Raw genomic sequence first — 57,671 nt, forward strand, 5'->3', positions numbered from 1 at the left:
TTTAAGGACGAAAATGGTTTGACGCTAGTAGAAGTTCTTGCCGCGCTTGTCATTTTAAGCGTCGTTTTCATTGGAATCATGACTATTTTCCCGCAAATGACTCTTTTTAATGAAAAAACCGAAACCAAATTGGATACGATGAATCTGGCGAGGCAGGAAATGGCAGATCTTGTTGCTGCTGATAAATGGAAGAAGGTATTGGTATCCAGTGCCGTGACGCCTGATACAGGAATGCCGGATTACTTGTCTGAAGCAAAAATGGCTGCTGAAATGGCAGCGGAAGGCTACACCTTAAGCTCACATGAATCTGGTTTCGACCGTTATCAAAAAAAATCCGATTATTTATATGAAGCTGATATTTACTTGAATTGCGAAACTTATTTAAACCCGGCGGTTATCGGAGAAGCACCGGCTGCAGGGACTTGTGCAAAGCTGGAACCGACTAAATTGCACAAGGTCCATTTAAAAATTTACGATATTAATGCCACAAGCCCGGAAACATATCGATTGAGCAGTGAGACGTTTTCTTTTATATCCTATAAAGCTACAGAAGGAACGCCTTAAGAAAGTGTGGGTGGTTAATATGAAGCTCAACCAGAAAGGGATGTCTCTTGTGGAGTTGCTGGCGGCTCTTGCGCTTGTTTCCATCATTGCCGGCATTGCCTGGACCGCCTTGTCGATCGGGTTTAAACATACGGCAGTAGAAACTGGAAAGACGCTTATGCAGCAAGACGCCAATATTATTATTGCAACTTTGACGAATGAACACCGAAGAAACAGCAATTATTCATTGGTCTTTGAAGGAAATAAGCTGAAGATTGAAACTTGCTCCGCCTCTGGCAGCTGCTCAAGCCAAGTGCTGGACCAGAAATATGATTTTAGCGGCACCGTGATCAATGGCATTGTGATCGACTCTCATGATTCTACGCCGGTTGATCAAGTGTTAGGCATTGAACCGAAGAAAAAGAATACCGATGTCATCTTGAAACTCACAGATCTGAACAATTCTAACAATTCGGTAACGATTAAAACAGCGTTGACTAGGATTCTTACAAATTAGAATTGAAGGGAGCAAAACAATGAAGCATTTAAAAAGCCAGCAAGGCTACGCGTTATTGATTGTTTTGTTAATCATTGTGCTTTTCCTCAGCATCTCTGCGACTTTCATGGCCGGTTCATTGAATAATGCCAAGCAGGAACAGACGGTCGATATCACGAACCAATCTGTTGCTTCAGCTGAGATGGGCGTTAATTATTTCACATCGGATTTCCAAAGAGAGCTGGAACTCATAAAAATGGAGATCTCCCAAGAAACACAAATAGCTGTCAATGATTTGATCGCCTGCATCCAGCCGCCGAGAGGTGCGCTATGTTCGGATGATGCGGAAATTGCAGCAACAGAAGCCAAAATCGACTCGGATATGAGAAAAATATACATCGATAAGGTCTTTGCGAAAATTGCAGCATTAAACGATTTGACAGGAGATGAAATTGTTCCGTTTTCTTCCGGACAGATAAATTACACCATCTTATCCGCTTCAGGCAACAAACTGAATGATGCTGGAGGCGCTGCAACCGATTACGATGATGTGAAAAAGATCAGAGTCAATTTAGGGATGTCGGGCACTTCCCAAACCGTCACGAAAGAATTGAAAGCTTTCTTTACAATTGAAGTTCCTGAGACGTTTTTGGATGAAAACGAATCGTTGACCGTCCATACGCAAGTTCCGGTGACAAAAGATGATATCACGTACACAGACATTTTTGATGCTGTTAAACCAACCGTCTCGTGTGAAGCAATGCTTGACCAAGTTGAAAGCGGGTCAACCGTGCTTTATCCTCTGTACGAATGCAAATTTGCAGCCGGGCAAACGCTGACGGAATTTCTGGCAGATATCAAGGAAGCAGGCTTGAACCCTGAAGATTTTAAAGTTTATATCAGCGACTTTTTAACGGAAGTGTGTTCAGCCAACTGCAACTCCCTCGATATGGAAGGAATCAGCATCGTGGTTGAAGAGGACGATATAGATGCATTCAACAATATGAATAATATGATCAACGCCAATTTGCTGGTCAACGGCGAACTGGCAACCGGCAATAACTTAACGAATTTAGGGAAAAACGGCAGCAAACAGACCGTCATTGTGAAAGAGCTCGACGTAGACAGCAATATCCAGAATATGTATTATACCAATTTTCTTGTCCTTGGAAGAGAAGTCCCGGCTGATCAAATAGACAAAGCCGTATCGAAATTGCAATGGGGCCAGAATTTTGAAATCGATAATCATTCACGGCTGTGCATAGATTTAGACCGAATCCTTCCTGCTGACCTCACCAGGCTGAAGGAAGAAGTGGCATTCACGAATAGCGGTTCGCTCATCTATTACACCCGAGACGCCAGCAATAAATTCATCTTGAAAAAGAAAAGCGGAAACTCTTATGTCGATGATCCTGAAAGAACAGCGCTCTATGTTCGCCAAATGGCCGAGCCGACTGCGTCCTATACCACTTTCCTTGCGGCATGCGGCGTGACGATCAGTGAAACGATTGATGAAGAAACAGAAGTTTCCGTGCCAAGTGTCCTAGAACCAGGGTTCGAGTTCGACGTGGAATATTAATGAAATGGCAAGCCAATAAGCACGTTATTTTACAGGGGGTTACATTTTGGTTCAATTTTTGTTTTTTATTATCTTTGCAGCGATTGCAGCAGCGGTCCTCATCTTAAAGTTCAAATCAGTGCCGGCAGCTAAGAAAGGAGCGATTGGCGGCGGTGGTCTCGCTGCTGCCGCAATTGCCTTGATCGTCCAATCGGTTCTTTCGTGGTATATGGCATTATTGGTTTTGGTTGCGGTGTCTCTTGGAGCAGCCATGATTTACATGAAAATGCTTGAAAAGGAAAAACTTGAAAATCAGCGCCTCGCTGAAGAACGCAAAGAGCGCAGGCAGTCACTTATCTCACCAGATGCAACAACTCAGCCGGTGTTAAATAAGCTTCAAAGCACACCGAAAGCTGAAAAAATCAGTGTGCAGCAAGAACCCGCAGCAGAAAAAGTGAAAGAAACAATAGAAGAACCCCAGCCGGAAAGAGAAACCGTGCCGCCGAGTTTTGGCATGCAGTCGATCCAGCCAATGGGAAAGGAGCATTCACGTGAACAATAAAGTATTCGGATTAACGTTTGCCGCAGTTCTGTCATCAGGGTTATTGGTTTTCGGTGCATCAAATGCCGGCGCATATGCGGTAGACACGTGGCTGTTTCCAGCAGAAGAGTTCGGCGACAACACCTATATCGGCACGACCGATGTTTCCAATATGGAAGTCGAACAGGCGAAGGGGTTGTTTGCGGGCCAATCAGACATTTGGCGTGCGGCGTCCAGCCTGCAAGTTTCCTACCAGGATGCTGTGGCGGACTACCCGATTGAGACCATTGAAATTTTAGTTGATGAAACATTGTTGAATGCGGAGAACGGCGTGCAAAACGGCTTCCGTTTCCAGCTTTCTCCTGATACGACCGCAGCGTTCTTGGCGGAGCACTTCCCGGTAGCGTCATTTTCTGAGGCGGATATCAACACGGTCAACGCCAAATTGGCTGCTGCGCTTTCAGCAGGACAATCACAGACGCTCGTGACAATTAGTGATGAAACTTTGGCGGTCGAACGTGAAGTGATTGCATCCGCTTCATTTACACATACTATCAAAAGCGCTGAAGGATCAGCTGTAGCATCAGCGTTGGACGGCTTTGTAATCGAGCCAGGTATGAAGTTTTCATTCCTTGATTTCATCACGGCATTGCCGCTTGTGGAAATAACAGATGGTGAACTTTCGCAAATTGCGTCTGCTATCTATTCAGCTGTGCTGCAAAGCAACCTCACAGTTGATGAGCGCAGCATCGGATCGGCTGCCCCGGTTTCCGTACCACTCGGGAAAGAGGCGGCGATCAACCGCCAATTGGGCATCGATTTGGTGTTCACCAATCCGAATGAAAGCTCTGTAACACTGAATGTGTCACTCGACAGTTCAGCCGTCAAAGCGGAGTTAAGCGGATTGCCGCTTGTTTATGATTACGAAATCCAGACTGGCGCAGAAGAAAAAGTAGAGCCGCGCTTGATCAAACAATACAGTTCGTTCGTTGCTTCCGGCAGTGTGGTGAAAGAAGAAGGGCGCAACGGCATGCGCGTCAATGTGCTGCGCACTATCTTAATGGACGGCAAAGAGCTTGAAGTCGAACCGATATCGACCGACTTTTACCCGCCGGTCCATAAAATCGAAGTTTTTGCGCTGAAGGCAGCGGAAGTTCCTGTTGCAGCAGTGCCGAAACCTGGAGAACCCGGCTTTGTTGACGCAAACGGCGACGGTGTGCATGATGCACCGGCCACAGCTGTTGTACCGCAGCCGGGAGAGCCCGGCTTTGTTGACGCCAATGGCGACGGCGTACACGATGCACCAACAGCCGTTATTACACCGCAGCCAGGCGCCTCCGGTTTCATTGATACCAATGGCGATGGCATTCATGATGCACCCGTTGTCGTAACGCCAGCGCCGATTGCCGGCGATCCGGACTTCGTGGATGAAGACGGCGACGGGCTGCACGATTGGCAGCCGCCGGTAGCTCCGACGCCATCAACCGAAGAAGAACGCGACAAAGGCGGAAATTTAGTACAGCCGTAATGTGGTGTTGAGGAGGAAATAATTTGGCTAGAACTCGTAAACGATTAGGAGATATATTGATCGAATTGGGTCTGCTGACAGAAGCGGACCTGCAAGGCGCCTTAGAAGGCAAGCAGAACGACCAGAAATTAGGCGATGCGCTCGTGCAGCGCGGCCACATCACTGAACAGCAATTGATCGAAACGCTGGAAGTGCAGCTGGGCATCCCGCATGTGTCGCTGTTCCGTTATCCATTCGAGCCGAAATTATTCAATGTCGTGCCGAAAGATTTCGCGAAGCGCAAAATGCTCGTGCCCCTGAAAACCGAAGGCGATAAATTATACGTGGCCATGACCGACCCGACGGACTTTTTCGCCATCGACGATTTGCGCCTGACGACCGGCTTCCAGATCGAGCCGGCGATTGCATCGAAAGATGACGTCATGCGCACGATTGCCAAGTACTACGAAGAAGAGTCGTACGACGATATCCTGGAGGACATGCCGCAGTCTGCGGAACAGCAGGAAGACTTGAACGATATCGACGCGCCGATTGTGCGGCTCGTCAACCAGATCTTGTCGAATGCCGTTTCGATGAAAGCGAGCGATGTCCATTTGGATCCGCAAGAAAGCAAGATTCTTGTGCGCTACCGCATCGATGGCACGCTGCGCACCGAGCGCATCTTGCCGAAGACGATGCAGCAGATGGTCACCGCCCGCTTGAAAATCCTGGCAAACCTCGACATCACCGAAAATCGCGTGCCGCAGGATGGCCGCATCAAAACCCATGTCGACTTCCGTGCCATCGATTTGCGTGTGTCATCGCTGCCGACCGTGTTCGGGGAAAAAATCGTTATGCGGATCCTGGACTTAAGCAATAACTTGACCGACATTTCAAAGCTCGGCTTCACCGACTTGAACATGAAACGCTTCATGGCAGAAATCGACAAGCCGAACGGCATCGTGCTGATATCCGGCCCGACCGGCTCCGGCAAATCGTCAACGCTTTACGCGGCGCTCAATAAACTCAATAGCGAAGAAGTCAACATCATCACCGTTGAAGACCCCGTCGAGTATCAGCTCGAAGGCATCAACCAGATCCAGGTAAATGCAAATGTCGGTTTGACATTCGCGGCCGGTTTGCGGTCGATTCTGCGGCAGGATCCCGATATCGTCATGGTAGGGGAGATCCGCGACAAAGAAACCGCAGAAATCTCCATCCGGGCATCGCTCACCGGACATTTGGTGCTCAGCACCATCCATACGAATGACTCGATTGCATCGATTACACGTCTCATGGACATGGGCGTTGAACCATTCCTTGTGACAGCATCGCTTAACGGCGTCGTTGCCCAGCGGCTCGTCCGCAAAGTATGCCGCGACTGCCGCGAAATCCAGCCTGCGACTCCGCGGGAGCAGGACATCGCCGCAAAACGCGGCATCACGTTAGATGTCGTTTCGCGCGGCAAAGGCTGTTCGCAATGCAATATGACTGGTTACCGCGGGCGTATGGCCATCCACGAAGTGCTCATCGTCGATGAACCGATGAAAATGGTCATCAACCGCGGCGGCACAGCTGCGGAAATCCGTGAAATCGCTGTCCGCAACAATACCATTTTTCTTATTGACGACGGCCTATTAAAAGTGAAGGAGGGCATGACGACGACCGAGGAAGTATTACGCGTCGCCATGATAGATTAACGCCATGAATACAACTCTTAACTATATAGATACCGTTTTAACAGCAGCCATCGATATGAAAGTTTCCGATGTCCATATGACGGCCGGCATCCCGCCGGTATTCCGCATGCACGGTACTTTGAAGCAATACGGCGATGAAAAAATGATGCCGGAAGTAACGAAAGAAATCGCGAAAGTACTGATGCCGGAAGCGCTCTGGGAAACGTTTTTGGAAAAAGGGGAGATGGATTATTCATACTCCATACCAGGTGTCGCACGTTTCCGTGTAAACTCATTCCGACAGCGCGGTTCAGTGTCGCACGCATTCCGCTCCATCCCGACCGTAATTCCGAGCATCGACGATTTGAACATGCCGGACACATTAAAGAAATTGGCTGACACGCACCAAGGATTAATCTTGGTTACAGGGCCTACGGGTTCCGGGAAATCCACGACGCTTGCAGCTATCATCCGCCACATGAACGAAACGATGACAAAGCACATCATCACGCTTGAAGATCCGATCGAGTACATGCACCGCCATGGCACGTCGGTCATCGACCAGCGCGAAGTCGGTTTTGATACGAAATCGTTTGCCAACGGCTTGCGCGCTGCATTGCGCCAAGACCCGGACGTCATCCTGGTCGGGGAGATGCGGGATCTGGAAACGATCACCACCGCCATCACCGCAGCGGAAACGGGCCATTTGGTCATGGGCACGCTCCATACATCAAGTGCCGCTTCCACTGTGGAACGGATTATCGACGTTTTCCCACCTGAACAGCACGCACAAATCCGCACGCAGCTCGGCGGCATTCTGAAAGCGGTCATCTCGCAGCGCTTGCTGCCGACTGTGGACGGCAAAGGGCGCGTTGCGGCAACGGAGATTTTGATCAACAACACCGCCGTGGCCAACTTGATCCGCACGGAAAAAGTGCACCAGATCCCGAACGTCATCTTGACGAACCGCGCTGCCGGCATGCACATGATGTCTACCTCGGTGCAGGAATTGCTGAAACGGGGCAAGATTTCGCGGCAAGTGGCGCAGCCTTACCTGGAAGGGGAGGAATAGCATGGCGCGTTTTAAATACGAAGGGCGCGATAAGAAAAAAATCCGGTCCGGCATCATCACCGCCGAAAACCGCAAAGCTGCCGTCCAAAAGCTGCGTGATGATGGCGTCCGCGTCATCGATATCCGCGAAATGCCGACGACGGCGCTGCAAAAAGATATCTCATTCGGTGCACCCGTCAAAAAAGACCAGTTCATCATGTTCCTGCGCCAGTTCTCGACGCTCATGCGCTCCGGCGTGACAATCGTCGATTCTGTGAAAATCCTGTCGCAGCAAGTGGAATCGAAAGCGTTGCAGAAAACCTTAGGGGAAATCGACGAAGACTTGCGCAAAGGCAATTCGCTTTCCAATTCGTTCGCGAAATTCCCGAAAATCTTCGAACCGCTGACGGTCAACTTGATCCGTGCAGGCGAGCTTTCTGGGAATATCGATGAATCGCTCGACCGGCTGGCCACGCATTACGACAAAGCCTATCAGACGAAACAGAAAGTGAAATCCGCGATGTCTTACCCGGTTGTTGTCGGTGTCATCGCAATGGGCGTTGTTATTTTCCTGCTGTCGTCGATCGTACCGATGTTCGCGGAAATGTTCGCAGGCTTTGGCGGTGAATTGCCGATCGTCACGCAGTTTGTGCTCGGGGCAAGTGAATTTGTCAAAGTGTATTGGTATATCGTACTCGGGGCGATTCTGCTTTTCGTTGCGACAATTTGGGGCATGAAACGAACGGAAAAGGGTAAATTGATGCTTGATACGTTCTTGCTGCGCATGCCGATATTCGGCAATATTTTCAAGAAATCCGCATTGGCGCGCCTGACACGTACCTTGAGTTCTTTGTTCTCGAGTTCCGTGCCGATCTTGCAGGCCATGACGATGACCGAAAAAGTCGTCGGCAATGCTGTGATGTCGAAAGTCATCATCGCTTCGCGCGATTCGCTTGAACGAGGCGGTTCGCTGACCGAACCGATGCGCAACCACTGGGCGTTTCCGCCGCTGATCCCGCACATGATTTCAATCGGCGAACAAACCGGATCACTCGACCACATGCTTGCAAAAGTAGCGGAATTCTACGAACAGGAAGTCGATGCCGAGACCGATAAATTGAAAGCATTGATCGAACCGTTAATGATTGTCGTGCTTGCTACAATTGTCGGGACTATAATACTAGCTATTATGATGCCGATGTTCGAGATGTTCCAAAATGTAGATAAATTGTAGGTATAATTAACATTAATTATGAAAAAATTTCTAAATAATTGCTATAATTGCTATTGTTTAATTTGGTACTATTGATATAATAAACATGTACTCATCATAGTACGATTAAGACAAAATAAGAGGGGGAAATGAAATGAAGAAATTTATCCAACAGAAATTGAAAGACCAGAAAGGTATGACGTTGATCGAGCTTTTGGCAGTTATCGTCATCATCGCGATCATCGCGGCAATTGCTATTCCAGCGATTGGGAATATTATTGAGAATAGCCGCTTAAGTGCAGTTAAATCTGATGCTACAAATGGAATAAGTGCAGCAAATATTTTCTTTACAGAAAACCCTACAGAAACGACTGCTAGCGCAAAAGATTTAATTGATGCCGGTTACCTAGATGCAGCTGGTAAATTACCAGCAACAACTGATGGAGTAGCAGCTGCTGCGGGGGTTACAGTTTTTACAAATACAAATCCAATTAAAATTTCAACTCCAGCTATACCTTTTTCTTCATCTGGAAATGTGACTTTTACTGGCGCTACAACAGATGGGATTACTTCTAACGCAATAAAAGGTAGTGCAGTAACTGCTGCTGGTTTAACGATTAACAATTAATTTTGATATTAGGAGCTGAGAAAATGGCCTTATCGTTTTTAACGAGAAAAGCGCGAGTCGCGACAATAACTATAGAAGAAGACGCGATCCGCCATGTCGACCTGAAGTCGATTGCCCCCCTTCAATTGAGCTGTGCGGAAGAGATGGCTCTGCCGCCGGGGATCATTGAAGATGGCAAAGTGGCTGACATGGAAGCGCTGGAATCGATGCTCGATAAGGCTGTCAATCAGTGGGGTCTCTCTAAGAAGTCAGTCCGCTTCCTCGCCCCTGACGAATTCGTTACAATCCGCAAAGTGCCTTACCCTGAAGGCGTCGAAGCCGATGAGCTGAAAGGGCATTTCTTCATCGAAATCGGTTCTACTCTTTACTTGCCATTCGAAGATCCCGTCTTCGATGTGGTGCCGTACCATGTTGACAGCGACAATCCGGAAGTAATCATCATCGCTTCGAAAGAATCGGTCATCGACGATTATGAGTCGGCGCTCGATTCTGCGAAAATGAAGGCGGTCGTAGCCGACATCACGCCGCTTGCTCTTTACCGGCTCGCGTACCTGCAGCATGACTTTGCAGAAGATGAGCACATCATGCTCATCGATCTGCAATCGAAAAAAATGACAGTGTCGATTTTCCACGAGCATTTCCCGCTGTTCATGCGGCCAGTGGAATTCGACGTATCCGGTACAATCATGGAAGACCCGGCGTCAGTAATGGAAATTGTCGAAGAAGAGGCAGAAAAGCTTGCCAACTTCTACCGCTATAATATGAATGAAGGCGAATACGGCATCACGAAAGTAGTATGCAACGGCGAATACGATAATTGGCCGGCATTTAAAGCGCGCCTGGAAGAACGCTTCTTGCTGCCGGTTGCGCCGGTTGTATTGGATGACATTCCTTCCGATAGCGCGAAAGATGTACCGAGCCGTTTCAACCGCGCCATTGGCCTTGCGCTGAAAGAGGTGTGACGATGTTAGTAGATATTAATTTATTGCCGCAGAAAGAACGGGACCGTCCCGCTTCGATCGTTGCGGCGATTGCCATTTTATTGGTGGCAGTAATCATTTGGGCGGTTTTCGCTTTTCTCGCCGGCGGCCATAAAGAACAGCAGGCAATAGCTGCGGCGCAAACCGTGCAAGTGCAAGCAGAACAGGCGATGCTTCGTGAACAACTGGAAGCGGTGCAAGGCATGAACGAAGAACAGCAATTGAAAGCAACTGTCGATTGGGCGGAAAGCTATCAATTCGATACATTGCCGCTGCTAGCGGAATTGGTGTCGAAATTGCCGGTACGCGGATTTTTCGACAGCTTTTCCTATACCGGCATGGACGTCGCGACATTGGGTGTTCAATTTGATACAGCCCGTGAAGCTGCATACTACTTGGCGCAGCTGAAAACGTCGAGCCTTCTCGAATCGGCAACATTGGATTCCGTGGTGCAAGAAGAGCTTGAAGAAGAAACGGCGGAAGACGGCACGGTTATTATTGATGAAGATGCACCGGTTATCAACCCGCGATACCTCGCGACTTATACCTTGATCTTCGTCGATGGCCGCGTCCCTGCGTTGACGCCTGAAGGCGAAATCATTGTAGAAGAACCGGTTACAGAAGAGGTTCCGGCCGAAACGCCGCCGGCAGAAGAAGCGCCGGCAGCTGAAGTCGATGTCAATGTCGAAGTCGATCAACCTGCACCAGCGCCGACAACAGAATCAGAAACACCGGTGGCGCCTGCAACTGAAGCGCCAGTGCCAACAGATGGAACGGCAGGTGATGACCAATGAGCAGCATGACCAAACGTCAAAAAGAAACAGCATTGATCGTCCTTGCAGCAGTTTTCTTATTGGCGCTTGCTGCGTATTCCTATTTCATGGTGTACGCGCCTGCGCGCGACGGAGCGTTGCAAGCCGAGCAATCGTTGAGCTCTGAACGCGACGTATTAATGGCATTGCAGACGCAAATCAAAGAATTGCCGGAAGGCGAAAAAATCAGCACGAGCGAATTGCAGCAAAAAGTTTCGATTGAACCGTTATCGGAATTGATTGTCCTGCAAATCGAACAAGCAGAATTGCTGTCGAATTCGCTTGTGACGAATATCGCGATTACAGAAGAGCCGGTCGTTTTGCCGGTGCCGGTCGAAGGTTTGGAGAATTTGCAGGAAGTGCAGACGACCGTGTCGATTGAAGTTGCAGATTATAAGAACATCACTTCGTTTATCAAGGAAATCGAAGCGATGGACCGCATCTTGATTGTTGACTCAATCGATTTCGGTGCATTGGAAGAAGTCACGACGGCAGACCAGGAGCGCGAGCTGATTGAAGTCACTTTAGGCTTTTCCGCGTATTTCCGCCCGGATCTGATTGCATTGCTTGATACATTGCCGAAAGTGGATGCGCCTCCGCCGGCAGGGAAAGTCAACCCGCTTGCCCAAAATGACGGCACAGACCTTTCTGCTCCAGACGAGGCAGTACCGGCAGAAGAAGCTGCGGTGGATGTTGAAGTTGACGTCGATGTCGACATCGAAGAAGATTCCGCTGCAGTACCAGCGGAACCGAACCCGAACGTTGCTGGCGCGCAGACAGCCGGCTATCATAAAGTACAAAAAGGCGATACCTTGTTCTCGATCGCTGTTCAATATTTCAACAGCCGCGATGGTGAAGCGCTAATTCAGCAAGCGAATGGCAAGACTGATAAAACTGTCATGCTCGGTGAGACCCTGATCATTCCGGAACGCCGTTAAAGGGAAATCACATTGATTTCCCTTTTTCTTTTAAAAAATATCCGTAAAAGAGGTCTATTATGGCAATTACATACACTGTGTTCTTCACGATTTTCGGGCTCGTCTTCGGCTCATTCTATAATGTCGTCGGCTTGCGCGTGCCGAAAAAAGAATCAATCGCGTTTCCGCCGTCACATTGCACGAAATGCGACCGGCAATTAACGGCACTTGATTTAGTGCCCGTCTTTTCTTATTTATTCCTGCGAGGCCGCTGCCGTTCATGCGGCGAAAAAATCCATTGGGTCTACCCGCTGATGGAATTCATCACCGGCGTGCTATTCGCCATTTCGTTTTGGAAGATCGGCTTCGAGCCGGAATTGATCATCGCGATTTTGTTCGTGTCGCTGCTTGTCATCATCACGGTGTCGGATATTGCTTACATGCTTATTCCGGATAAAGTATTGTTGCCGATTGGCGCGTTGCTGCTTGTCTTAAGATTGTTCATCCCACTCGATCCGTGGTGGGATTCACTGCTCGGCGCGTCACTGGGATTCAGCATCCTTCTATTGATTGCCATGGCATCGAAAGGCGGCATGGGCGGCGGGGACATCAAGCTGTTCTTCGTCATTGGGCTCGTGCTCGGCGTGTCCGGCACGCTGATGACTTTGTTCTTCGCATCATTAATCGGCTCGATTGCGGGTATCATCATGCTGCGCATCAAGAACCAAGGCCGCAAAACGCCGGTTCCATTCGGCCCATCGATTGCGCTCGGCGCCGTCATCGTCTATTTCTGGAGCGACGCGTTATTGAACTGGTATATGAATTTCTGGGGATGAAGCCTTGTGCTTCATCTTTTTTTGTTGGGGTTTTTTGCGCCCTCGTGTCAGACACAAATGTTTTTCAATTTCAGCTGACACAGGGGCGCAACATTTATACAAAATATTTATTCAAACCTCGCAGGGGATCGATTCTCACATAAATTCAGTGCCAAATTTCATTTTTCAAGCCTTAATTCGCAGCAAAAATCATTTTTCCTTTTTAGCGACAATTTTCAACGGCGCCGAAATTCGGTATGATGCTAAAAAAGGGAGGAATCCATCCATGAAATTCAAAGCCAAACAACCGATCATCCTGGCGTCCGCTTCACCGCGCCGCCGTGAACTATTAGAAAGCCTGGGCATCGACTTTACTGTAGAACCGAGTTTGAAAGACGAGCCGACGCCGGAGGGTTTCCGCACAGCAATGGGCTATGTCATTGAGTGTGCGCTATTTAAAGCAAAAGACGTTGCGAAAGACCATCCCGAAGCAGTCGTCATCGGCTCGGACACGGTCGTCGTGCTCGACGGCGACATTTTGTTGAAGCCTGAAAACGAAGCGCAGGCGAAAGAGTTTCTTAGCCGCCTGTCCGGCCAAACACATGACGTCATTACTGCTGTGTCGATCATCAAAGGCGGCAGTGTGCAATCGTTCCACGAAATCGTACGTGTGACGTTCCACGAATTGCCGCAGGACTGGATTGAAGCGTACACTGCGACACCGGACCCGTATGACAAAGCAGGTGCTTATGGCATCCAGACGGCATCGGGCTTGTTCGTCAAAGCGATCGAAGGTGATTACAACGCGGTCGTCGGCTTGCCGATTGCTTCGCTTGCGCAGAAGCTCGTGTTGTCTGGTTACATCGAATTGCAGGGGAGCCGCGTCGAATGCTGACGGAACAGGCGCTGATGATGCGCGAAGTCCATTCAGCCGACCGTCCGCGCGAGCGGCTCATCTCCCAAGGGGCGACAAGCTTATCGAATCAGGAATTGATTGCGATTTTGCTGCGCACCGGCACCAAGCAGGAATCCGTTTTGCATCTCGCAAATCGGGTTTTGCTTTCCTTTGAACAAATTCATCATTTAAAAGATGCAACGATTGAAGAAATCACAGCCATTAAAGGCATCGGCCAGGCGAAAGCGGTGCAGATCCTGGCATCGGTCGAGCTGGGCCGGCGCCTTTCCTCTAAGCAGACAGACACGAAATACACCATCCGTTCCCCCAAAGATGCCGCCAATTACTTGATGGCGGACATGACTTCGCTTAAACAGGAGCATTTTGTGGTCCTGTTCCTCAACATCAAAAACCAGGTTATGCATAAACAGACGATCTTCGTCGGCAGCCTCAATGCCAGCATCGTCCATCCGCGGGAAATTTTCCGCGAGGCGGTGCGGCGTTCTTCGGCATCGATCGTCTGCGCCCACAATCACCCGTCCGGCAACCCGGCCCCTTCGCCGGAAGATATTGCTGTCACAAAACGGCTTTTGGAAGCAGGAAGCATCATCGGAATAGAACTTTTGGACCATATCATAATAGGGGACCATCAATTCATTTCTTTAAACGAAAAGGGGTTCATGTAGGACTGTTACTTTCTTTCTTAATCGTCTATAATGAGTAGTATTGTATTTACTCTATGGCAAATGTGCATATAAAGAAGGGAAGATTTGACTTGTTTGGAATTGGAACGAAAGACGTGGGAATTGATTTAGGGACTGCGAATACCCTAGTATTCATTAAAAATAAAGGGATTGTACTGCGGGAACCGTCCGTAGTGGCAAAAAATACCAGCACAGAAGAAATAGTAGCTGTTGGGAATGATGCACGTAATATGATAGGGCGCACTCCTGGGTCTATCGTTGCAATTCGTCCGATGAAAGACGGAGTAATTGCGGATTTCGATACGACGACAGCAATGATACAGTATTACCTGAAGGGTGCGATGAAAGCGTCCGGCACTTCATGGTCGAAGCCGAACGTCATGATTTGTGTGCCTTCTGGCATTACATCGGTTGAAAAGCGCGCCATCATTGACGCTGCCCGCCAAGCAGGCGCACGTGAAGCGTTCACGATCGAAGAACCATTCGCGGCTGCCATCGGCGCAAACTTGCCAGTATGGGAACCTACGGGAAGCCTTGTCGTCGATATTGGTGGCGGGACGACTGAAGTGGCTGTCATTTCGCTTGGCGGCATCGTCACAAGCGAATCGGTCCGCGTCGCGGGCGATGCGATGGACATTGCGATCACGCAATTCATCCGCAAGACCTATAACCTGACAATCGGGGAACGCACAGCTGAAGCGATTAAAATTGAAATCGGTTCTGCACGCACAGTAACAGAAGCGGAGAAAAATGCTAAAATGGATATTCGTGGACGCGACCTTTTAACTGGCTTGCCGAAAACGATTGAAATTTCCGCGGAAGAAATTGCTGAAGCGTTGAAAGAGTCGGTTGCATCGATTATCGAAGGCGTACGCCGCACACTCGAAAAAACGCCGCCTGAATTATCAGCGGATGTGATGGAGCGCGGAATCGTCTTGACGGGCGGCGGAGCTTTGTTGAAGAACCTCGACAAAGTGATCGCTGACCAGACCGATATGCCTGTCTTCATCGCAGACAACCCGCTTGACTGTGTCGCGATCGGCACCGGCAAAGCACTGGACAACATCAGCCAGATTCGACGCCAGCAATCGCATAAATAAGGAGGATTGCCCCAAATGTTCCACTTTTTTTCAAACAAGCGGCTGATTTTGCTGCTGCTCGGCGTTATCCTGCTTGTTGCGCTGATTTCATTTTCCCTGCGCGACCGTGACAACGTGTCGCTGCCGGAACAGCTCATCAAGGACGGCGTCGGGGCCGGGCAAATGGTCTTTTCCGGACCTGCCCATTTTGTCACAGGAATTTTTGATAATGTCGATTCTCTTTTGAATACATACCAGGAAAATAAGTATTTGAAATCACGTCTCGAAGAATTCGCCGGAGTGCAAGCGGAAGTGACGGACCTGCGCTCGGAAAATAGCGAACTGAAAGCGTTGGTCGGCAAAGAAGCGGATATGCGTGATTACAACCCGATCCAAGCGACTGTCATCGCGCGGAACCCGGACCAATGGGAAGAAAAAGTCATCATCAATAAAGGCTCATCAAGCGGTGTGCTCGAAAACATGGCGGTTATGACGGCCCAGGGGCTTATCGGCAAAGTGACGCTGACGACTCCGTTCACGTCGACAGTTGAATTGATTTCGACGCAAGACCCGAATTACCGGGTCTCGGCGATGGTCATCGGCGGCAAGAAAGATGTCTTCGGCTTGATTGAAGGCTATGACAGCGAACGCCGCGAACTTCTTTTGAAGCGCATTGATGCGGACATCGATATCAAAAAAGGCCAGCAAGTCGTCTCGAGCGGCCTCGGCGGCATTTTCCCGAAAGGCATCATCATCGGCGAAATCACCGAAGTGGCGATTGACGAGTTCGGCTTGACGAAATTGGCTTACATCAAACCGGCGGCCGAATTTTCACTGCTCAATCACGTCGTCATCGCGGACCGGGTAATGCCGGAAGTCGACGGCGAGGATAACGGCGAAACAGCGGAGGAAGAGGCCCCATGATGAGATACCTGATTCTGGGGATCGGCTTGGTGCTGTTTTTCATGGAACCGGTCTTCGGCCTGTTTTCGCCGCTCAAGCTGGGCGGCGAATATTATTATATTGTTCCGCGTTTTTTGATCATGTTCCTGATCTTCGTATCGGTTTATTTTGATACAAAACATGCGATGTATTATGGATTATTTTTCGGCCTCTTGTACGATGTCTTTTTCATTGATATTATTGGATTATATTCTTTTTTGTATCCGGCCATTTGTGTGGTTGCCGGATACACGGTAAAGACGGTGCAGCGGAATTTATTCGTAGCGACGCTGTTGACGTTGGTGCTCACAGCTCTTTTCGAGTTCGTGCTGTACCAGTTTTTCACGTTGATTTCGTTGACCGACGTTCCAGCCGGCACATTTTTGGCGACCCGCCTATGGCCGACAATGATAGCGAATTCGCTGTTCTTGTTCGTTCTTGGCTGGGCGTTCAAGTCTGTCATCGTCGGCCGCCTCATCGAACGGGAAAAGAACCCGAGTGTATACTAAAGGAAGCGCAGGTGACACATTTTTGAAGAATCTTGTCAATATTAAGGGGACGAAACAAGGGCTCGTGCTGCAGCTCGATGACCAGTGTTCATACGCCGATCTGCTGGCGGAACTGCAGGCGAAGGTGTCGGATCCTGCGCTTGACGGCAGTGCTGAAGTTCAACTCCAGCTGGGCAACCGTTATTGCACGGAAGCTCAGATCAAGGAAATCATTGCGCTTATCCAAAAGAACGAGCATTTGCGCGTCTCGCGGGTAAGAAGCGACGTCATTACAGTAGAAGAAAGCAATCGCCGCATCCAGGAACGCCAATCCGAGACTTATGTCGGCATTGTGCGTTCGGGGCAAGTGGTGAAAGCTGAAGGGGACTTAGTGGTAGTCGGCGATGTCAATCCGAACGGCCGCGTAGCCGCTGGAGGCAATATATATGTATTAGGGCGCCTGAAAGGGATTGCCCACGCCGGAACGAACGGCAACCGGGAAGCGGTAATCGCAGCCTCATGGCTTGAAGCGACGCATCTGCAGATTGATGATGAGCTGGAAATCATGACGGACGAGTTGACGGTCTTATCGGAACAGCCGGAAATGGAATGTGCTTATTTGCATAAAAACGGCAGCATCATCATCGACCGTTTGCAGGAACTCAGATTCTTACGGCCGGAAATTTCAACGTTTAAAGGAGGAAGCTAGTGTGGGAGAAGCTATAGTCATTACATCAGGTAAGGGAGGCGTCGGTAAAACGACGACAACCGCCAATCTCGGCACTGCATTGGCCCTTCAGGGTAAGAAAGTATGCTTGATCGATACGGATATCGGCCTTCGCAATCTCGACGTCATCCTGGGCCTCGAAAATCGCATCATTTACGATTTGATCGATGTTTTGGAAGGACGCTGCAAAGTGCACCAGGCACTCGTCAAAGACAAGCGTTTTGACGACATGCTGTATTTATTGCCGGCTGCCCAAACAGCTGACAAGAACGACGTCAACCCGGAACAAATGCGCGAATTGGTGACGGAACTCAAGAAAGATTATGATTTTGTCATCATCGACTGCCCAGCAGGCATCGAGCAAGGCTATAAAAACGCCGTTGCGGGTGCGGACAAAGCGATTGTCGTGACGACCCCTGAAATTTCAGCGGTGCGCGACGCCGACCGCATCATCGGTTTGCTTGAAATGGAAGAAAACATCGAACCGCCGAAATTGATCATCAACCGCATCCGCCAGCATTTGATGAATGCCGGTGAAGCGCTCGATGTCAATGAAATCACGACGCATTTGTCGATTGATCTTTTAGGCATCGTTGCAGACGACGAGAGCGTCATCACGAGCTCGAACCGCGGGGAGCCTGTGGTCATGAACCCGGACAACCCGGCCGCGCTCGGCTACCGCAACATTGCCCGCCGCATCCTCGGTGAATCAGTGCCGTTGATGACTATGGACAAGAAGAGCCAAGGCGTCTTCTCTAAAATCAAAGCGATCTTCGCAAAATAATAATGTACCAACGACCTCCGCAGCGATGCGGAGGTTTTTTTAGAATCCAAGGAGGTGCTGATTGGACGATCGATTGCTGGCCCAAATGATATTGGCTGAAAGGCTGCCGAAAAACCATGCCGCGTGGCAGCCGCTCGCTGCTGACTTGAAGAATTTGCTTGCAGGTGCAGGTGGCGAGTCGCGCACCGTCGCGCTTTTGAAAAGGGAATTGGAGCTGGACGAAGCGCCGGTTTTATTGGTGGACGTGCACGTTCCTTATCAAGGAGGGTTTGCGCAAATTGACGTGCTGGTGGTCCACGCAGCTTTTGTCTGCGTGCTGGAAGTGAAGAATATGCGGGGCGAATTTTACTTTGATACGGAAAATTTTCAATTCCATCGTATGGTCGACGGCCGCATGGAGGACATGCGCAATCCGGAATCACAGCTGCACCGGGCAGTCAAAGCAGTCGGGAAGTTTCTCGAGGTTCCGGTGGAAGGCGTGATCGTGCTCGCTAGCCGGTCCGCGCGCGTCGTTGAGAAGCCGGCGGCGTATCCGGTCGTCGCGCTCGATTACTTGCCATTCCATCTGGATGAGCTGGATAAGGGCGGCAAGCTCTTTAACGTTTAAGCTTTGTCTCGCAAATTGAGTGCGCTGCCAAAAAGAAGTTTCCGAGGAAATTTGATGGCACAATATGGGATTACCGCCGAGTCGTTGCGCCTCGGGGTTACGTGCCCGGACTGCCGCAGCCGTTCGCTGGGTCGGAAAAACCGGAAATGGCATTGCTCAGGCTGCGATGGGGTATTTATAGATGCGCATGAAGTGGCGCTGCAAGAATATGCGGTATTGTTCGGCGAAGAATTGCCGACGCACTTCGCTTATCGGCTGCTCGGCGTGGAAGATAAGTATTTATTGTACAGATTGCTGGAGAAATCGGCGATGCAGGGAGATAAGCGCGGAAAGCGCTGGATTGTGCCGCGCCGGGAGCTATTAATAGAGTATTTTGGTGCGATTTATAAGTGAACGCACCTCAGCGGCTAGTGAACGCACCCCAAACCGGAAGTTCGCACCTCAACATCGAATGAACGCACCTCGCGGCAAAGTTTCCGCACCTCCTGGCGAAAAAGGAAAGCTTTTGAATTTAAGTTGACTCGAGTTGTCTGGCGTGGTATTATTTTAATGTTATGTTTGTAGCGCACCTGTGCTACAACCGCTCGAATCAGGTATTGAAGAATCGGCTGCAATGCGGATCACCTGAATAGGCGAGTCTTAGTCTAAGAGGAGGTGCAAGGATATGTACGCAATTATTGAAACTGGTGGAAAACAAATCAAAGTTGAAGCGGGCCAAGAAATCTACGTTGAGAAATTAACTGGAGAAGCTGGTGACGTTATCACATTTGACAAAGTTCTATTTGTAGGTGGAGATGAATCTAAGTTCGGTGTTCCTTTTGTTGAAGGAGCTACTGTTACTGCTAAAGTCGTGAAAAGCGGAAAAGGCAAAAAGATCACAGTCTTCAAATACAAAGCTAAAAAGAACTACCGTAAAAAACAAGGTCACCGTCAGCCATACACGAAATTGACTGTCGACGCGATCAACCTGTAAGACATGATACGAGTAAACGTAACTGAAACATCAAACCGGATTTCATCTTTTGAAATGTCCGGGCATGCCGACTTTGCCGAACACGGGCAAGACCTCGTCTGCGCTGGCGCATCTGCTGTCTCTTTTGGAGCGGTGAATGCCATAATGGAGCTGACGGGAATCGAACCTAAGATCAAGCAAAGCAGCAGCGGCTTCTTGAAAGTCGTTTTTCCGGCAGGACTGGATGAAAAAACGGACGAGCAGGTACAACTGCTGGTGCGCGGAATGATTGTTTCTTTAAAAACGATTGAACACGATTATGGGCAATATATTAAAATAACCTTCACAGCTTAGGAGGTGGGACAGAATGTTAAGATTAGATCTTCAGTTTTTCGCATCCAAAAAAGGTGTAGGTTCAACGAGAAACGGACGTGACTCAGAATCAAAACGCCTTGGCGCTAAACGTGCAGACGGACAACTAGTTACTGGTGGTTCAATTTTATACCGTCAACGCGGTACTAAAATTTATCCAGGTGAGAACGTTGGACGCGGCGGAGACGACACACTATTTTCAAAAATCGACGGAATCGTACGTTTCGAACGTTACGGACGCGACAAGAAAAAAGTGAGCGTATACCCAGTTGCACAAGAAGCTTAATAAAAACGAAAAGGGCTGCTTTGGCAGTCCTTTTTATTTTGAATAGATGCAGCAGCCAGCTAAAATCCGGGAAATTGCGCTGCAAAATTGGTATACTGATAAAAGAAGCTGAAATAGGAAGTGACTTATGGACGTGTCAAAATCAGTGGTACAATCGCTTCGGCATGCGCGGCATGATTTTCTGAATGAGTTGCAATTGATCGGCATGTACCTGGACCTCGGGCAACCGGAAAAGGCCAAAGCGATGATTCGCTCTCATGCCGAAGCGGCTGTGCACATGAGCCGGCTCGCGGGATTGGCTATGCCGATAACGGAAGAATGGCTGCTATTGTCAAAATGGCGCTATCCGGAATTGGCGATCCAAACCGAATGCACGGCGGAAGCTGGCATTGCGAAGCTGGACGGGGCGTTTGCCGGAATGCTGGAAAAATTCGCCGAAACGGTCCGGCCTCAAATGGATCCGTTCGTTGAATATGTTTGTACAATAAGTATATGGAATGAAAACGACTCGCTTGCGATGAAGATTTCATTGAATGGTGACTGGCAGGGGCTGCAGTTGCCGGAAAGTTCGTTAGACACAGCAGTAATAAAGTGTGGCAGCGACGGCATGGAAGTGGCCGTCCGCCCACAGATGGAGGGATAATATGTTTGTCGATCACGTAAAAGTTTATGTTAGAGGTGGCGACGGCGGGGACGGTATGGTAGCGTTCCGCCGCGAAAAATATGTACCAAATGGCGGTCCTGCGGGCGGCGATGGCGGTAAAGGCGGAAACATCGTCTTTATGGTAGACGAAGGCTTGCGCACACTTATGGATTTCCGTTACAAACGGATTTTCAAAGCGGACCGCGGTACGCACGGAATGAGCAAAAACCAGCACGGCGCGAAAGCACAGGATACGATTATCCAAGTTCCGCCGGGCACAGTCGTAAAAGACGCCGATACGGGCGAAACAATCGCTGATTTGGTTGAACAAGGCCAAACAGCAATCATCACACGCGGCGGGCGCGGCGGACGCGGCAACTCACGTTTTGCCACGCCGCAGAACCCGGCTCCGGAATTATCGGAAAAAGGCGAACCGGGCTTTGAGCGCAATGTCGTTCTGGAATTGAAAGTGTTGGCGGATGCCGGACTTGTCGGATTCCCGAGTGTCGGGAAATCGACGTTATTGTCTGTCGTTTCTGCAGCGAAGCCGAAAATTGCTGAATATCATTTCACAACAATCGTGCCGAACCTCGGAATGGTCGAAACAGAAGACCACCGTAGCTTCGTTATGGCCGATTTGCCAGGATTGATCGAAGGCGCGCACCAAGGAGTCGGCCTCGGACATCAATTCCTGCGCCACATCGAGCGCACGCGCGTTATCATCCACGTCATCGACATGTCCGCCCTTGAAGGACGCGACCCGTATGATGATTACATGACGATTACAGAAGAACTGAAACAATACAATATGCGTTTGACTGAACGCCCGGAATTGATCGTGGCGAACAAAATGGATATGCCGGATTCTGAAGAGAACTTGAAGAAATTCCGCGAAAAAATGCCGGAAGACGCACAAATCTTCCCAGTTTCCGCGTTGAGCCGCCAAGGCTTGTCGAATCTTCTGTTCGCGATTGCGGATCTTATCGAAGTGACGCCTGAATTCCCGTTGATCGACGAAGAAGTCGACGAATCGGAAAGCACGGTTCTTTACAAGCACGAGAAAGAATCAGATGGCTTCACGATCACACGCGAATCCGACGGCGCATTCGTCTTGTCCGGCTACGCCATCGAGCGTATGTTCAAGATGACCGACTTCTCGCGCGAAGATTCAATCCGCCGCTTCTCCCGCCAAATGCGCGGTATGGGCATTGATGATGCTTTGCGTGAACGCGGCGCTGAAAACGGCGACACGGTCCGCCTGCTTGAATTCGAATTTGAATTCATGGACTGATTGAGAGATTTTTGGGAGGTTTATTGAATGAAGGATGTATCCGAACAACGGTATTATTTGGTGCGTGAAGACGTGTTGACCGAAGCGATGCAAAAGACGCTTGAAGTAAAGCGCCTGCTGCAGCGCGACCGCATGTCGATTTTGGACGCAGTCAATCACGCCGGACTTTCACGCAGTGCATTTTATAAATATCGGGATGCGGTATTTCCATTCCATTCGATTGTGAAGGAGCGGATTTTGACTGTATTCTTGCAGCTCGAAGACCGCTCCGGAACGCTTGCCACCCTGCTGCAGTCGGTTGCTGAAGCCGGCTGCAATATTTTGACCATCCACCAGACCATCCCGATCCAAGGGCGCGCGAACGTTACGTTGTCGCTTGATGTGACGGCGATGGAGCTGGAATTGGATGCGTTTTTGCAGCAGCTGAAAAAACTCGATTTTGTCGAGTCGGCTGATGTCGTATCAAGCGGATCATCTTAACTTAGGAGTGGTTGAATGGCTGGAGAAAACTTGAAGGACCGCATTTCGTATTTGGGGCCAGAAGCCTCATTCACCCATCTGGCGGCTGTCCGGATATTCCCGGAAAGCACGCTGGTGCCGTTTGCCACGATTCCTGAATGCATCGAAGCAGTGGCGGAAGGCCGCGTTGATTACGCGGTCGTGCCGATTGAAAATGCACTTGAGGGTTCTGTGTCGTTGACGGTCGATTATTTATTCCATGAAGCTCAATTGTATGTGACGGCAGAAGTCCTTTCGCCGATCGGCCAGCATTTCCTGGTGCATCCGGAAAATGCGGAAGCCGAATCGTTCGAAGCGATTTACTCCCACCCGCAGGCACTTGCCCAAAGCCATAAATTCCTATTCTACACATACCGGAACACGCCGCTCGAGCAATACAGCTCGACGTCAGCGGCGGCCAAAATGGTGTCGGAGCTTCCAGAGCGCCCGATTGCAGCGATTGGCAATGAATTCGCGGCCCATAAATACGGTTTGACCATTTTGCACCGCGATATCCATGATTTCCATTTCAACCACACGCGCTTTTTCGTGTTGTCGAAAACGAATCACAAACTGGAAATCGCGGGGCATGAAAACGAAATCAAAACGACGTTGATGATCTCGCCGCCGAAAGACGACCGTTCCGGCGTGCTCCATCAAATCCTTTCCGTCTTCGCGTGGCGCCAGCTCAATTTAAGCAAAATTGAGTCGCGTCCGCTGAAAACCGGTCTAGGCGATTATTTCTTCATCGTCGACGTGCTGGAAGACGAAAACGCGACAATGATGCGCGGCGCGCTCGAAGAACTGGCAGCGATCGGCTGCGAAGTCAAAACGCTCGGCTCGTATTATATGTATAAGAATTCGTGAAATGAACCCCGCAGCCGTTTTGGCTGCGGGGTTTTTTAATGCTTGCTGCAAGGGGATTCGATATTCTGCAAAGAAAGTGCGGTATTCTGCAAACAAACTAGTTATTCTGCAAACAAATCCGATATTCTGCAAATAAAACCGGTATTCTGCAGTAAACTCGATTTGCTGCAAGTAACATAACACTGCCCAATAAAAAACGCGGAACCCCAAAAGGATTCCGCGTTTCATCTATTCAGTGTCTTCGAGCAGGTAGCCGTGCTCGCGCATGGCAGCAACTGCTGCGTCCAATATGCTTTCATTTGCTGCGGTGATGGTGTGGAGGTGAGTGCCGTCGGTCAATTCGAGCAAATAGCTCGCACCGGTGTCGCGCACTCGCTTCATGAAAGCTTTGACGCCGGCTTCATCGGAAACGTGGATGCCGGCTGTTAATTCGCCGTAGACGGGGTGCTCGACCGACACGTCTTTCACGGTAACGCCGGCGCGCACAAGAATTTTCAGTTCATCTTCCGTGTCGCTCGGCAGGTGGCGGCACGCAATTTGCCGGCTCACAAACTGAGAGCCGCTGCCGGCGAGGAAGAGGTAGCCGGAGCTTGTCGCGATGATCGGCTCGCTGCGTGCTTTCAAAAGCGTCATGTCGCTGACAATGACTTGCCGCGAGACGTTGGCGAAAGCGGCAAGTTCGCCGCCGGTTAACGGTGCTTCGGCGGTTTTCAGTTTTTCCAATAAAATCTGGCGGCGCTGTTCTCCGTAAAGTTTTTTCATGATACAACCTCAGCTTTCCGGATGGGATAAATCCATTTTAACACGGACAATTTCCTAACGGGTTTATTTCGTAAAAGGCGAACAAATATGCTATAATCAATAGGTTAAAATGGAGGAGCGGACATCTATGTACGATTACATAAAAGGGATAGTCACACGGGTGACGCCCGAATATCTGGTAGTGGAACAACAAGGCATCGGCTGGCAGATTTTTGCCCCGAACCCGTACTCATTCGGCACAGAAGAGCTGCAAGTTTTCCTGCACCATCACGTGCGCGAAGATGCACATCTATTGTTCGGCTTTACGACGCTGGAGCAGCGCGAATTGTTCCGCAAGCTCATTTCGGTGTCCGGCATCGGGCCGAAAGGGGCGCTTGCGATATTGGCAAGCGGCGAACCGCAGCACGTCATCGAAGCGATCGAACGGGAAGATGAATCGTATCTGGTGAAATTCCCGGGTGTCGGCAAAAAGACCGCGCGCCAGATGATCCTCGATTTGAAAGGCAAGCTGGCGGAGTTTTTCGATGCGCCATTCTTGACGAACGAAGCGCCCGGCTTGTTGGCTGAAGGCGATATCGAACTGGAAGAAGCGATGCTGGCACTTGGTGCACTCGGTTATTCAGAGCGGGAAATCACGAAAGTGAAGCCGCAGCTGAAAGATCTGGACTTGAATACTGAAGGCTATATGAAGAAAGCTCTGCAATTATTGCTGAAACAATCTTGATGAAAAGGAGGCGAACGGCATGGAAGAACGTGTAATCGGCAGTGAAATATCGGAATTTGACGAACGCTTTGAACAGTCGCTGCGCCCGAAATTCTTGTCACAGTATATCGGCCAGCACAAGGTCAAGCACAACCTCGAGATTTTCATCGAAGCGGCGAAGATGCGCCAGGAAAGCCTGGACCACGTCTTGTTGTACGGGCCTCCTGGACTCGGGAAGACGACGCTCGCTGCGGTCATCGCCAATGAAATGGAAGTCGGCGTGAAAATGACCAGCGGACCGGCAATCGAACGCCCGGGTGATTTGGCGGCCATCGTGTCGTCATTGGAACCGGGCGACGTGCTGTTCATCGATGAAATCCATCGGTTGAACCGCTCGATCGAAGAAGTGCTGTATCCGGCGATGGAAGATTTCTGCCTCGATATCGTTGTCGGCAAAGGGCCTACCGCGCGTTCAGTGAGGCTCGACTTACCGCCGTTCACGCTGATCGGTGCGACGACGCGCGCAGGAGCCTTGTCAGCACCGCTGCGCGACCGTTTCGGCGTGCATGCGCGTTTGGATTATTACGACACGGAATCGCTGACGGACATCGTCGAGCGCAGTTCGAAGCTTTTTGAAGCGGACATTGCGCCAAACGCCGCGGTGGAAATCGCCCGGCGCTCCCGTGGGACCCCGCGCATCGCCAACCGGCTGCTGAAGCGCGTGCGTGATTTTGCGCAAGTGCGCGGCAACGGCACGATCACGGAAGACATCGCGAGCCAGGCGCTCGAAATGCTGCAAGTCGATCCGCTCGGTCTTGACCACATCGACCATAAATTGCTGGTCGGCATGATCACCCGTTTCCGCGGCGGTCCGGTCGGCCTCGATACGATTGCGGCAAGCATCGGGGAAGAGTCGACGACGATTGAAGACGTCTACGAACCGTACCTGCTGCAAATCGGCTTTATCCAGCGCACGCCGAGAGGGCGCGTTGTCACTGCAATGGCTTATGAGCATTTTCAAATGGAAATGCCTGAATCTAAATAAAGGAAGTTTTAAAAAATGAACGTAAATGATTTTGATTTTGAACTGCCAGAAAAATTGATTGCCCAGACGCCGTTGCTTGACCGTACGTCGAGCCGGCTTTTGGTGATGGATAAAAAAACAGGCACTGTCACGCACCGCCATTTCCGCGACATCGTCGAGCATCTCCATGCCGGCGATACGCTTGTGCTGAACGATACCCGCGTGCTGCCGGCGCGCATGATGGGCGTCAAAGAAGATACGGGTGCGAACATCGAATTGCTGCTGCTGAAAGAAATCGGCGACGACGTTTGGGAAACCCTCGTCAAACCGGCCAAAAAAGTGAAGATCGGCACCGTAATTTCATTTGGCGAAGGCCTGTTGAAAGCGGAATGCGTCGGGCTTTTGGACCACGGCGGCCGCCATTTCAAAATGGTCTACGACGGCATTTTCTACGAGATTTTGGAGCAATTGGGCGAAATGCCATTGCCTCCATATATCCGTGAAAAGCTAGAAGACCAGGGCCGCTACCAGACCGTTTTTGCGAAAGAGCGGGGAAGCGCCGCGGCACCGACTGCCGGCCTTCATTTCACCGATGCGCTATTGGACGAAATCCGTGCGAAAGGCGTCAACATCGCCTTCATCACGCTGCATGTCGGGCTCGGCACATTCCGTCCAGTGTCGGTCGATTCGATCGAAGACCACGAAATGCACGCGGAATTCTACCGCATCACCCAAGAAACCGCGGACCTGATCAACAACACGAAAAAAAAACGGCGGACGCGTCATTTCAGTCGGCACAACATCGACGCGCACGCTTGAATCAGTGGCCAATAAATTCAGCGGCGAATTGCAGGAAGACAGCGGCTGGACGGATATCTTCATTTTCCCGGGCTATGAATTCAAAGCGATTGACGGCTTGATCACCAATTTCCATTTGCCGAAATCGACTTTGGTCATGCTTGTCAGCGCATTGTCGAACCGCGATGCCATTTTGAACGCTTATCAAGAAGCGGTCCAGGAACGCTACCGTTTCTTCAGTTTCGGAGACGCAATGTTCATTGAACCAGCGAAAAAGGAGACACAACAATGACACAAGCAGTATGGTATGAACACATAAAAACATGCAAACAGACAGGTGCGCGCCTTGGAATCGTCCACACGCCGCACGGTTCGTTCGAAACACCGGCTTTCATGCCGGTCGGCACACAGGCAACGGTCAAGACGATGTCGCCGGAAGAATTGAAAGCGATGAATGCGGGCATCATCCTCAGCAACACGTATCACCTATGGCTGCGCCCGGGCAATGACGTTATCAAAGAAGCAGGCGGCCTGCACAAATTCATGAACTGGGACCGTCCGATTCTAACGGATTCCGGCGGTTTCCAAGTGTTTTCATTGAGCGAATTCCGCAACATCAAAGAAGAAGGCGTCCATTTCCGCAACCACATGAACGGCGACAAATTATTCCTGAGCCCGGAAAAGGCGATGGAAATCCAGAACGATTTGGGCTCTGACATCATGATGGCTTTTGACGAATGCCCGCCGTACCCGGCGACGCATGAATACATGAAATCAAGCGTCGCCCGCACATCCCGCTGGGCAGAACGCTGCATCGCGGCGCATGCCCGCAAAGAAGACCAAGGTTTGTTCGGCATCATCCAAGGCGGCGAATTCGAAGACTTGCGCCGCCAAAGTGCGCAAGACCTTGTGTCGCTTGATTTCCCTGGCTACGCAATCGGCGGCTTGTCTGTCGGTGAACCGAAAGACGTCATGAACCGCGTATTGGAATTCACAACGCCGTTCATGCCGGCTGACAAACCCCGTTATTTGATGGGCGTCGGCTCACCGGATTCGTTGATCGACGGTTCGATCCGCGGTGTCGACATGTTCGACTGCGTCTTGCCGACTCGCATCGCGCGCAACGGCACCTTGATGACAAGCACAGGGCGTTTGAACATCAAGAACGCGAAATTCAAACACGATTTCGGTCCACTTGACGACAAATGCAGCTGCTACACGTGCACGAATTACTCACGCGCTTACGTTCATCACTTGCTGCGCGCAGATGAAACCTTCGGACTTCGACTTACTAGTTATCATAATCTTCATTTTCTGTTAAACTTAATGGAACAGGTGCGACAAGCGATACGCGAAGACCGCCTGGGAGATTTCCGCGAAGAATTTTTTGAAGCCTATGGTTTCAATAAGCCAAACGCTAAGAATTTCTAATAAGAATAAGAGACAGCGAAGGGGGGAAATTGAAAAAATGGATACAATTATTGCGTTATCACCTTTACTATTAATGTTCTTGTTAATGTGGTTTTTCATCATCCGTCCGGCACAAAAGCGCCAGAAAGCGACAGCTAACATGCAGTCGGAACTACGCCGCGGAGACCGGATCGTAACAATCGGCGGCCTCCACGGAACAGTTGACGCAGTCGACGATGCAACAATTTACATAACTGTTGCAGACGGCACGCGCATGCAATTCGAACGCCAGGCAATCGCCCGCGTTGTGGATGCAGCGAAAACGACGGTCTAATGAAACGATCGCCTTCGATACCGAAGGCGATTTTTTTTGAGCTGAAATAATAGTGTATTAAAGTAGAATTAAAGAAGCGTCATATTAAAAGTCGCTCCGGTCGCTTAGGGCATGACTCCCGCAAGGAGCCGAGAAGAACACTCGTCTCATTGCTCCGTCTAGCCCGTTGACGCGCCTTCGCTAAGAGATCTCTAGTTATACAGCGAAACAGCTCACTTGCCTAGCGCAGCGATGCAGAGACAGAGACAGAGACAGAGACAGAGACAGAGGCAGGAACAGAAACAGAGGGTTTCAGGAGTCTCGTCAGTTTTGCTACGTATCTACTAGTATCTAATAATTATCAGAACTACATTGATCTCTCTTTTCTTCAATGAGACTATCTAGCGAAGGCGCGAACACGGGCTGGGCGGAACAGGAAGACAGGCGTTCTTTGCCTGGCTTTCTGTGTGAGCCATGCCCTGAGCGTCCGCAGCGATGTACAAAAGCTTGCTTCTCTAGCTCAACGTATATAGATAGCCGATAAGACCGCAATGAAATTTGAAATAAAAGCCATAAATAATAAAGCCATTGTTCTCAATCTTCCCGCAATCGGCTACAATGGAAAAGAACGGATGGAAGGAGCAAGAAAATGTTAAAATTTACCGATCAATATGATGTCGTTCTGCCTGCGCTTGAAAGCAAAATTGCTGAATTCCGTTATTTTCAATACGATACGTTCTCAGCTGAAGATCTTTGGGATTATTGCATTAAGAAAAAATGGCGCAAAAAAGATATCGGGGATATGAGGCTGCATGAAATGGTCAACGGCATTATGGACATCCGTGCATCTGATTTCGTCGCCTACCATCAAGTAGAAGGGCTAAAAGGCGGCAATTGGTTTTCAGAAGGCAATTTAGCGAATCTTGAAGAGCTGCTGCGCCCGACGAAAAAGCCGGATTCCGTTTGACACCTTTCCAGACCTGTTTCATAATGATAGTGCTGTGTTTTCACATCGAGGAGGAATAATTACATATGAAGTCAAGAGGTCGCATTATCGCCTTTTTCTTATTGGTCATTGTACTGTTAGGAACCGTCGGCGCCACGAGTTTACCTATTGCTAAAGACATCAAGCTTGGACTGGATCTGCAGGGCGGATTCGAAGTTCTCTACCAAGTTGAAGCGCTTGAGGAAGGGCAGGAAATTACGGACGCTGTGCTGTCTGACACGGTCAACGCTTTGCGCAGCCGGATCGATGTACTCGGCGTCAGTGAACCGGTCATCCAGATCGAAAGCGGCAACCGCATCCGTGTGCAATTGGCTGGCGTCGAAGACCAGGCCACTGCCCGTGAGCTGTTGTCGACTGAAGCCAATCTGACGTTCCGCAACGCCAACGATGAAGTGATGCTTGCGGGGAACGATCTGAAGCAAGGCGGCGCATCTGCGACATTCGACCAGAATGGCGCACCGATTGTTACGCTTGAGCTGAACGATCCAGGCAAATTTGCTGAAGTCACAAATACGATTTCGCAATTGCCGCCACCGGAAAACGTCCTCGTTATCTGGCTTGATTTTGAAGAAGGCGTTGATTCCTACGTCGAGGAACTTGGCAAGCCGGATCCGAAGTTCGTATCGGATCCACGGGTTTCTCAGCGCATCAATTCGCCATCCGTTGAGATTTCCGGTTCATTTACTGTAGAAGAAACGCAGAATTTGGCCGGCATCTTGAACGCCGGAGCTCTTCCGGTAAGCTTAGAAGAAGTATACTCGACTTCTGTCGGCGCGCAATTTGGCGCACAGGCGCTTGAACAGACCGTATTCGCCGCAGCAATCGGTGTTGCGCTCGTCTTGCTGTTCATGATCGTCCATTACCGGGTTCCAGGGCTGATCGCAGTGGTAACGCTGTCGGTTTACATTTACCTGATCCTCTTAGTGTTCGAATTGATCGGCGGGGTGCTGACACTTCCAGGTATCGCAGCGATCGTGCTGGGTGTCGGGATGGCTGTTGACGCCAATATCATTACTTACGAGCGTATCCGCGAGGAAATACGTGCTGGGCGTTCGGTGCGTGAATCGTTCAAAGCGGGAGCGGCTTCGTCGTTCTCAGCCATCTTGGACGCTAACGTCACTACGATGATCGCTGCTATCGTATTGTTCATTTTCGGTACCAGCTCTGTCAAAGGTTTTGCGACACTGCTGATCATCTCGATTCTGGTCAGCTTCCTGACCGCTGTCTGGGGTTCACGCGTACTGCTTGGCTTATTGGTTGGCAGCGGTGTAATGGACAATAAATTCAGCTGGTTCGGGTTGAATAAATCAAAAGTCCATGATCCGTCAGAGAATAAAGAAATCTATGATTTGACGACGCCATTTGACCGGTTTGATTTCGCCGGCAGCCGCAATAAATTCTTCGCTGCATCGATCATCACCATCGTGATCGGTATGATCGTCATCGGCGTTTTCCGCTTGAACTTGGGAATCGACTTTACGCAAGGTACGCGAGTTGAAATTACGTCTGATGCGGCTCTTTCCAAAGAGCAGGTTGAAAGCTTCTTGTCGGAAAGCGGCTTTGAGACAGAAGATGTCGTCATTTCAGGTGACGATTCCAATTTGGCTGTAACCCGGTATACGGAAGAATTCAGCCAAGAAGAAATCAATGACTTGAAGTCGGCAGCAGTGGAAGAATACGGCGTCGAGCCGAACGTTTCCACCGTTTCGCCGACAGTCGGCCAGGAATTGGCCAAAAATGCGCTTTACGCACTTCTTATTGCGGCTATCGGAATCGTCATTTACGCGACGTTGCGCTTCGAGTGGCGCATGGGTGTTGCGTCGATCGTGGCGTTGATCCATGATGCATTCTTCATCGTCGCCGTGTTCAGCTTGCTAAGGCTGGAAGTTGATATCACGTTTATCGCAGCTGTGCTGACGATTGTCGGGTATTCGATCAACGATACAATCGTGACGTTTGACCGCATCCGTGAGAACATGAAGCGCGTGAAGAAAATCGAAACGGAAGATCAATTGGCTGATATAGTCAATAGATCATTGCGCCAGACGCTCGTCCGTTCGGTTAATACCGTGCTGACAGTAGTGCTGGTCGTCGTTGCGCTATTGATCTTCGGTGCTCCTTCGATCACCAACTTCTCGATTGCGTTATTGATCGGCTTGATCGCCGGAACGTATTCTTCGATTTTCATCGCAGCCCAGTTATGGCTCGTGCTTAAAAAGCGCGAACTTAACAAAAAAGGCCCGATCGACATCGAGAAACTTGAAGAGAAAAACAAATGGGGTTCTGATGAGCCTGTGGTATAAAGGAAAACTCACTCCGTAAGAGGCATAATGCTCTTTAAAGTGGGATAAGTTTATAAAGGAAAAGGAACAGGGTATGGATTTAATGACCCTGTTCTTTTTTTATACTTACGGAAGGAGATGAATTTATTATGAAATTTCAATGGTTGATTTTGCTTGGCCTTATTTTTGCAGTCATCATCGCGTTATTCGCAGTTGTCAATGTCGATTCGGTACCGGTCAACTATGTATTCGGCGAAGCGCAATGGCCGCTGATCCTCGTTATTCTGGTATCGGCGCTGCTCGGCGTACTGCTCAGTTCGACGATTGCCATCATCCGCAATTTTTCGCTGAAGCGCAAAAACAATGCCCTTCAAAAAGAAATTGCTGTCAAAGAATCGCTGATTGCAACGCAGCAGAATGAAATCGCGGAATACCAGAAACTGGATGTCCAGCCGGAAGCAATGGTTGTGACAGACGGCAAATCGGTGGAAAACAAGGAAAGATTTTAAGCTAAAGGAGCGGCCTTCGATGTTAAATGGAGGCAACTCCTTTTTGTCTGGATTTTTTTCCTGTATAATGGACCGGTGAGGAAGTGAATGACGATGATCGAATCCAAAAAAAGATGGCGCTTGACCACTCCCGATGAAGGGCTGGTACAAGCCATACAACAAGAATTATCCATTTCATCGGTATTGGCGAAAATTTTAGTGACGCGCGGTATTTCGAGCGCTGAAAAAGCGAAGAACTTTATGGCTGTCGGGATGGAAAACATACATAATCCCTATCTGATGAAAGACATGGACATTGCGGTTGAACGCATTCGCCGCGCTATTGAAAACCAGGAAAAAATTGTCGTCTACGGCGATTATGATGCCGATGGCGTTACAAGTACAACGGTCATGATGACGGTATTGGAAGACTTGGGGGCAGAAGCCTCGTTTAAAATCCCGAACCGTTTTAAACACGGCTACGGACCTAATAAAGAATTATTCCAGCTAGCGGCAGACGAAGGCGCAACGCTCATCGTCACGGTTGACAACGGGATTTCGGGCATTGATGAAGTCGCTTTCGCCAACAGCTTAGGTCTTGATGTCATCATCAGTGACCACCATGATATCGGTGACGTGATGCCGGACGCATTAGCGGTCATCCATCCGCGCCATCCGGAAGGCTCATACCCGTTCGGCGAGCTTGCCGGCGTTGGCGTGGCGTTCAAGATGGCGCAAGCGCTGTACGAAGACGTGCCAGAGCATTTATTTGAATTAGTGGCCATCGGCACGATTGCCGACTTGGTGCCTTTGCACGGTGAAAACCGCATCCTAGTAAAAGCGGGGCTTGAGGCGCTGAGAGATTCACCGCGCCCGGCAATCGAGGCGTTGGCAGAAGTATCCGGCGTTAAGCAGCGCGACATTACGGAAGAAACGATCGGCTTTATGTTCGGTCCGCGCGTCAACGCGATCGGCCGGCTGCAGGACGCAGATCCGGCTGTGCGTTTATTCATGACTGAAGATATAGGAGAAGCGAGAAGTTTGGCAGGCGGTTTGGACGTTTTGAACAAAGAGCGCCAGGCAATCGTCAAGCAAATTGCTGAAGAAGCGACTGCGCAAGTGGAACAGCGCTATCCGGACGGCCCGCCGCACGTCATCATTGTCGCGCAGGAAGGCTGGAATCCCGGCGTCGTCGGCATCGTGGCATCGAAATTGGTCGAGCAATATTACCGCCCGGCGATCGTGCTGTCGCTCAACCCGGAAACCGGCAAAGCGAAAGGCTCTGCCCGCAGCATTGAAGGCTTCCACCTATACAACGAGCTGGCGGAAAACCGCGACATCCTGCCGCATTTTGGCGGCCATCCGATGGCAGCTGGCATGACGCTCGACATCGAGCATGTCGATGAATTGCGCAGCCGCTTGAACAAGCAGGCGGAAGCGGGATTGTCGGAGGAAGATTTGGTGCCGGTCGTGGAAATCGATATTCCCGTGCGTTTGGATGAGATTGACACGGAAACAATTGAATCGATGCGTATGCTGGCGCCTTTCGGCATGGGCTTTGCAAAACCGAAGTTTTTCCTCGGTGATGTGACAGTGTCATCCATCCGTAAAATCGGCGCTTCGCAGAACCATTTGAAAGTGGAACTTGCACAAGATGCGGCCACGATAGATGCGGTAGGCTTCGGCTTAGGCCCCGTCGGCGATGAACTGACGCCTGATGTGAAAATCGACGTTATCGGCGACTTGCAGGTGAATGAATGGAACGGCCGTAAAAAGCCGCAGCTGTTGATCGAAGATGTCCGCACCGATGAATGGCAATTGTATGACATCCGCGGCATCCGCCAAGTGGCACGCTGGTCGAAATTGATTCCCGACAAGAACCAAGTGTTCCTGGCGTTCCGTCCGGATACCGCGGCAGTCTTTGAAAGTTTGCTCGGCCAGACGATTCTGGGGACGGAGGACTTGAAAGGGCTCGAAGCGCATAAATACCATCTCGTGCTGCTCGATTTGCCGGATGTCGAAGATGAGCTCGCAGCAGTTCTTGCGGAACTCAAGCCGAAGCGGATCTACGCACATTTCTATGCCAAAGAATCGCAGTATTTCGAGCAGATTCCGACGCGCGAACAATTCGCATGGCTATTCTCGTTCATCAAGAAACGGGGCACATTCGACTTCAAAAAGCATTGCGACGAGTTGGCGAAGCACAAAGGCTGGAGCCGTGAAACATTATTTTTCATGCTGCAGGTGTTTTTTGAACTTGATTTTGTTACACTTAACAATGGACTTACAGAGATTGCTAAAGCTCCAAGCAAACGTGACTTGACTGAAGCGCCCATCTACAAAAAACGCGAACAGCAAATCGCTTTGGAACAGAAGCTGCTGTATGCATCTTATAAAGACTTAAAACAGTGGTTTGACGCGAAAGTGGCAGCCAAGGAGGAAGAAATATGGATTTAAAGCAGTTTGTAACAATTGTAGAAGATTGGCCGCAGCCCGGCATTCGCTTCAAAGATATCACAACAATCATGGACAACGGCGAAGCGTATAAATACGCGACAGACCAGATTGTGGAATACGCAAAACAAGTCAACGCTGAAATCATCGTGGGCCCTGAAGCACGTGGTTTCATCATTGGCTGCCCCGTTGCGTATGCACTTGGCATAGGTTTTGCACCTGTCCGCAAAGAAGGCAAATTGCCGCGCGAAGTTATCCGCGCTGAATACGGCCTGGAATACGGCAAAGACGTCCTGACGATGCATAAAGATGCCATCAAACCAGGCCAACGCGTATTGATCACTGACGATTTGCTGGCTACTGGCGGCACGATCGAAGCAACGATCAACCTTGTTGAACAATTAGGCGGCGTAGTCGTCGGTTGTGCATTCCTCATTGAATTGACTTATCTTGATGGCCGCGATAAATTGGTCGGCTATGATGTCATGACTTTGATGCAATATTAATCTCTTTCCTCCGCCTTTTGGGCGGAGGTTTTTTTAGTTTCGAATACATAGCATTGTTGAAAAAGGGTATGGTCAATGGAGGTGATGATTCATGCATTTAAGCAAATACCACGATTCAGCAAAAAATAACGCGATTTTGGCAGGAATTCTGGAGGATTCCGGGTCACTTGGCAGCATCACGGACGAAACACGGGAGTTATTCCGCAGCATCCAAGGCGAAGGGCCGAAGCCGGGCGGAACATACCGGAAGGATTGGCGCGACCGCTTATGGGCAATGCTGGCACAGGACAATTCCATTGAAGATCCGAATGGCTATGCTGAACTCGTCGAAGGCGATGAAGCTATGCCGGAATGGAAACAGGAACTCGATGAGGAATACAAAAGCTTGCAAGAGGCGTTGACTCGAGTCGTCAATGTCGAGGATTTCGGCGCTCTCGGAGACGGTGTGACCGATTGCACAGCCGCTTTCAAAAAAGCTTTTGGCAGTGGACGCACCGACGTCTATGTGCCGAAAGGCATCTACGTTGTGCGGAAAATCGAGATGCCATCCTTTTCACGGCTTCGGGGAGAAGGCAAAGGGGCTAGCATACTGAAGCTCCACGACAAGGCACCTAAGCGGCAGCGGCTCGTCATGAACGCCAATCCGTTCCGCGGCAACCATCATATTTCGGTTGAGAACATCGGGCTGGACTGGAACGTCGAACGGCTGGGCGATGTTGAAAACACAAGTGCCGGCAATAACTTCTCGAGCTGCCTGACTTTTGCCAAAGTTACGTATGGCTGGGCGAAGGGAGTGGCAGCGGCGAATCCCGGGCTGCATTGTTTTGACGTGTCATCGACATTCTATAATTACGGCGGCGACGGCAAGCGTGCAAGAGGGGGCAGCCAATTTATCTGGATTGACCGCTGCACAGGCTATGGCTTCGGTGATGACGGCGTCACGACCCATCACAGCGATTACATCTTCATTTCCAATTCGCATTTTTGCGACCCAAGCGGACGTTCACATAAGAAAGGGTTCTCCAACTCGAACGGCATTGAAATTGATGACGGCTCGCGTTTCGTGTGGCTCTTGAACAATTCGACTTCAAATTGTTTCGGCGGCGTGGAAGTAAAAGCCCACGCCACGTCATCAGCGGCAACCGGGGTCTTTATTTCGGGCCATTTGTCGGTCCGCGACAACCGTTCGTTCAATTTCCGCCATATCGGCCACCATACAGCGGACGACCCTGATTCCATGACTGCGTATAACATCCTCGCGCAGCGCCTTGTATCGGTGGCTCCTGTCTTCACTGAGATGTACGCAGGGTCAGCACCGCGCGCGCTGGTGGTGTCGGGCTACCGCAATGTCGCCATCAACCATTTCCTGTTCATCGGCGATCCCGATACCGATTACAGCAATAATCCAGCAGCCGCAATCCAGTACAAGGCCGGGCATGTCGCATTGTCAAACGGCACGATCACAGGCTTCCGAAAAGCGAAAGCCGATGTCTTCGTCGCGGGCGGCAGCCAATGCGCCACGGATGTTACCGTCCGCAAACTCCGCTGCCTGCATTCTTCAGAGCGGGCCGTGCAGATCGGCAAAGGCAGTAAAAATGTCGTCGAAGAAGAAATCTATCGGGAATAGTGCTCATTCCAGAAAACGAATCTTTTTAATCAAAAGGAGGAAGAACTAATGAAATTAACCGGAAAGAAAATATTGAGTTTCGTCCATCATGACTTTGAAGACCTGGAATTATGGTACCCGATCCTAAGGCTGCGTGAAGAAGGCGCTGAAGTGCATCTTGCAGGCGAGGAAAAGGGCAAGGACTATATTGGGAAATACGGCGTGCCGGCAACATCGGATTTTGCGTGGGGGGACATCACACCTAGCGACTACGACGCGCTGCTGGTTCCAGGCGGCTGGGCGCCGGACAAAATCCGCCGTTTCCCGGAAGTGCTGAACATCGTGCGCTATATGGACAAGAACAATAAGCCGATTGGCCAGATTTGCCACGCCGGCTGGGTCTTAATCTCTGCAGATATTTTAAAAGGCAGAAAAGTCACAAGCACCCCGGGCATTAAAGACGATATGGCCAACGCCGGAGCGGAATGGATCGATGAAGCGGTTGTCGTTGACGGCAACTTAATTTCGAGCCGCCGTCCGCCGGATTTGCCGGATTATCTCCGAGAGTTCATTAAAGTCATGGAGAAGCTGTGACAAAGCTTTACTTTTGTCCCAATTGTTTTTTATAATGTATAGATATACTTACGTTAAAACTAAAAGCAAGGTGGGCAATTATGGCGAAAGATCAAGTTAGGACTCCCGAAGACGTATTTGACATGTGTGCGTCTTATATGAATGCCGATCATGTAAATACAATTAAAAAAGCTTACGAAGTGGCCTTGAAGGCGCATGAGGGGCAGTTCCGTAAATCCGGCGAACCCTATATTGTCCACCCTGTCCAAGTCGCCGGAATTCTGGCAGAATTGCAGATGGACCCTTCCACAGTGGCAGCGGGCTTTTTACATGATGTCGTGGAAGACACCGAAGTCAGCCGCGAAGACATCGTGCGCGATTTCGATGAAGAAGTGGCGATGCTTGTTGATGGCGTGACCAAGCTCAGCAAAATCAAATATATGTCCAAAGAAGAGCAGCAAGCGGAAAACCATCGTAAAATGTTTGTGGCGATGGCGCAGGATATCCGCGTCATCCTCATTAAATTGGCGGATCGGCTGCATAATTTGCGCACGCTCAAATACCAGTCGGTTGAAAAGCAGCGCATCAAAGCGAACGAAACGCTGGAGATTTTTGCACCGATTGCTCACCGCCTCGGGATCAATACGATCAAATGGGAGCTTGAAGATACAGCTCTGCGTTATTTGAATCCTCAGCAATATTACCGCATCGTCAACTTGATGAAAAAGAAGCGGACCGAGCGGGAAGATTACTTGAATAAGGTCATGGATGAAATCCGCATCCAATTGGACGAAGTCCAAATCGAAGCGGATCTTTTCGGGCGCCCAAAACACATTTACAGCATTTATAAGAAAATGGCGCTGCAAAACAAGCAGTTCAATGAAATCTATGATTTATTGGCCGTGCGCATCACGGTCGACAGCATCAAGGATTGCTACGCTGTGCTCGGCATCATCCATTCGACGTGGAAGCCGATGCCTGGCCGGTTCAAGGATTACATCGCAATGCCGAAACAGAATCTTTACCAGTCGCTGCATACGACGGTCATCGGGCCGCAGGGCGATCCTTTGGAAGTGCAGATCCGCACGGAAGAAATGCACCGCATCGCGGAATACGGGGTAGCGGCGCATTGGGCGTATAAAGAAGGCCGGAAAGTCGATATGCCGAAAAACACGGTCGATTCCCGTTTGACGTGGTTCCGCGAAATCCTGGATTTCCAGAACGAAGCGGACAATGCGGAAGAGTTTATGGAATCGCTGAAATACGATCTATTTTCCGACATGGTTTATGTCTTTTCACCAAAAGGCGACGTCATCGAAATGCCGGCCGGTTCCGTGCCGATCGATTTTGCATACCGGGTCCATTCGGAAATTGGCAATAAAACCATCGGCGCCAAAGTTAACGGCAAGATGGTGCCGCTTGATACGGAATTGAAGACAGGCGACATCGTCGAAATCCTGACATCGAAGCAATCGTTCGGCCCGAGCCGCGACTGGCTGAAAATCGCCAAATCGACGCAGACGAAAAACAAGATCAAGCAATTTTTCAAAAAGCAATTGCGCGTCGACAATGTCCAAAAGGGCAAAGAACTGATCGAGAAGGAAATCCGTGCTCAGGAATTCAACGTCAAAGACATTCTGACGAACGACAACATCAAACGCGTCTGCGAAAAATTCAATTTTGCGGGAGAAGATGATATGTATGCGGCGGTCGGCTTCAGCGGCATCACTGCCCAGCAAGTCGTCAACCGCTTGGCGGAAAAACAGCGCAAGCGCCGCGAGCAGGAAGAAGCCCTCGAGAAAATCACGGTGGAGATGAAATCGCCTGCACCGCGCAAGCAAACCGATTCAGGCGTCATCGTCCGCGGCATCGACAATATGATGATCCGTTTGTCGCGCTGCTGCAACCCAGTGCCTGGCGACAGCATCATCGGGTTTATTACGAAAGGCCGGGGTGTTTCTGTCCACCGCGCCGACTGCCCGAATGTCCACGCTGACCAGACCGACCGCTTGATCCCGGTCGAATGGGAAAACGCGGAATCGCCAGAGAAAAAAGATTACGCAATCGATATCGAAGTCCAGGCGTATGACCGGACAGGGTTGATCAACGAAGTGATGCATATGGTCAGCGAAGCGAAGACGACAATCACAGCGGTCAGCGGCAAAGCAGACTCCGATAAAATCGCGACGATTAACATGACCATCATGATTCCTCATATTTCGCACCTGAACCGGGTAGTGGAAAAGATCAAGCAGATTCCCGATGTCTATTCGGTTATACGCGTCACGAATTAAGGAGGCATTATGCGGGTCATATTACAGCGTTCAAAACAAGCGTCAGTGACTGTCGGCGGCGAAAAGGTCGGAGCGATCGATTCCGGCTTTGTGCTGCTTGTCGGCATCACACATGGCGATACCGAGCAAGACGCGGCTTATGTCGCAAACAAGATTGCAGGGCTGCGGCTTTTTGAAGACGGCGAGGGCAAGATGAACTTGTCGATCCAGGAAGCCGGCGGCAGCATCTTGTCGATTTCCCAGTTCACGCTTTACGGCGACGTCCGAAAAGGGCGCCGGCCAAGCTTCACCGCAGCGGCGCGCCCGGAAGTGGCAGAGCCGCTTTGGCTGAAGTTCAACGACGAATTGCGCGCGTGCGGACTGTTCGTCGAAACCGGCGTGTTCGGGGCGATGATGGACGTTGAACTCGTCAACGACGGCCCGGTCACAATGATCATTGAATCGAAAGAATGAAATAAGGGGCTGCCCAATAAGTCGAATAACAGACTTATTGGACAGCCCTTTTTCTAACGTAGCGCAGGGGAATACTATTGCTCCTGTCCCTGCAACGCTTCGCTAGCTTCGGGACATGAAAACCCGTTGCATCGCTGCGCTAGCTTCGTCGCAAAGGAAGTTCCCCAAATTACTTTTGGGGCACCTCCTTTTTTATGGCATAAAAAAGCGGCATAGGGGAAAGCCCCATGCCGCTGGATCGTTATTGGCTTAATTTTGCATCGAAATAATTGACGAGGCCATCGTACAAGCCGAGTGCGGCCTGTTCCTGGAATTTGCTTGACGTGACAATGCGTTCGTCGTTGTAATTGCTCAAATAACCCAGTTCAACGAGTACCGCCGCTTGCTTGTTTTCCCTCAAGACGAGGTAGTTGCCGTGGCGTGCGCCGCGGTTCCGCAAATCGATTTTGCCGCTCAGGCCTTCGTTGATCGATTCGGCAAGCGCCTGCTGGTAATCGAGCATGTAATACGACGTGAAGCCGGACACGCTATTGTCGTCGGTTGCATCATAATGGAGGCTGATAAAAGCATCTGCCGCCACTTGGTGGCCCGTGGAGACCCGCGTACGCAAGTCGACGTAGACATCCGATTGCCGCGTCAACAGCACTTCAGCACCTGCTGAACGCAAGTGGTGAGAGAGGATTTCCGACGTTTTCAGCGTCAAGTCCTTCTCTTTTGTCTCGCGGACGCCGACTGTTCCGCCGTCATTGCCGCCATGCCCGGGATCGAGCACGATCGTCAACCCGTTGAGTGTGCCTTTTTTGCGGGTCTGTGGTTCAGGCGCTTCCGCTGTCTGGACTTTCGTTTCGCCGTTCGTCACGACCCAGTCCGCGACAAAGGCATTTTGGCCATCCGGCAATAAAACCTGGTACCAATCGCCTTGCTTATCCACAACCGCGAATTCTTGGCCGGCATTAGCGCGGCTTGCGACGGCTGAAGCAGTGGATGGGCTGGTGCGCAAATTCGTCCCATCGGTCAAGATGGTGATATTTTCGGCTTTCGGGCTTGCCGCTTTTTGTACCGGCTTGTCAGACAAGTGGCCATGGAAGGCGTAGACCCAGCCGCCTTCTTTTTCAGAAATTTGGATCTCGACCCAATTCCCTTGGATCGAACGGACCGGAAAGACTTCGCCTTTTTTCACAGTCTTCTGGATAGAAGAACTTAAATCCGGCTGATTCCTTACATTCAAGGCATCCACTGCGATTTCGAATGAAGAGACATCGCTTTTAGCAGGGGCGGGTTTTTCCTGGTTTTGGCCCGCAGTGCTTATGTATTGTTTGGAAACAAATCCGTTGACGCCGCGAAAATCGATTTCGAGCCAATTTCCTGCATCGTTGACGATGAGGGCTTGGTCGCCGGCGCTCATCTGTGCCAGCACGGATGATGAAATGTCCGCTTGAGCACGAATGTTCAAGTGGTCAACAGCAGCGACGGCTGTTTGTCCGGAAGCTTTGTTTGTTTCAGCGCTGCTGGTTTTTCGGGCCAGCCAAGAAGCGATCCACCCAGAACCGCTGCCGGTGCTGATTTCCAGCCAATCGCCGCTTTCTGAAACAATTGAGACTTTTTCCCCTTTTTCAAGCGCTCCGGAAACGCTGTAGGAAAGGCCGGGACCGCTGCGGATGTTGACCGTCGATCCGGTGATTTCCGCTTCGCCCCCTACCGCCAATGCGGGGTTTGCTGATAGCGGAGGAATTGTGCCGGCAATCATTAAAAAAAGTAGAATAAGACCAATGAACCATTTGCCTTTCATTTTGCACCACCTTTATAATCGTTCTCTCTGTATTATGAAAAAAAAACGGCCGTTTGTCAAAAAAGGTTGACAAGGTTTGTGGGAGTCCTTAAGATTAACTTTATTATCCTTATATATTAGCTGTTGACGAAGAAAGTAATTGCATGATTGGCTGAAAAGAGAGGGGAAGTCCTGGGCTGTAAACTTTCCTGCAGGGATCTGCGACGAATAACACTTACGAGGCTTTTTCCTGAACGGCGCAACCCGCGCTTATTAGGGAAAGACGGAACCGGCCGTTACCCGGAATGAGAGGATGCCGGCATTATTTTCATGGCATCAACTAGGGTGGAACCGCGGAAGCTTATCAAAAGCTCTCGTCCCTTGCGAAAGCAAGGGGCGGGGGCTTTTTTGCATGGAAAAACAAAGGAGTGGAAAAAATGGGCAAGAATATTCAAGCGCCGCGCGGCACATACGACGTGCTGCCGGACCAATCCGCCAAATGGCAGGAAGTTGAACAGAAAATCATTGAGCTATGCCGCCTATACCAATACAAGGAAATCCGGACGCCGATTTTCGAGCACACGGAATTATTCCAGCGCGGCGTCGGCGACACGACCGATATTGTCACCAAGGAAATGTATACATTCAAGGACCGCGGCGACCGCAGTTTGACGCTGCGCCCGGAAGGCACTGCTTCAGTCGTGCGTTCATTCGTGGAAAATAAATTATTCGGCTTGCCGGACCAGCCGGTGAAATTATTCTATACAGGCCCGATGTTCCGCTATGAACGTCCGCAAGCTGGCCGCATGCGCCAGTTCGTGCAATTCGGCGTGGAAGCGATCGGTTCGAAAGACCCGGCAATCGATGCGGAAGTGATTTCGCTGGCGATGGAAACCTACCGTTCCGTCGGCTTGAAAAGCCTGCGCCTTGTCATCAATTCATTAGGGGATACGGAAAGCCGTTTGGCGCATAAAGAAGCGCTGGTGGCACATTTCGCACCGCACATTTCCGAGTTCTGCCCGGATTGCCAAGCGCGTTTGGACAAAAATCCATTGCGCATCCTGGACTGCAAAGTCGACCGCAATAATCCATTGATGGCCACCGCGCCTTCATTGGCGGATTATTTGAATGAAGAATCGCGCCAGTATTTCGATGAAGTAAAAGGCTATCTGGATGAGCTCGACATTCCATATGTCATCGATCCAAATCTGGTGCGCGGACTGGATTATTACAACCACACTGCGTTCGAAATCATGAGCGACGCAGAAGGCTTCGGCGCCATCACGACGCTTGCAGGCGGCGGGCGCTATAACGGACTGGTCGAAGACCTCGGCGGGCCGGATGCTCCGGGAATCGGTTTTGCGATGAGCATCGAGCGGCTGTTATTGGCGCTTGAAATGGAAAAAGTGGAAATCGGCTTATCGGACACCTTGGACGTCTACGTCATTGCGATGGATGAATCAGCGAAGAAAAAAGCGTTCAGCGTCGTGAAAGACCTGCGCGTCAATAAATTATCGGCAGATATGGATTACACAGCGCGCAAACTGAAAGCGCAGATGAAATCGGCTGACCGCAAAAAAGCGGGCTTTGTTGTCGTCATCGGTGAAACGGAACTGGCTAGCGGCAAAGCGAACGTCAAAGAAATGGCAACCGGCGAACAGCACGAGGTTTTATTCGCTGACATTGCCAGCACGATATTGAAAAAGAAATCATTGGGGGAATAGATATGTCGAGAACACATTATTGCGGAGAAGTCAGTGAAGCCGCTATCGGACAGCGTGTATCATTAAAAGGATGGGTGCAGAAGCGCCGTGATTTGGGCGGCTTGATCTTTGTCGACATGCGCGACCGCAGCGGCATCGTGCAAGCGGTATTCAATCCGGAAATTTCAGCGCCGGCCACAGCAATCGGCGAAACGCTGCGCAACGAATTCGTCATCCACATTGAAGGGCTTGTCGTGGCGCGTTCAGAAGGCCAAGTCAATGCAGCGATGAAGACCGGCAAAATCGAAGTGCAGGTGGACCACGCGACAATCATCAACGCGGCGAAAAACCCGCCGTTCGCAATCGACGACCAGACGGAAGTCAGCGAAGACCTGCGTTTGAAATACCGTTATTTGGACTTGCGCCGGCCGTCGATGTACGAAACGTTCAAAATGCGTTCGGACATCACGAAATCGATCCGCCGTTTCCTGGACAATGAAGGATTCTTGGAAGTGGAAACACCGATTTTGACGAAATCGACTCCGGAAGGCGCACGCGATTATTTGGTGCCAAGCCGCGTGCACGAAGGCGAATTCTACGCGCTTCCACAATCGCCGCAATTATTCAAGCAAATGCTGATGGTTTCTGGATTTGACAAGTATTACCAAATTGCACGTTGTTTCCGCGATGAAGATCTGCGCGCTGACCGCCAGCCGGAATTCACGCAAATCGACATGGAAATGAGTTTCAAGACGATGGAAGAAATCATCGAAATGAACGAGCGTTTGATGGGCATCATGATGAAAGACGTCAAAGGCGTCGACATCGATGCACAATTCCAGCGCATGAGCTATACCGAAGCGATGGACCGCTTCGGATCGGATAAGCCGGACGTACGCTTCGGCCTGGAACTGGTGAATGTTTCGGATCTGGTGAAAGATTCTTCATTCAAAGTATTCTCCGGCGCCATCGAAAACGGCGGCCAGGTGAAATTGATCAACGTCAAAGGCAGCGCAGCAAACTACTCCCGCAAAGACATCGACGCACTTGGCGAATTCGCGGCACGCTACGGCGCGAAAGGCCTTGCTTGGCTGAAAGTGGAAGCAGACGGCGTAAAAGGGCCGATTGCGAAATTCTTCGAAGGCGAAGCAGCGACAGCATTGACGGAACGTGCTGAGGCAGAAGCCGGCGATCTGTTATTATTCGTAGCGGATTCCGCTTCGGTTGTGGCAGACGCATTGGGCGCTTTGCGCATGAAGTTCGGTAAAGAACTGAACTTGATCGACAACTCGGTGTATAAATTCCTGTGGATCACGGACTGGCCATTATTCGAATACGATGAAAAAGACGGCCGTTACTACGCAGCCCACCATCCGTTCACAATGCCGTTTGAAGAAGACATCGACAAATTGGACACAGAGCCGCAGAACGTCCGAGCGCAGGCCTATGACCTCGTGTTGAACGGCTATGAATTGGGCGGAGGCTCGCTGCGCATTTACCGCCGCGACATCCAGGAAAAAATGTTCAAGACGCTCGGCTTTTCCGACGAAGAAGCGCGCGAGCAATTCGGCTTCCTGATGGATGCATTCGAATACGGCACGCCGCCGCACGGAGGCATCGCATTCGGCTTGGACCGCTTGGTTATGCTGCTTGCAGGCCGCACGAATTTGCGTGACACGATCGCGTTTCCGAAAACGGCGAGCGCCAGCGATTTGCTGACGAGCGCGCCAAGCCCGGTTTCAAATGCACAACTTGATGAATTAAGCCTATCTCTGAATGTTCAGAATACTGAAAAATAACCAGAGTTTATTAGTTGTCGTTTCTAAAAAGGTGTGCTAACATACAAGTAGTAGAGAATCCTGATGTGTTCGTTACGAGCTATTCAGTTTTGACCCAACATTTTGTCGTCGGGAGACCAGATTTCATCATGGCTAACATGCCCTAACCGGAAGTTATAAGTGATGACGAGGTCACCCACCTGCTTGAAGCGGGTTCAAAAACGATGCGCACCAAAACGGACGGCACGATTGGGATTCTCCGTTATTTCAACTTTTCGCCTCCCGGCAATTTGTCGGGGGGTTTTTATTTGTGTATAATCCCTAGTAGGTTAATCTACTTTAAGAATTCAATTTGAAGGGCAGGCAAATCATGTTACATCAATTTTCCAGAAACGAATTAGCAGTAGGCAAAGAAGGCATGGAGCTATTGAAAAATTCCACCGTCGCAATTCTTGGCGTCGGGGGCGTGGGTTCATTTGCAGCAGAGGCTTGTGCACGCAGCGGCGTCGGCCGGATCATCCTCGTCGATAAAGACAACGTCGACATCACGAACATCAACCGCCAATTGGTCGCGAATCTGTCGACGGTCGGCCAGTCGAAAGCGGGCGTCATGCAAAAGCGCATCGCCGACATCAATACGGAATGCGAAGTTATTTCACTGCATATGTTTTATACAGAAGAAACATTCGAGGAGTTTTTCAGCTACCAGCCGGATTACGTCATCGATGCATCCGATACAATGATTTACAAAGTCCATTTGATCCAGGAATGCGTCAAGCGCGGCATCCGCATCATTTCGAGCATGGGTGCGGCTAATAAAACCGACCCGACGCGCTTCCGCATCGCGGACATCTCGAAGACACATACCGATCCGTTGGCGAAAATCATCCGCAAGAAATTGCGCGCATCGGGCATCCACAAAGGTGTACCGGTCGTCTTTTCGGACGAAAGCCCGATCATCGTCCGCGAAGACATTGTTGAAACAGTCGGCAAGCCAGACGCGGAAATCCGTAAAGCCCAGATGCCGCCAAGTTCAAACGCCTTCACGCCTTCAGCGGTCGGCTTGATCTGCGCGAGCTGGGTCGTCAACGACATCACCAAATCGATTCCGATCAACCGCGTACGCAATAATTAATAGGGAAGCCGGCTCGTACGATGAGCCGGCTTTTCTGTGGAGAAATTGGTGAACGCGCGTAAATTTTTCTGAGCGCTCGTAAATTCTGCTGAACGCACGTAAAAATTTCTGAGCGCGCATAAATTTCCCTGAACACGTATAAACCCGCAAATTGCCAAAACAAAAGCCATTCCCGCGTGCGGAAATGGCTTGACCCCTCTATTTTTTGCGGAATGACTTCAATTTATCGTAGATTCCGGCGAATTTCTTCTCGGAACCGGCGATGATCGGCTTGTAGAACTCCGCTTTTTTAACTTCTTTCGGCAAGTAATCCTGGTCGACCCAGCCGCCGAAGGTGCCGAGCGGCGTTTCATGCGGATACTTATAGCCGCCGTGGCCGAGTTCGGCGCTGCCGGCGTAATGCGTGTCGCGCAGGTGCATCGGGATGTCGCCGACTTCGCCTTTATTGATCGACGCGATGGCGGCATCGATTGCTTTGTAGGCGGAATTCGATTTCTCGGACAAGCACATTTCAGCCACGGCTTGAGCGAGCGGGATGCGGGCTTCCGGCAAGCCGAGGCGGTCGGCAGCCTGGCACGCAGCGAGGACGTGCGCGCCGACTTCCGGACTCGCGAGGCCGATGTCTTCATAGGCCATGACGAGCAAGCGGCGGGTGACCGCGGTCAAGTCGCCGTTTTCCAGCAGGTGCGCCAAATAATACATCGCAGCGTTGATATCGCTGCCGCGCACGGATTTCTGCAGCGCGGACAATAAATTAAAGTAATGCGAACCTTTTTTATCGCCGAAGACGCCGACGCGTTTGATCATTTGTTCCACCATCTGGTCTTCGACAATAAATTTGCCGTCGCGTTCATCGGAGGCGACGACAATCGATTCGAGCATCGTCAGCGCTTTTCGTGCGTCGCCGTTCGTGCCGTCAGCGATGCGGTTAACTTGCGCCTCGGAAATTTCGATTTCGGAATTGCCAAGGCCGCGCTTCGGCTCGGTTAACGCCGAGTTCAGCAGCTGGACGATGTCATCGTGGGTCAGCCGCTTGAGCTGCTTGATTTCGCCGCAGCGGGAGCGGATCGCCGGATTGACGTCGTGGAACGGGTTTTCCGTCGTCGCGCCGATCAATACGATGGCGCCGCTTTCGACATGCGGCAGCAGCGCATCCTGCTGGAGTTTATTGAAGCGATGGATTTCGTCCAAAAACAGCAGCACTTTGCCGGTGATGCGCGCTTCAGCGACGACTTCCTCGACATCTTTTTTGCCGGAAGTCGTTGCGTTCAACGCGATGAACGGCAGCTTCGACGTGCCGGCGATAGCGTGGGCGATCGACGTCTTGCCGATTCCCGGTTCGCCGTATAGGAGCATTGATGGCACGTGGCCATTGTGGATCATTTTATATAAAGCCGTATGCTTTCCGATGACGTCTTTCTGGCCGATGACTTCGTCAATCGTGCGCGGACGCATGCGGAACGCCAATGGTTCATTTTGCAAAAGTAAAACCCCTTCCGTCCAATCGTTCGCTTTTCAGTATATCGCGGAGCGAAATAAATGTCATTGCAAGTCCATTGCGCAGAGATATGCTATACTTTTAGGAAGAATAATTGGAAACTGACTTCGAGGTGTAACGATGAGAATATCGACAAAAGGCCGCTATGGCTTGACTATTATGATCGCATTGGGAAAAAATTATGGCGAAGGGCCGATGCCGCTGCGGAAAATCGCGGCGGATTATGATTTGTCCGAAGCTTATTTGGAGCAGCTGGTAGGCCCGCTCCGCAATTCTGGGCTTGTAAAAAGCGTCCGGGGCGCTTACGGCGGCTATATGCTGACGCGCAGCCCGAAAGACATTTCAGCGGGGGACGTCATCCGCGTACTCGAAGGGCCGATCCAGCCCGTCGAAGGCATTGAAGATGAAGACCAGCCGCAGCGCGAATTGTGGGTGCGCATCCGCGACGCCGTGAAAAACGTCCTGGATACGACATCGATCGACGATTTGGCGAACCAGCAAGAAACCGACAACGACAATTATATGTTCTATATATAAGGAGTTAATCAATCATGAATCGAATTTATTTAGACCATGCGGCCACTTCTCCGATGCATCCGGAAGTGGCTGAAACATTTTCACAGGCACTCAGCACCGTCTACGGCAATCCTTCGAGCATGCACGGCACAGGGCGCATCGCGCGCAAAGCGCTGGATGACGCACGCCGTGTTTTCGCACGCAGCATCCATGCAAACGATCCGGAAATCATTTTCACGAGCGGCGGAACGGAAGCTGATAATTTGGCGATCTTCGGCACTGCTGCGAAAAAACCGGGCGGCCATATCATCACATCGGCCATCGAACATCACGCCGTACTGCACGCTTGCGAGAAACTCGAGCGCGACGGCTATAGCGTGACGTATTTGCCGGTTGATGAAAACGGCCTAGTGCGAGCAGAAGACGTGAAAAATGCGCTGCACAGCGATACAATTCTAGTGACCATCATGCTCGGCAACAATGAAGTCGGCACGGTCCAGCCGATTGAAGAAATCGGCGAGCTGCTGCAAGGCACGAGTGTGGTGTTCCATACGGATGCTGTCCAGGCTTACGGCGTCTTGCCGATTGATGTGGAGAAACTCCACGTCGACTTTTTATCGGTATCGGCGCATAAACTGAACGGCCCGAAAGGCATCGGCTTCTTGTACCAGCGCAAAGGCGTCGCTTTGTCTCCGCTCTTTTACGGCGGCGAACAGGAACGCAAGCGCCGCGCGGGAACCGAAAACGTTCCGGCGATCACCGCGTTCGCAAAAGCGGTGGAAATCGCGCTAGCCACGATGGATGATAAAACCGCGCTTTATTTGGCGTTTAAAGAGGCATTTAAAAACGTCTTAACAGAACAAGGCATAGCATTCAAAGAAAACGGCGTCAACTCTCTGCCGCATATCCTGAACCTCAGTATTCCAGGAGTCGATATCGAATCGTTCCTGGTCAATCTCGACATCGCCGGCATTTCGGCATCGAGCGGTTCAGCGTGCACAGCGGGTTCGATGGATCCGTCCCATGTCCTGGTCGCGATGTACGGCGGCGAGGCGGACGAGCTCCGCAATTCCATCCGCTTCAGCTTCGGGCTGGGCTTGGACGTCGAACAAGTGCAGGAAGCTGCACTAAAAACAGCACAAATCTGCAAGCGTTTAGCGCTTAAATGAAAAGGTGAGATATTATGACTACAAAAGCACCACAAGATACACGCGTTGTCGTCGGCATGTCCGGAGGGGTAGACTCTTCGGTTGCCGCTTATTTATTGAAAGAACAGGGCTATGACGTCATCGGCATCTTCATGAAGAACTGGGACGATACCGATGAAAACGGCGTCTGCACCGCGACGGAAGATTACGAAGACGTTATCCGCGTCTGCAACCAGATCGGCATTCCGTATTACGCCGTCAATTTCGAAAAGCAGTATTGGGACAAAGTGTTCACGTACTTTTTGGAAGAATACAAAGCAGGGCGCACGCCGAACCCGGACGTCATGTGCAATAAAGAAATTAAATTCAAGGCGTTTTTGGAGCATGCATTGAGCCTCGGCGCTGATTATTTGGCGACCGGCCATTACGCACAAGTGGAGCACGCAGAAAATGGCGAAACGAAAATGCTGCGCGGCCAGGACAATAATAAAGACCAAACTTATTTCCTCAACCAGCTGAACCAGGAGCAATTGTCGAAAGTCATGTTCCCAATCGGCCATATGGAGAAAAAGAAAGTGCGTGAAATCGCGCTTGAAGCGGGACTTGCAACGGCAACGAAAAAAGATTCGACCGGCATCTGCTTTATCGGCGAACGCAATTTCAAGGAATTCCTCGGCCAATACCTGCCGGCTCAGCCCGGTGATATGGTGACGATGGACGGCAAGAAAATGGGCTCGCACGACGGCTTGATGTATTACACGATCGGGCAGCGCCAAGGCCTTGGCATCGGCGGAGCGGGCGATCCGTGGTTCGTCATCGGCAAAGACCTTGAGAAAAATGTCTTGTTCGTCGGACAGAACATCCACCACGAAGCGTTATTCTCTGACAGCTTGAGTGCAGTGAACTTAAGTTTCACATCGGATACTGCACCGGAAGGCACGTTCACGTGCACAGCGAAATTCCGTTACCGCCAAGCCGATGTAGGCGTTACCGTTGAAATGAAAGACGGCGAAGCGCTTGTGACATTCGACGAGCCGGTACGGGCAATCACGCCTGGACAAGCAGTCGTTTTCTATGACGGCGACGAATGCCTAGGCGGCGGAACGATTGACCGCGTGTTCAAAAACGGCGCACGATTGGAGTATGTAGGCTAATGGGCGAAACTGCGAAGAATTACAATGAAATCGGCATCCAGGCGCTGCAAGAAGGCGATACGGAAGCCGCAATCCAAGCATTTACGCAAGCGATTGAAGAACAGCCGGACAACCCGCTCGGCTATATCAATTTCGGCCATGTGCTGACATCAATGGATGATATCGAGCGAGCCGAACGCTTTTTCCAAAAAGCGTTGACGCTTGATGAAACCTCGGCAACGGCTTATTACGGCCTTGCGAATTTGTATTTCAACTCAGAGCGTTTTGACGAAGCGTTGAAACTTTATGAAAAAGCGCTGCATTACGGGCTGGAAGGCTCGGATGCGCATTTCATGATGGGCAAATGCTTCGAAAAGATGGATCAGCCGAAATTGGCGCTGCCTTATCTTCAACGGGCAGTCGAACTGGATCCCGCCGATGTGCAAGCGCGCCTCAGCTACGGCATCGCGCTGGCATCAATGGAATTATTCACATTGGCCGAACCGCAATTTTTGGAAGTGCTCGCGCTCGACGCCAACCACGCCGATGCGCATTACAATTTAGGTGTGCTGTACGCCGTGTCGACAGACCGCGTCGAGGACGCCATGCATCATTTGAAGCAGGCATATACGCTTGACGATCGCAACGAAATGGCACGTTATGCGTATGATATGATTGCTTCACAGCGGCAATAAAACATAAAGACATAATCAACCATTGTGAAAGGAGACGTCGACGATGACTGGACAAATTGATTTATTCCAAGAAGAAACGCATTTTGTACTGGGCAGGCCAGTCGTCTCGATTTTTCACAATCCCCAAAATTTATTCTCCATCGCGAAAGTGAAAATCCAGGAAACCAATACCTCGTACCAGGAAAAAGAGATCATCGTCTCGGGCTATTTTCCGAAATTGTCGCTTGAAGAATCCTACCGCTTTACGGGTGCGGTGAAAAACCATCCGCGCTACGGCGTCCAGTTCCAGGTGGAAACATTCACGAAAGAAGTGCCGGAAACAGAGCAGGGGATTGTGCATTATTTATCGAGCGATATGTTCAATGGCATCGGCCGCAAGACGGCGGAGACGATCGTCAAGAAACTAGGCAAAGACGCCATCAAGAAAATTCTGGAGGACCCGGAAGCGCTCGATGCGGTGCCGCGTCTTTCCGATGAAAAAAAAGACACGATCCGTTCGACGCTGCAGCTGAATCTGGGCTTGGAGCGCGTGATGATCCAGCTCAACGACTGGGGCTTCGGCCCGCAGATCGGCATGCGCGTCTACCAGACCTACCGCGAAGACACGATCGACATCCTGACGAAAAATCCATTCATTTTGATTGAGGAAATCGAAGGGATCGGTTTTCACCGCGCGGATGAACTCGGCGCGAAGCTCGGCATCACCGGCAGCCATCCGGACCGCATCAAGGCGTCGATTCTGCACCTGCTGAACCAGGCGTCGCTGTCGGAAGGCCATGTCTATGTCGATGCGAAAACGCTCATTCCGCAAGTCAAAGAAATGCTGGAAGCGAGCCAGCGTGAAGACATTCCGATCGAAGCCATTTCCAAAGCGATGATCGAGATGAATGAAGAAGGCAAAGTGTCGGGGGAAGAAACCCGGCTTTATTTGCCGTCGCTGTATTACTCGGAAGTCGGCATTGCGACAAAGCTTGAAACGATGCTGGCATCGCAGGCGAACCGCGACCGTTTCCCGGCGTCGGAAGTCCGGAAAGCGCTCGGCGAAGCGGAAGAGCGGCTTGGCGTCAATTACGCAGAAACCCAAGTGGAAGCGATTGACGCGAGCATTAATTCCTCTGTCATGATTTTGACCGGCGGACCCGGCACCGGCAAGACGACCGTTGTTCGCGGGCTTGTCGAAGTGTATGCAGAGCTTCACGGCTTGTCGCTCGACCCGAAAGAATACACAAAGAAAAAAGAGCCGTTCCCGATCATCCTTGCAGCACCGACGGGACGCGCTGCGAAGCGCCTGAGCGAGTCGACCGGGCTGCCAGCGATGACGATCCATCGCTTACTCGGCTTTAACGGGCAGGAAAAAGACGAAGAAACCGAAAAAGAGATTGAAGGCCGCCTGATCATCATTGACGAAATGTCGATGGTCGATACGTGGCTCGCACATCAATTGCTGAAGGCTGTGCCGGAAGATGCCCAGCTCATTTTCGTCGGCGACCAGGATCAGCTGCCGCCCGTTGGGCCCGGCCAAGTGCTGCGGGATTTATTGGAATCGAAGCGCATACCGACGGTCGAGCTGACCGATATTTACCGCCAGTCTTCCGGTTCGTCGATCATCGAACTCGCGCACCAAATGAAAAACGGGCAGCTGCCAGCTGACATTACCGCGAAAACGTCGGACCGCTCGTTCATCAAAGCGGGCCCGGACCAGATCGCATCGGTTGTTGAGAAAGTCGTCAAAAGCGCATTGGCGAAAGGGCATTCGATCAAAGATGTCCAAGTGCTCGCCCCGATGTACAAAGGGCCAGCCGGCATCGATGCGCTGAATCGCATGATCCAGGAGATGGTCAACCCGAATGCCGATGGCAAACGCAAAGAGCTGGTATTCGGCGACATCACGTACCGCATCGGCGACAAGATCCTGCAGCTCGTCAACCAGCCGGAAAGCAATGTCTTCAACGGCGATATGGGCGAAGTCGTCGCCATCATGAAAGCGAAAGAGACGGTCGAGAAACAGGACATGCTCGTCGCGTCATTCGATGGCATTGAAGTAGAGTACCAGCGCAGTGATTTGAATCAGCTGACGCTTGCGTATTGCGTCTCGATCCATAAATCGCAGGGCTCGGAGTTTCCGACGGTCATCATGCCGATCGTCCGCGGCTATATGAAAATGCTGCGCCGGAATTTATTGTATACGGGCATCACCCGCAGCAAGGATTTCCTGATCTTGTGCGGCGATCCGCAAGTGTTCCGCTACGGCGTCGAGCGCACCGACGATACACAGCGCATGACGACGCTGAAAAGCCGTCTGCAGCTGTCCGAGGCACCACCTGCACCAGTGACGGTTGAAGGGGCGCCAGAAGAGGCTGCAGCGGAGAAATCGGCTGTACCAGCGAGTGAAACGCCAATTCAATCCGGCCCCGCGAGCTTGACGGCGGAAAACGCCCACGCCATCCATCCGCTCATCGGCATGGAAGGCATCAAGCCGGCAGATTTTATCGAAGCGTAAAAGCATCCCATTGCGGATGCTTTTTTTTCGGCTGGAAGCGTATTTATTCCATAACGGAGCGTATTTCGGTTCTTATAGAGCGTATTTCCACCGCAATGGGGCGTATTCGAGCCGCAACCGGGCGTATTGCAAAAATTGAAGGAATAAACGCACTTGCCGCACGCAAAAAAGCGCGGCTATTGACATAGCGGAATCTTTTTCTATATAATTCAGGATATAGATCCATACACCAACACCCAGATGGAGAAAGTACAAGATCGCGCGCGTTTAGAAAGAGGTTCCCCGGCTGAAAGGACCTTCGCTCCGCTGTTTTGGAAAGCTACTCCGGAGTGCAGCTAATCCCTGCCGTCACAGCCGCGTTAAGGCATAATGAGAGACACGGAGCAGTTTGTCCGTGTAATTAGGGTGGTACCGCGAACTAAAGCCTTCGTCCCTTGCGCCAGCGCAAGGGATGGGGGCTTTTTATTATGGCTAGGAGGAGAAAAGATGAAAAACATGAAAGCTGCAGACATCAGAAGATTGTATATTGAATTCTTTAAAGAAAAAGGCCACGACCAGGAGCCGAGCGCACCGCTTGTGCCGTTCGAAGATCCTTCATTGTTATGGATCAACAGCGGTGTAGCGACGCTGAAGAAATATTTTGACGGACGGGTGATCCCAACAAATCCGCGCATCGTCAACGCGCAGAAATCGATCCGCACGAACGATATCGAAAACGTCGGCAAAACAGCGCGCCACCATACGTTTTTCGAAATGCTCGGCAACTTCTCGATCGGCGAGTATTTCAAAACGGAAGCGATCCACTGGGCATGGGAATTCCTGACCGACCCGAAATGGATGGGCTTCGACCCGGAATTGCTGTCGGTGACGATCCATCCGGAAGACGAAGAAGCTTATGGCATTTGGCTCAATGAAGTCGGCGTGCCGGCTGAACGCATCATACGCCTTGAAGGCAATTTCTGGGACATCGGCGAAGGCCCGAGCGGTCCGAACTCGGAAATTTTTTATGACCGCGGCGAATCCTACGGCAATGATCCAAGCGATCCGGAAATGTTCCCAGGCGGCGAAAACGACCGCTATTTGGAAATCTGGAACTTGGTGTTCTCGCAGTTCAACCACAACCCGGACAATACGTACACGCCATTGCCGAAGCAGAACATCGATACAGGCATGGGCTTGGAGCGTATGGCTTCGGTCGTACAAAACGTGCCGACGAACTACGACACGGATCTGTTCGTGCCGATCATCGAGAAAACCGAAGAGATTTCCGGTGTGCGCTACGGCACAGACGTCGATACCGATATGGCGTTCAAAGTCATCGCTGACCATGTCCGCACAGTCGCGTTTGCAATCGGCGACGGAGCTTTGCCGTCGAATGAAGGCCGCGGATACGTTTTGCGCCGCCTATTGCGCCGTGCTGTCCGCTATGCGAAAAAGCTGGGCATCGAAAAACCGTTCATGTATGAATTGGTTCCTGTTGTCGGCGCAATCATGAAGGATTTTTATCCGGAAGTGAGCGACAAACAGGATTTCATTATCCGCGTGATGAAACTGGAAGAAGAACGTTTCCATGAGACATTGCACGACGGTTTGGCGATCTTATCGGAAGTGGCAGGCCGCCAAAAAGCTGCCGGCCGCAATGAAATCCCGGGTGAAGATGCGTTCCGTCTTTATGATACGTACGGCTTCCCGGTTGAATTGACCGAGGAATATGCGGAAGAAGAAGGCATGGTCATTGACCACGCTGGATTTGAAGCTGCAATGGGTGCTCAGCGCGACCGCGCACGGAAAGCCCGCCAAAATGTCAATTCAATGCAGACGCAATCGGAAGTTCTGGGCAACATCAAAGTTGACAGCGAGTTTATCGGCTACGACCGCACACTGGCACAAGCATCTGTCCTCGTCATCATCAAAGACGGCGACGTGGTTGAAAGCGCGCAAGAAGGCGACGAAGTGCAAGTCATTCTCGACAAGACGCCGTTCTACGCTGAAAGCGGCGGGCAGATTGCCGACCGCGGAACGCTCAGCAACGATTTGGTGCAGGCGACTGTGCTGGACGTTAAAAAAGCGCCGAACGGCCAGAATCTCCACTCTGTCCGGGTCGACTCAGGCGAACTGACAGCCGGTTCGGTTACAGCGGAAGTGGAATCTTCCCAACGCCGCGATACGGTGAAAAACCACACGGCGACGCATTTATTGCACCAAGCGCTGAAAGATGTACTGGGCACACACGTCAACCAGGCAGGATCCTACGTTGGGCCGGACCGCCTGCGTTTCGACTTCTCGCATTTCGGCGGCGTGACGAAAGAAGAAATTACGCAAATCGAGCAAATCGTCAACGAAAAAATCTGGAGCGGCATCGCAGTCGATACCGGCTTCCATGATTTGCAAGAAGCGAAAAAAATGGGCGCAATGGCTTTATTCGGCGAAAAATATGGCGATATCGTCCGTGTCGTGGAAATCGGCAATTTCTCGAAAGAGCTTTGCGGCGGCGTCCATGTTATGAATACAGCGGAAATCGGCTTGTTCAAAATCGTTTCGGAAAGCGGCATTGGTGCTGGCGTGCGCCGGATCGAAGCGGTTACCGGAAAAGGTGCTTACGAAAACTTGCGGGAAACGGAACAGATTTTGGAAGAAGCGGCTTCGCTATTAAAGTCTTCGCCGAAAGACATGGTCCAAAAAGTCCAGTCGTTCCAACAGGAAATGAAATCATTGCAGCGCGAAAACGAATCGCTGATGGCGAAAATTTCCAACGCACAGTCGTCAGAAATTTTATCTGCTGCACGCCAAATCAATGACATCACAGTGTTGTCAGCGAAGGTCGAAGCGAAAGACAATAACCAGCTGCGCCAGATGATGGACGATTTGAAACAGAAATTCGACAAAGCGGTCATCGTTTTAGGTGCTGCTGATGGTGATAAAGTCATGCTGATCGCAGGCGTTACAAAAGATTTGGCAGGCGGGAACTATCATGCCGGCCAAATCGTCAAACATGTAGCTGAGCAATGCGGAGGCAAAGGCGGTGGCCGCCCTGATATGGCAATGGCAGGCGCTAAAAATCCTGAAAAATTGGAAGCTGCCCTGGAATCTGTCTACGAACAGCTCAAATAGGTTTTATAAATGCCGGTTATCGTTTATACTATAAGTCAGGCAGCGAGAGTCAAATTCTCCTATCTAAATCCGAAACGAGGTGCTTGTCGTGAGTTCATTTGATCAAACAATGAAATTCAATCCGTCTGATGAGTCGATG

Annotated in this window: 55 protein-coding genes, 1 other RNA gene, 1 pseudogene and 2 other annotated features (1 of these 59 running past the window's edge); of the genes and pseudogenes, 54 read left to right on the top strand and 3 right to left on the bottom strand. The window is 50.7% G+C overall.

The genetic code is table 11. The annotated features are described in order from the left end of the window. The 29 genes from EGV91_RS02810 to pheA all read left to right on the top strand — a co-directional run. The coding region (locus tag EGV91_RS02810) for a type IV pilus modification PilV family protein (RefSeq protein WP_135500660.1) at window positions 1–564 on the top strand (564 nt) is incomplete at its 5' end. Window positions 565–583: 19 nt separating this feature from the next. Beyond that, a complete protein-coding gene (locus tag EGV91_RS02815) occupies window positions 584–1,060 on the top strand; it encodes a prepilin-type N-terminal cleavage/methylation domain-containing protein (protein WP_135500661.1) in 477 nt (158 codons plus the stop codon). A gap of 19 nt (window positions 1,061–1,079) precedes the next feature. Next, entirely contained in the window at window positions 1,080–2,618 is a 1,539-nt protein-coding gene (locus tag EGV91_RS02820) for a hypothetical protein (protein WP_135500662.1), read from the top strand. Window positions 2,619–2,664: 46 nt separating this feature from the next. After that, complete coding sequence (locus tag EGV91_RS02825; protein WP_135500663.1) at window positions 2,665–3,159, top strand: hypothetical protein; 495 nt, start codon at window positions 2,665–2,667, stop codon at window positions 3,157–3,159. Then, on the top strand, window positions 3,149–4,666 hold the full coding sequence (locus tag EGV91_RS02830) for a VanW family protein (protein ID WP_135500664.1): 1,518 nt from the start codon (window positions 3,149–3,151) through the stop codon (window positions 4,664–4,666). Before EGV91_RS02825 ends, EGV91_RS02830 begins: the two co-directional genes overlap by 11 nt. A gap of 23 nt (window positions 4,667–4,689) precedes the next feature. After that, complete coding sequence (locus EGV91_RS02835) at window positions 4,690–6,345, top strand: GspE/PulE family protein (protein ID WP_135500665.1); 1,656 nt, start codon at window positions 4,690–4,692, stop codon at window positions 6,343–6,345. Between the two features lie 4 nt (window positions 6,346–6,349). Beyond that, window positions 6,350–7,396, top strand: coding sequence for a type IV pilus twitching motility protein PilT (locus EGV91_RS02840; protein WP_135500666.1), 1,047 nt, complete (start codon window positions 6,350–6,352; stop codon window positions 7,394–7,396). 1 nt (window position 7,397) lies between these two features. Beyond that, window positions 7,398–8,609 carry a type II secretion system F family protein gene (locus EGV91_RS02845; protein ID WP_135500667.1) on the top strand — a complete coding sequence of 404 codons (1,212 nt, stop codon included), beginning with the start codon at window positions 7,398–7,400 and terminating at the stop codon, window positions 8,607–8,609. A gap of 133 nt (window positions 8,610–8,742) precedes the next feature. Beyond that, window positions 8,743–9,216, top strand: a complete 474-nt coding sequence (locus EGV91_RS17450) for a prepilin-type N-terminal cleavage/methylation domain-containing protein (RefSeq protein ID WP_135500668.1) — start codon at window positions 8,743–8,745, stop codon at window positions 9,214–9,216. Window positions 9,217–9,239: 23 nt separating this feature from the next. After that, window positions 9,240–10,178, top strand: coding sequence for a type IV pilus biogenesis protein PilM (gene pilM / locus EGV91_RS02855; RefSeq protein ID WP_135500669.1), 939 nt, complete (start codon window positions 9,240–9,242; stop codon window positions 10,176–10,178). Between the two features lie 2 nt (window positions 10,179–10,180). Next, entirely contained in the window at window positions 10,181–10,990 is an 810-nt protein-coding gene (locus EGV91_RS02860; protein ID WP_135500670.1) for a PilN domain-containing protein, read from the top strand. Then, complete coding sequence (locus EGV91_RS02865; RefSeq protein WP_158290560.1) at window positions 10,987–11,946, top strand: LysM peptidoglycan-binding domain-containing protein; 960 nt, start codon at window positions 10,987–10,989, stop codon at window positions 11,944–11,946. The genes EGV91_RS02860 and EGV91_RS02865 overlap by 4 nt, the downstream gene beginning before the upstream one ends. A 59-nt stretch (window positions 11,947–12,005) precedes the next feature. Further along, window positions 12,006–12,761 (top strand): prepilin peptidase, encoded by a 756-nt coding sequence (locus EGV91_RS02870; RefSeq protein WP_135500671.1) that lies wholly within the window; start codon window positions 12,006–12,008, stop codon window positions 12,759–12,761. 265 nt (window positions 12,762–13,026) lie between these two features. Then, complete coding sequence (locus EGV91_RS02875; protein WP_135500672.1) at window positions 13,027–13,635, top strand: Maf family protein; 609 nt, start codon at window positions 13,027–13,029, stop codon at window positions 13,633–13,635. Continuing rightward, window positions 13,629–14,321, top strand: a complete 693-nt coding sequence (gene radC / locus EGV91_RS02880; protein ID WP_135500673.1) for a RadC family protein — start codon at window positions 13,629–13,631, stop codon at window positions 14,319–14,321. The genes EGV91_RS02875 and radC overlap by 7 nt, the downstream gene beginning before the upstream one ends. Before the next feature lie 89 nt (window positions 14,322–14,410). Next, complete coding sequence (locus EGV91_RS02885) at window positions 14,411–15,439, top strand: rod shape-determining protein (protein ID WP_135500674.1); 1,029 nt, start codon at window positions 14,411–14,413, stop codon at window positions 15,437–15,439. A 15-nt stretch (window positions 15,440–15,454) separates the two neighbouring features. After that, window positions 15,455–16,342, top strand: a complete 888-nt coding sequence (gene mreC / locus EGV91_RS02890) for a rod shape-determining protein MreC (RefSeq protein ID WP_175580259.1) — start codon at window positions 15,455–15,457, stop codon at window positions 16,340–16,342. Continuing rightward, complete coding sequence (gene mreD, locus EGV91_RS02895) at window positions 16,339–16,869, top strand: rod shape-determining protein MreD (RefSeq protein ID WP_135500676.1); 531 nt, start codon at window positions 16,339–16,341, stop codon at window positions 16,867–16,869. Before mreC ends, mreD begins: the two co-directional genes overlap by 4 nt. Before the next feature lie 22 nt (window positions 16,870–16,891). Continuing rightward, window positions 16,892–17,557 carry a septum site-determining protein MinC gene (gene minC / locus EGV91_RS02900; RefSeq protein ID WP_135500677.1) on the top strand — a complete coding sequence of 222 codons (666 nt, stop codon included), beginning with the start codon at window positions 16,892–16,894 and terminating at the stop codon, window positions 17,555–17,557. Window position 17,558: 1 nt separating this feature from the next. Beyond that, window positions 17,559–18,359: a septum site-determining protein MinD gene (minD, locus tag EGV91_RS02905; RefSeq protein ID WP_135500678.1), complete on the top strand. Its 801-nt coding sequence runs from the start codon at window positions 17,559–17,561 to the stop codon at window positions 18,357–18,359. Between the two features lie 61 nt (window positions 18,360–18,420). Next, window positions 18,421–18,966: a nuclease-related domain-containing protein gene (locus EGV91_RS17315; protein WP_241666091.1), complete on the top strand. Its 546-nt coding sequence runs from the start codon at window positions 18,421–18,423 to the stop codon at window positions 18,964–18,966. Between the two features lie 54 nt (window positions 18,967–19,020). After that, window positions 19,021–19,359 carry a hypothetical protein gene (locus tag EGV91_RS17320; RefSeq protein ID WP_241666092.1) on the top strand — a complete coding sequence of 113 codons (339 nt, stop codon included), beginning with the start codon at window positions 19,021–19,023 and terminating at the stop codon, window positions 19,357–19,359. A 175-nt stretch (window positions 19,360–19,534) separates the two neighbouring features. After that, window positions 19,535–19,616, top strand: a sequence feature (ribosomal protein L21 leader region). 14 nt (window positions 19,617–19,630) lie between these two features. Beyond that, on the top strand, window positions 19,631–19,939 hold the full coding sequence (gene rplU / locus EGV91_RS02915) for a 50S ribosomal protein L21 (RefSeq protein WP_135500679.1): 309 nt from the start codon (window positions 19,631–19,633) through the stop codon (window positions 19,937–19,939). A gap of 3 nt (window positions 19,940–19,942) precedes the next feature. Then, window positions 19,943–20,272 carry a ribosomal-processing cysteine protease Prp gene (locus EGV91_RS02920; protein WP_135500680.1) on the top strand — a complete coding sequence of 110 codons (330 nt, stop codon included), beginning with the start codon at window positions 19,943–19,945 and terminating at the stop codon, window positions 20,270–20,272. 13 nt (window positions 20,273–20,285) lie between these two features. Further along, on the top strand, window positions 20,286–20,576 hold the full coding sequence (gene rpmA / locus EGV91_RS02925; protein ID WP_135500681.1) for a 50S ribosomal protein L27: 291 nt from the start codon (window positions 20,286–20,288) through the stop codon (window positions 20,574–20,576). Between the two features lie 127 nt (window positions 20,577–20,703). Continuing rightward, window positions 20,704–21,219, top strand: coding sequence for a Spo0B domain-containing protein (locus EGV91_RS02930; protein ID WP_135500682.1), 516 nt, complete (start codon window positions 20,704–20,706; stop codon window positions 21,217–21,219). A gap of 1 nt (window position 21,220) precedes the next feature. Continuing rightward, on the top strand, window positions 21,221–22,510 hold the full coding sequence (gene obgE / locus EGV91_RS02935) for a GTPase ObgE (protein ID WP_135500683.1): 1,290 nt from the start codon (window positions 21,221–21,223) through the stop codon (window positions 22,508–22,510). 27 nt (window positions 22,511–22,537) lie between these two features. Then, window positions 22,538–22,990, top strand: coding sequence for an ACT domain-containing protein (locus EGV91_RS02940; protein WP_135500684.1), 453 nt, complete (start codon window positions 22,538–22,540; stop codon window positions 22,988–22,990). A gap of 15 nt (window positions 22,991–23,005) precedes the next feature. Then, window positions 23,006–23,875 (top strand): prephenate dehydratase, encoded by an 870-nt coding sequence (gene pheA / locus EGV91_RS02945; RefSeq protein WP_135500685.1) that lies wholly within the window; start codon window positions 23,006–23,008, stop codon window positions 23,873–23,875. Between the two features lie 228 nt (window positions 23,876–24,103). Here pheA and EGV91_RS02950 read toward each other — a convergent pair whose 3' ends face one another. Then, window positions 24,104–24,637 (bottom strand): transcription repressor NadR, encoded by a 534-nt coding sequence (locus tag EGV91_RS02950; protein WP_135500686.1) that lies wholly within the window; start codon window positions 24,635–24,637, stop codon window positions 24,104–24,106. A gap of 127 nt (window positions 24,638–24,764) precedes the next feature. On the opposite strand from EGV91_RS02950, the gene ruvA reads away from it, so the two are divergent. From ruvA to dtd, 14 genes and pseudogenes are all read left to right on the top strand, one after another. Further along, window positions 24,765–25,361 (top strand): Holliday junction branch migration protein RuvA, encoded by a 597-nt coding sequence (gene ruvA / locus EGV91_RS02955; protein ID WP_135500687.1) that lies wholly within the window; start codon window positions 24,765–24,767, stop codon window positions 25,359–25,361. A 19-nt stretch (window positions 25,362–25,380) separates the two neighbouring features. Then, window positions 25,381–26,385: a Holliday junction branch migration DNA helicase RuvB gene (gene ruvB / locus EGV91_RS02960; protein WP_135500688.1), complete on the top strand. Its 1,005-nt coding sequence runs from the start codon at window positions 25,381–25,383 to the stop codon at window positions 26,383–26,385. 15 nt (window positions 26,386–26,400) lie between these two features. After that, window positions 26,401–27,454: pseudogene (gene queA / locus EGV91_RS02965) on the top strand (tRNA preQ1(34) S-adenosylmethionine ribosyltransferase-isomerase QueA). Further along, complete coding sequence (gene tgt / locus EGV91_RS02970) at window positions 27,451–28,593, top strand: tRNA guanosine(34) transglycosylase Tgt (protein WP_135500689.1); 1,143 nt, start codon at window positions 27,451–27,453, stop codon at window positions 28,591–28,593. Before queA ends, tgt begins: the two are co-directional and overlap by 4 nt. Window positions 28,594–28,630: 37 nt before the next feature. Then, entirely contained in the window at window positions 28,631–28,906 is a 276-nt protein-coding gene (gene yajC / locus EGV91_RS02975; RefSeq protein WP_135500690.1) for a preprotein translocase subunit YajC, read from the top strand. A 628-nt stretch (window positions 28,907–29,534) separates the two neighbouring features. Continuing rightward, entirely contained in the window at window positions 29,535–29,852 is a 318-nt protein-coding gene (locus tag EGV91_RS02980; protein WP_135500691.1) for a post-transcriptional regulator, read from the top strand. A gap of 65 nt (window positions 29,853–29,917) precedes the next feature. Further along, window positions 29,918–32,194 (top strand): protein translocase subunit SecDF, encoded by a 2,277-nt coding sequence (secDF, locus tag EGV91_RS02985; protein ID WP_135500692.1) that lies wholly within the window; start codon window positions 29,918–29,920, stop codon window positions 32,192–32,194. Window positions 32,195–32,322: 128 nt separating this feature from the next. Further along, entirely contained in the window at window positions 32,323–32,682 is a 360-nt protein-coding gene (locus EGV91_RS02990) for a LapA family protein (RefSeq protein ID WP_135500693.1), read from the top strand. Window positions 32,683–32,775: 93 nt separating this feature from the next. After that, window positions 32,776–35,118 carry a single-stranded-DNA-specific exonuclease RecJ gene (gene recJ / locus EGV91_RS02995; protein ID WP_135500694.1) on the top strand — a complete coding sequence of 781 codons (2,343 nt, stop codon included), beginning with the start codon at window positions 32,776–32,778 and terminating at the stop codon, window positions 35,116–35,118. Further along, on the top strand, window positions 35,109–35,621 hold the full coding sequence (locus EGV91_RS03000; protein ID WP_135500695.1) for an adenine phosphoribosyltransferase: 513 nt from the start codon (window positions 35,109–35,111) through the stop codon (window positions 35,619–35,621). The genes recJ and EGV91_RS03000 overlap by 10 nt, the downstream gene beginning before the upstream one ends. A gap of 91 nt (window positions 35,622–35,712) precedes the next feature. Further along, on the top strand, window positions 35,713–37,248 hold the full coding sequence (locus EGV91_RS03005) for a glycoside hydrolase family 55 protein (RefSeq protein ID WP_241666093.1): 1,536 nt from the start codon (window positions 35,713–35,715) through the stop codon (window positions 37,246–37,248). Window positions 37,249–37,296: 48 nt separating this feature from the next. Then, entirely contained in the window at window positions 37,297–37,821 is a 525-nt protein-coding gene (locus tag EGV91_RS03010) for a type 1 glutamine amidotransferase domain-containing protein (RefSeq protein WP_135500696.1), read from the top strand. An 80-nt stretch (window positions 37,822–37,901) separates the two neighbouring features. After that, window positions 37,902–40,094 (top strand): RelA/SpoT family protein, encoded by a 2,193-nt coding sequence (locus tag EGV91_RS03015; protein ID WP_135500697.1) that lies wholly within the window; start codon window positions 37,902–37,904, stop codon window positions 40,092–40,094. Window positions 40,095–40,103: 9 nt separating this feature from the next. After that, a complete protein-coding gene (gene dtd, locus EGV91_RS03020) occupies window positions 40,104–40,547 on the top strand; it encodes a D-aminoacyl-tRNA deacylase (protein ID WP_135500698.1) in 444 nt (147 codons plus the stop codon). 241 nt (window positions 40,548–40,788) lie between these two features. Here the strand turns inward: dtd and EGV91_RS03025 are convergent, their stop codons facing one another. Then, window positions 40,789–42,336 carry an N-acetylmuramoyl-L-alanine amidase family protein gene (locus EGV91_RS03025; protein ID WP_135500699.1) on the bottom strand — a complete coding sequence of 516 codons (1,548 nt, stop codon included), beginning with the start codon at window positions 42,334–42,336 and terminating at the stop codon, window positions 40,789–40,791. A 114-nt stretch (window positions 42,337–42,450) separates the two neighbouring features. Continuing rightward, window positions 42,451–42,700: a binding site (T-box leader), on the top strand. A gap of 52 nt (window positions 42,701–42,752) precedes the next feature. On the opposite strand from EGV91_RS03025, the gene hisS reads away from it, so the two are divergent. The 4 genes from hisS to EGV91_RS03045 all read left to right on the top strand — a co-directional run bounded on the left by hisS (window position 42,753) and on the right by EGV91_RS03045 (window position 46,931). Then, complete coding sequence (hisS, locus tag EGV91_RS03030; protein WP_135500700.1) at window positions 42,753–44,039, top strand: histidine--tRNA ligase; 1,287 nt, start codon at window positions 42,753–42,755, stop codon at window positions 44,037–44,039. Window positions 44,040–44,041: 2 nt separating this feature from the next. Beyond that, window positions 44,042–45,817 carry an aspartate--tRNA ligase gene (gene aspS, locus EGV91_RS03035; RefSeq protein WP_135500701.1) on the top strand — a complete coding sequence of 592 codons (1,776 nt, stop codon included), beginning with the start codon at window positions 44,042–44,044 and terminating at the stop codon, window positions 45,815–45,817. Between the two features lie 54 nt (window positions 45,818–45,871). Beyond that, a non-coding RNA gene (gene ssrS, locus EGV91_RS03040) (6S RNA) lies at window positions 45,872–46,056 on the top strand. A gap of 110 nt (window positions 46,057–46,166) precedes the next feature. Further along, window positions 46,167–46,931 (top strand): tRNA threonylcarbamoyladenosine dehydratase, encoded by a 765-nt coding sequence (locus EGV91_RS03045; RefSeq protein ID WP_135500702.1) that lies wholly within the window; start codon window positions 46,167–46,169, stop codon window positions 46,929–46,931. 198 nt (window positions 46,932–47,129) lie between these two features. Here EGV91_RS03045 and EGV91_RS03050 read toward each other — a convergent pair whose 3' ends face one another. Then, on the bottom strand, window positions 47,130–48,413 hold the full coding sequence (locus tag EGV91_RS03050; RefSeq protein WP_135500703.1) for a replication-associated recombination protein A: 1,284 nt from the start codon (window positions 48,411–48,413) through the stop codon (window positions 47,130–47,132). Between the two features lie 136 nt (window positions 48,414–48,549). Between EGV91_RS03050 and cymR the strand changes: the two genes are divergently transcribed. The 7 genes from cymR to EGV91_RS03085 form a co-directional block, all read left to right on the top strand. Beyond that, window positions 48,550–48,966: a cysteine metabolism transcriptional regulator CymR gene (gene cymR / locus EGV91_RS03055; RefSeq protein WP_135500704.1), complete on the top strand. Its 417-nt coding sequence runs from the start codon at window positions 48,550–48,552 to the stop codon at window positions 48,964–48,966. Window positions 48,967–48,980: 14 nt separating this feature from the next. Continuing rightward, window positions 48,981–50,114: a cysteine desulfurase family protein gene (locus EGV91_RS03060; protein ID WP_135500705.1), complete on the top strand. Its 1,134-nt coding sequence runs from the start codon at window positions 48,981–48,983 to the stop codon at window positions 50,112–50,114. A 14-nt stretch (window positions 50,115–50,128) separates the two neighbouring features. Then, window positions 50,129–51,247: a tRNA 2-thiouridine(34) synthase MnmA gene (mnmA, locus tag EGV91_RS03065; protein ID WP_175580260.1), complete on the top strand. Its 1,119-nt coding sequence runs from the start codon at window positions 50,129–50,131 to the stop codon at window positions 51,245–51,247. Further along, window positions 51,247–51,921 carry a tetratricopeptide repeat protein gene (locus EGV91_RS03070; protein WP_135500707.1) on the top strand — a complete coding sequence of 225 codons (675 nt, stop codon included), beginning with the start codon at window positions 51,247–51,249 and terminating at the stop codon, window positions 51,919–51,921. Before mnmA ends, EGV91_RS03070 begins: the two co-directional genes overlap by 1 nt. A gap of 43 nt (window positions 51,922–51,964) precedes the next feature. Further along, the gene (recD2, locus tag EGV91_RS03075) at window positions 51,965–54,421 is read left to right on the top strand and encodes an SF1B family DNA helicase RecD2 (RefSeq protein WP_135500708.1); all 2,457 of its coding nucleotides are present in this window, start codon (window positions 51,965–51,967) and stop codon (window positions 54,419–54,421) included. Window positions 54,422–54,907: 486 nt separating this feature from the next. Further along, complete coding sequence (gene alaS / locus EGV91_RS03080; protein ID WP_135500709.1) at window positions 54,908–57,532, top strand: alanine--tRNA ligase; 2,625 nt, start codon at window positions 54,908–54,910, stop codon at window positions 57,530–57,532. A gap of 88 nt (window positions 57,533–57,620) precedes the next feature. Then, window positions 57,621–57,671, top strand: partial view of an IreB family regulatory phosphoprotein gene (locus tag EGV91_RS03085; protein ID WP_135500710.1) — the beginning only. It continues 222 nt past the right edge of the window; 51 of the gene's 273 nt are visible here — the first part of the coding sequence; its start codon is at window positions 57,621–57,623; the stop codon falls past the right edge of the window.

The organism is Planococcus koreensis (assembly GCF_004761975.1).
GTDB lineage: Bacteria > Bacillota > Bacilli > Bacillales_A > Planococcaceae > Planococcus > Planococcus koreensis.

What these genes read in the sequence shown, in the direction of transcription:
- recD2 (WP_135500708.1), top strand. Translation starts at nt 51,965, where the DNA reads ATGACTGGACAAATTGATTTATTCCAAGAAGAAACGCATTTTGTACTG.
- EGV91_RS02990 (WP_135500693.1), top strand. Translation starts at nt 32,323, where the DNA reads ATGAAATTTCAATGGTTGATTTTGCTTGGCCTTATTTTTGCAGTCATC.
- EGV91_RS02980 (WP_135500691.1), top strand. Translation starts at nt 29,535, where the DNA reads ATGTTAAAATTTACCGATCAATATGATGTCGTTCTGCCTGCGCTTGAA.
- EGV91_RS02930 (WP_135500682.1), top strand. Translation starts at nt 20,704, where the DNA reads ATGGACGTGTCAAAATCAGTGGTACAATCGCTTCGGCATGCGCGGCAT.
- mnmA (WP_175580260.1), top strand. Translation starts at nt 50,129, where the DNA reads ATGACTACAAAAGCACCACAAGATACACGCGTTGTCGTCGGCATGTCC.
- EGV91_RS03005 (WP_241666093.1), top strand. Translation starts at nt 35,713, where the DNA reads ATGCATTTAAGCAAATACCACGATTCAGCAAAAAATAACGCGATTTTG.
- EGV91_RS02845 (WP_135500667.1), top strand. Translation starts at nt 7,398, where the DNA reads ATGGCGCGTTTTAAATACGAAGGGCGCGATAAGAAAAAAATCCGGTCC.
- EGV91_RS02875 (WP_135500672.1), top strand. Translation starts at nt 13,027, where the DNA reads ATGAAATTCAAAGCCAAACAACCGATCATCCTGGCGTCCGCTTCACCG.
- EGV91_RS03045 (WP_135500702.1), top strand. Translation starts at nt 46,167, where the DNA reads ATGTTACATCAATTTTCCAGAAACGAATTAGCAGTAGGCAAAGAAGGC.
- EGV91_RS03025 (WP_135500699.1), bottom strand. Translation starts at nt 42,336, where the DNA reads ATGAAAGGCAAATGGTTCATTGGTCTTATTCTACTTTTTTTAATGATT.
- radC (WP_135500673.1), top strand. Translation starts at nt 13,629, where the DNA reads ATGCTGACGGAACAGGCGCTGATGATGCGCGAAGTCCATTCAGCCGAC.
- pheA (WP_135500685.1), top strand. Translation starts at nt 23,006, where the DNA reads ATGGCTGGAGAAAACTTGAAGGACCGCATTTCGTATTTGGGGCCAGAA.
- EGV91_RS02820 (WP_135500662.1), top strand. Translation starts at nt 1,080, where the DNA reads ATGAAGCATTTAAAAAGCCAGCAAGGCTACGCGTTATTGATTGTTTTG.
- EGV91_RS02920 (WP_135500680.1), top strand. Translation starts at nt 19,943, where the DNA reads ATGATACGAGTAAACGTAACTGAAACATCAAACCGGATTTCATCTTTT.
- EGV91_RS03015 (WP_135500697.1), top strand. Translation starts at nt 37,902, where the DNA reads ATGGCGAAAGATCAAGTTAGGACTCCCGAAGACGTATTTGACATGTGT.
- mreC (WP_175580259.1), top strand. Translation starts at nt 15,455, where the DNA reads ATGTTCCACTTTTTTTCAAACAAGCGGCTGATTTTGCTGCTGCTCGGC.
- EGV91_RS17450 (WP_135500668.1), top strand. Translation starts at nt 8,743, where the DNA reads ATGAAGAAATTTATCCAACAGAAATTGAAAGACCAGAAAGGTATGACG.
- rpmA (WP_135500681.1), top strand. Translation starts at nt 20,286, where the DNA reads ATGTTAAGATTAGATCTTCAGTTTTTCGCATCCAAAAAAGGTGTAGGT.
- EGV91_RS03000 (WP_135500695.1), top strand. Translation starts at nt 35,109, where the DNA reads ATGGATTTAAAGCAGTTTGTAACAATTGTAGAAGATTGGCCGCAGCCC.
- EGV91_RS03060 (WP_135500705.1), top strand. Translation starts at nt 48,981, where the DNA reads ATGAATCGAATTTATTTAGACCATGCGGCCACTTCTCCGATGCATCCG.
- dtd (WP_135500698.1), top strand. Translation starts at nt 40,104, where the DNA reads ATGCGGGTCATATTACAGCGTTCAAAACAAGCGTCAGTGACTGTCGGC.
- EGV91_RS02950 (WP_135500686.1), bottom strand. Translation starts at nt 24,637, where the DNA reads ATGAAAAAACTTTACGGAGAACAGCGCCGCCAGATTTTATTGGAAAAA.
- recJ (WP_135500694.1), top strand. Translation starts at nt 32,776, where the DNA reads ATGATCGAATCCAAAAAAAGATGGCGCTTGACCACTCCCGATGAAGGG.
- EGV91_RS02840 (WP_135500666.1), top strand. Translation starts at nt 6,350, where the DNA reads ATGAATACAACTCTTAACTATATAGATACCGTTTTAACAGCAGCCATC.
- cymR (WP_135500704.1), top strand. Translation starts at nt 48,550, where the DNA reads ATGAGAATATCGACAAAAGGCCGCTATGGCTTGACTATTATGATCGCA.
- ruvB (WP_135500688.1), top strand. Translation starts at nt 25,381, where the DNA reads ATGGAAGAACGTGTAATCGGCAGTGAAATATCGGAATTTGACGAACGC.
- EGV91_RS17320 (WP_241666092.1), top strand. Translation starts at nt 19,021, where the DNA reads ATGGCACAATATGGGATTACCGCCGAGTCGTTGCGCCTCGGGGTTACG.
- EGV91_RS02870 (WP_135500671.1), top strand. Translation starts at nt 12,006, where the DNA reads ATGGCAATTACATACACTGTGTTCTTCACGATTTTCGGGCTCGTCTTC.
- pilM (WP_135500669.1), top strand. Translation starts at nt 9,240, where the DNA reads ATGGCCTTATCGTTTTTAACGAGAAAAGCGCGAGTCGCGACAATAACT.
- secDF (WP_135500692.1), top strand. Translation starts at nt 29,918, where the DNA reads ATGAAGTCAAGAGGTCGCATTATCGCCTTTTTCTTATTGGTCATTGTA.
- aspS (WP_135500701.1), top strand. Translation starts at nt 44,042, where the DNA reads ATGTCGAGAACACATTATTGCGGAGAAGTCAGTGAAGCCGCTATCGGA.
- EGV91_RS02940 (WP_135500684.1), top strand. Translation starts at nt 22,538, where the DNA reads ATGAAGGATGTATCCGAACAACGGTATTATTTGGTGCGTGAAGACGTG.
- yajC (WP_135500690.1), top strand. Translation starts at nt 28,631, where the DNA reads ATGGATACAATTATTGCGTTATCACCTTTACTATTAATGTTCTTGTTA.
- obgE (WP_135500683.1), top strand. Translation starts at nt 21,221, where the DNA reads ATGTTTGTCGATCACGTAAAAGTTTATGTTAGAGGTGGCGACGGCGGG.
- alaS (WP_135500709.1), top strand. Translation starts at nt 54,908, where the DNA reads ATGAAAAACATGAAAGCTGCAGACATCAGAAGATTGTATATTGAATTC.
- EGV91_RS03070 (WP_135500707.1), top strand. Translation starts at nt 51,247, where the DNA reads ATGGGCGAAACTGCGAAGAATTACAATGAAATCGGCATCCAGGCGCTG.
- hisS (WP_135500700.1), top strand. Translation starts at nt 42,753, where the DNA reads ATGGGCAAGAATATTCAAGCGCCGCGCGGCACATACGACGTGCTGCCG.
- mreD (WP_135500676.1), top strand. Translation starts at nt 16,339, where the DNA reads ATGATGAGATACCTGATTCTGGGGATCGGCTTGGTGCTGTTTTTCATG.
- rplU (WP_135500679.1), top strand. Translation starts at nt 19,631, where the DNA reads ATGTACGCAATTATTGAAACTGGTGGAAAACAAATCAAAGTTGAAGCG.
- EGV91_RS02865 (WP_158290560.1), top strand. Translation starts at nt 10,987, where the DNA reads ATGAGCAGCATGACCAAACGTCAAAAAGAAACAGCATTGATCGTCCTT.
- tgt (WP_135500689.1), top strand. Translation starts at nt 27,451, where the DNA reads ATGACACAAGCAGTATGGTATGAACACATAAAAACATGCAAACAGACA.
- EGV91_RS02815 (WP_135500661.1), top strand. Translation starts at nt 584, where the DNA reads ATGAAGCTCAACCAGAAAGGGATGTCTCTTGTGGAGTTGCTGGCGGCT.
- EGV91_RS03010 (WP_135500696.1), top strand. Translation starts at nt 37,297, where the DNA reads ATGAAATTAACCGGAAAGAAAATATTGAGTTTCGTCCATCATGACTTT.
- EGV91_RS02860 (WP_135500670.1), top strand. Translation starts at nt 10,181, where the DNA reads ATGTTAGTAGATATTAATTTATTGCCGCAGAAAGAACGGGACCGTCCC.
- ruvA (WP_135500687.1), top strand. Translation starts at nt 24,765, where the DNA reads ATGTACGATTACATAAAAGGGATAGTCACACGGGTGACGCCCGAATAT.